The sequence below is a fragment of the Rhodococcus sp. NPDC056743 genome (assembly GCF_042790355.1).
GTDB lineage: Bacteria > Actinomycetota > Actinomycetes > Mycobacteriales > Mycobacteriaceae > Rhodococcus_F.
Window position 1 is genome coordinate 170,811 of sequence record NZ_JBHTZI010000004.1, and the last position, 56,763, is coordinate 227,573.

The following is a 56,763-nucleotide window of genomic DNA, read 5'->3' on the forward strand; positions in this document are numbered from 1 at the left end:
GACGACCATGGGGTAGCAGGTTGCCTTTGCAACTCCCAGGTGCCGCGCAATGTCGGCAAGGCTGCGCCCCGTTTCGGGGTCGGATGCCAATAGTTCGGCGAGCATGACAATGCGATCGGTCTGCGGTGAGTTTCGTGCCATGTGTTTGCATAATGCCACTCTGGCGTCGCATTGTGACCCACGCTACTCTGAAATCACTTAGCGATCGTTAATCAAGCATCGTGAGTTCTGGAAGGACAACACATGACTGTCAATGGTGGCGAACTGCTGGCAAGAGCCCTCGCCGAAGCCGGTACGACCGAGGTATTCACCCTGCATGGAGGGCATCTGGATGCATTCCTCGTTGCCTGTCGACGAAACGGAATTCGGCTTACCGACACCCGTCACGAAGCCACTGCCGGACATGCCGCCGACGCTTATGCGCGGGTGACCGGGACGTACGGCGTGTGCGTCGTTACGTCCGGTCCGGGTTTCACCAATGTCTACACCGCGCTGACAAATGCGCTCCTCGATCGCACCCCCACCATCTTTGTCGTCGGGGCTCCGCCGATGCGCGAGACCGAGACGAATCCACTGCAGGGTGGGTTCGATCAGATAGCCGCAGCCACGCCGGTGACCAAGTGGGCCTACCGCATAACCGACCCGGCACGCGTGCCGGAAATCGTTGCTCTGGCTATTCGTAAGGCTACGACGGGAATTCCGGGTCCGGTGCTGCTCGAAGTGCCGATCGACGTGATGTTCGGAGAAGCGGACGAAGACGCTGTGAGATTTCCGGTGAACTACACCGTGGACACGCGGCCAGGTCCTACTGCCTCGGCCGTGGAAGCCGCACTCGATCTGCTCGGCGCCGCGAACAATCCTGTGATTGTGATCGGCGGTGGTGTCACGTTCTCTCGCGCGAGTGAAGCCTTGGTGGCGTTCGCGGAGACAGTGGATGTGCCCGTGTTTTACCCCGGGAAGTCCGATGGAGCGATGCCGGCAAGTCATCGTCTCGCCGGCGGTGGATTGTTGGCGATCGGGTCGTTGCCCGCGATCGGACAACCGACCCCCGACGTGGTGCTCGTAGTCGGGGCTCGCGCCGGAATGTTCACCGGTGGGCGCACAAGCTTGTACCCCGGCGCGCGGTTGATACAGATCGACGTCGACGCGTCCGAAATCGGACGTATGCAGGATGTGGACGTTCCGATACTCGCAGACTGTAGAGAAGCGCTCATTGCTTTGAAAACTGCTGCTGATCAACGTCAATGGCCAGACTGGAGTACCTGGGTCGAGGCAGCGACCAGCGCGAAGCACGCGCACCGTCATGGATTTACGGACGAGGAGACGCGGACCGGAAAGGCGCATCCGTACTTCGCGGCGCGCGCGATCGTCGAAGCGTGCCCTCCTGACACGACGTTTGTCATGGACGGTGCCGAGGCGCCGTCGTGGGGTGAGTTCTTCACGACAACGGACCAGGTTGGTGGTGTCTTGCGGCTCGGGTATCTCGGATGCCTGGGTGTCGGGCCGGGTTTCGCGATCGGTGCACATCGTGCACGGCCGGAATCACCGGTCGTGCTCATCACCGGCGACGGTGCCGCTGGATTCCACATCCAGGAATTCGACACGATGGCCCGTCACGGAATCCCGGTTGTGACAGTGGTATTCAACAATGCGGTGTGGGGGATGTCGATCCACGGCCAGGAAGCGGTGTACGGGGACGAAGGAATTGTCGTCTCGGAGCTCGCGGACAGCGCATACGAGAAGGTTGCCGAGGCCTTCGGTGGATACGGCGAGCGAGTGAAGGACCTTGCATCCATCGGCGATGCGATGAAGCGTGCGTTCGCTGCCGGGGTCCCCGCCTGTATCAACGTCGAGGTGGACCCACACGTCGTTCACCCCATTACGACGATGATGCTCGGCGACGTCACGAGCACGGACGAAATCGTGGTCCCTTACTACGAGAACATTCCTCGCTGATGTCGACACGTGTTGCGGGAAAAGTGGCCGTCGTTATCGGCGGAGCATCCGGTATCGGTTGGGCAACAGCGCAATTGCTGACAGCTGAAGGTGCAACCGTCGTGATCGGCGACATCGACGTCGACAGCGGACGGTCTCGGGCCGCGGAACTCGGCGGGGGAGCCGAAGCGGTCCGGGTCGACGTCGTCGACGAGGAATCGGTTCGCGCGATGTTCGAGGAGACTCGGGCGCGATGGGGCCGGGTAGATATCGCAGTGAACTGTGCCGGTGTCAATCTGCCTGGATTCATTACCGAATTGGACGCCGAGACGTGGAGGCGCACAGTGGATATCTGTCTGACCGGTGCGTTCTTCGTGATCAAGCACGCCGCCCGTGTCATGGACGCCGGCGCCGCGATCGTCTCGATCACGTCGCTGAACGCCCGCCAGGCCGCTGCGGGATTTGCGGGATACTGCTCCGCGAAGGCAGGTCTCGCCATGCTCACCGAAGTCGCTGCGCTCGAACTCGGTGAGCGCGGGATCAGGGTAAATGCGGTCTCTCCCGGGCTCGTGGAGACTCCGCTGGTGGAAGGTCTGACCAGTGTTCCGGCCATCGCGGCGGACTTCACGGAAAACACCCCGCTGCGGCGTAACGGACTACCACGCGATATTGCAGAAGCTGTGCTTTACCTTGGCTCCGACGCGTCGTCGTGGACAACGGGGGAGGTTCTCGACGTCAATGGAGGCGCGCACCTGCGCCGGTATCCCGATGTCATGAGACATATCGGGGCCCTGCCGTAGCAGGCGTCTGAAGAACCTGGTTCGGGTCGCCCTAGACAAGGTAGTTATCGTTCGTTAAGTTGGTGGCGTCAGTCACAGTGGATTGCCGAGTGTGGAGCACGGAGAAGCCAATGAAGCGGTTCGATCTGAGAGATCGCACGGACGGTCTGGATCCCGAATCTCAGTACGAGGAAATCTATCGGGTACTCGCGACCCAGGAGTTTCCGTGGGATATCAATCAGGCGTTGAGCTTTGCGTTGTTTCGCACCTACGCGGTGCCCACAATCGGTCGATTGCTCTACGACACCGGTGAATTCACTGAACGGGTGCAGAAGCGTTACGACGACACCGGGCTCATTCTGGACGCGGTGCTGGAGCATGGAATGTCCAGTCAGGCAGGCCGGGACGGCATCCGCCGTATGAATCAGATGCACGGCTCGTACACAATCTCCAACGCGGACATGCTGTACGTGCTTGCGACGTTTGTCGTTACTCCGGTTCGATGGATCGACAGTTACGGCTGGCGGAAGCTCACGCGCAACGAAATATCAGGCGCTACCAACTATTACCGACATATGGGAAAGCTCATGGGGATCAAAGGTATCCCCGAGGCGTACGAGAGCTTTGCCGAGTTGATGGACGACTACGAGCGTGAGCAGTTCGCGTTCGACGACGGTGGACGGGCAGTTGCGGACTCCACGCTGGCGCTACTGTGCACGTTCCCGCCGAACAACCTTGCCCCTGCTGTGGTTGTTCGGCGTTTCTCCTGGGGGTTGATGGATGCCCCGCTACTCGCGGCGTTCGGCTACCCGCAGCCGTCCCGGATCGAGCGCGCACTGTCGCAGACTGCACTTGTGCTGCGTGGCAAGTTCGTTCGATTCCTGCCCCCTCGTGCTGTGCCGAAATTTGCGCGCGATCTGCCGAATATTCGCAGTTACCCCAACGGATATCGGGTTGATGCTCTGGGAACTTTTCCCAGAGGTTGCCCGGTTGCGCATCAGCCTGCGGTACCCGACGTTGCTCCCTCGAATTGAGAAAGAACATCACGACACGATGAGTACAAATTACCGACTCGCCGACGAGAGTCGTCGTCACGCTGTTGCTCGGCCCGACGCACTTGCGCTGACCGGTCGAGACGGGTCGATGACATTTGCCGAATTGGACCGCCGGACCAACCGACTCGCGAATGTTCTCCTCGACCTCGGTTGCGTAGCCGGCACCAGGGTGGCAGTGGTGGACAGAAGCTCAACACAGGTAATAGAGATAGTGCTGGCAGCGGCGAAGATCGGGGCAGTGGCCATCCCGCTCAATTGGCGCTTGTCCGGTGTCGAGATTGCCGGGGTGCTCTCCGATGCGGAAGCCCGGGTGTTGTTCCTTCACAGTGAATTCGACGGTGTGTTGTCGGCGGTGCAAGCATCCGGTGTGTCGGCTCTACGCGTCGTGCGGATCGACGGTTCCAGGGAGACGGATTACGAAGCTCGATTGGCCGGCGCACGTTCGGTTGATCCCGGGTGGCGCGGAGGCCTGGATGACGTTGTTCTGCAACTTTATACATCCGGCACCACGGCGAAACCCAAAGGCGTTCTGACGTCCAACAGGAATCTCGGCGGGTGTACGCAAACGGGCGGGCCTTGGGGGTTCGACGAATCCTCGGTCAGTTTGTGCGCGATGCCGTTGTTCCATATCGGTGGATTGGGCTGGGTCCTCGTCGGTCTCGCAAACGGTGCGCACAATGTGATTCTGGCGGAATTCACCCCTTCCGGTTTGCTGGATGTATTGGAAAGAATGAGCATCACGAATATATTTCTGGTGCCCTCTGTCATCGGGGTGATGATCGAAGTTCCGGGTGCACAAGATCGAGATTTTGCAGCGCTGCGCTCCATTGCGTACGGCTCCTCGCCGATAACACCGGCGGTACTGAAGAGAGCTCTCGACACGTTCGACACCCCGCTCTTCCAGGTGTACGGACTGACCGAAACACATGGAGCTGTAACACAACTCGATGCAAACGATCATTCGGTTGACGGAGAGAAAGTCTCGCTGTTGCGATCGGTCGGCAAGCCTTACCCCTGGGTGGAGTTGAAGGTTGTGGGCCCGGGCGCATCCGAATCGGCACCGGGAGAGCCCGGCGAGATCTGCGTCAGGTCCGATCAGGTCACGCAGGGCTACTACAAACAGCCGACGGAAACGGCGGCCGCGATCGACGCGGACGGTTGGTTCCACACCGGAGATGTCGGACGGATCGACGACGAGGGCTACGTCTACATCACCGATCGGATCAAGGACATGATCATCACCGGTGGTGAGAACGTGTACCCCGTCGAGGTCGAATCGGTGATTGCCGAATACCCGGGCGTTTCACAGGTTGCTGTTGTCGGAGTAGAGGATCCGGTCTGGGGTGAGGCAGTCAAAGCAGTTGTAGTCGCCGCTGCGGATCATGAACTCGATGCCACCTCGATCCTCGCATTCGCGCGTGTGCGTCTCGCCGGATACAAGTGCCCGAAATCGATCGACGTCGTTGCGGAACTTCCACTCGGCGCAACCGGGAAAATACTCAAGCGCGAGCTTCGAGCCCAGTATGCCGGGCAGTGATCCAGTATGCCGAGCGGTGAGAACTAGCGAGTTCGTTTGCGGGGAGGCTTGTATCCCACTGTATTCAGGGCAATCTCTGCATATTTCCCGGCGACTTCCTCCGGGCTGAGTTTACCTTCCGCGTGGTACCACCGCGGAATGGACTGACACATCGCGAGTAGTGCGCGGGTGGTCTCGGCTGTGTCGGCGACCGAGAACAATCCTCGTTCGACGCCCTCTGTGACGATGCCGAGGGCGAGTTCCTCGATGCCCTTGCGGACAACGCGGTATCGCTGGCGGTTCTCGGGGCTGAGGTACCGCACCTCACCTTCGAGGGCTGCCAGGCGGGATCGGGTTGTCATGCGCAACACGATCGCTTCGACGACGTTCGTGAGCTGTTTGCATGGGTCGTCACCGCCGTCGGCGGATGCGGTGTGTGCACGGGCGAGTACGTCGCTGGTCGAGATCTCCAGGAGCGCAAGGAGAATCCCTTCCTTGCTCTGATGGTGGTAGTACAGCGCAGGGATCGTGACCCCAACACGACGCGCGATGTCTCGCACCGAGGTGCCGTGGAAGCCGTTGTCGTAGAATCCCTCGAGTGCAGCTTGGAGGATGGGACTCAGTTCGAGTGGTTCGATCCGTCGCCAACTGGCCTCGGTGGTGGCGGTTTTCGCCGAATTCTTCGTGACCATGACTACTCCATTAGCTATCGTTCGATAAGGCCTGGGAAGATCCTACGCTGCAGCAGGCCGTCACAGCTTCACGCTTGTGCCTCAGGTGGAACTTCGGACAAGGCGGTCGGTTTCCGTGACGTGCCCCTTCCCGATGTGTCGAAGAATCGGGACGGGTGCACAATATTGACATGCCGAATTCGAATCCGATATCCGCTTGGAAGGCCCTTCGCGAAGGCAATGAGCGATTTGTGGGCGGCGCGTCCATCCACCCCAGCCAGGGAATCGCGGATCGCGCGAAACTGGTCGACGCACAGCACCCCACCGCCGTGCTGTTCGGTTGTGGTGATTCACGCGTTGCTGCCGAGATCATCTTCGATCAGGGGCTGGGTGACATGTTCGTCGTTCGCACGGCAGGTCACGTGCTCGACGATTCCGTTCTCGGTTCCATCGAGTACGCGGTGCATGTTCTCAACGTCCCGCTCATCGTTGTGCTCGGGCACGACGGGTGTGGCGCGGTCAAGGCCACGCTCGACGCTCTCGACAAGGGCGCAGTGCCGGACGGCTTCATTCGCAGTGTGATCGAGCGTGTTGCGCCGTCCATTCTCATGGGACGCAACGAAGGTCTGACGACCGTCGACGAACTCGAGGGGCGCCACGTTGTCGAGACGGGCTCGCTCATCATGCAGCGGTCCCGAATTATTGCCGACAAGGTGGGCAAGGGTGAGTGCGCGATTGCAGGTGTCACCTACACGTTGTCTGACGGACACATGCGCCTGCAGGGCGTAGTAGGCGAAATCGGCGAGTAGGCCGGGATAATCCCTTCAGTCCTTCGTCACACGGTGCCGACACGCCGTCTCAGCTGACCGTTTGTGAGCCTTTCGCCAACTACCGTTGAGACCGTGTTGGAACCGAATGGACCACTGCCCCCTCAGATCTACTGGCGTCGCCGGGCTCTGGCCATCGGTGCTGCCGTTATCGCCCTGGTGTTGCTGATCTGGGCGATTTCCGCGCTGGTCGGCGGAGGAGACGATCCGGCCGAAGCGGACGCCGCGGCCGCCACGTCCTCGCTCACCTCGGAGGTGTCGTTCACACCGAACCCGTCAGGAAGCAACAACTCCGACGGCAACGGTGGTGGCGGTAGTGGCGATTCCGGTTCGAATGGTTCTGCTTCGAACGGTTCTGCGACGTCCGCCGCAGCGAGTTCGACAACGTCGGCAACCAGCGCTGCTCCGGTACCGGCAGGGCAGTGCGCCGATTCGTCCCTCGCAGTCAAGGCGACCGCAGACAAGCCCACGTTTGCCGGTGGCGAGGAACCGACCTTCACAATTGTCATCACGAACATCGGTTCCGCCGCGTGTGATCGCGACCTGGCTGGTGGACTTCAGCAGGTGCTCGTCTACAGCATCGACGGCAAGAACCGGTTGTGGTCCAACGTGGACTGCTACCCGCAGCCGGCCCCGGATGTGCGCAACCTCGAACCCGGTGAGCAGGCTGCCTTCAAGGTGGCCTGGTCCGCTACGACCTCGACTCCGGACTGCGCCACCTCGCAGAACCCGCAGCGCAATCCCGTTGGCCCCGGCGCGTACACCGTCGTCGGTCAGCTCGGTGCCCTGCGTAGCGGCGCGGAGCCGTTCAATATCGCGTAACCGAATATCGCGTAACCGCCGAGCTCAGTTGTATGAACCGGTGATCGATGACTCTGCCAGCCGGGACAAACCTTCCCGGATGTGACGAGCCCACAGTCCACCGATACCTTCGACGGACTGAAGGTCGGCTGCCGTTGCCGCGAGCAGAGCTTGCAAGGTGCCGAATGATCCGACCAGTCGGTGGATCTGATGGAACTGAAGCCGTGGTACTCGCATGAGCACCCGGTATCCGCGGGGAGTCATCGGGGTGTCGAGAGCCTCGATTGTGCCCGGGTATCCGAGGACTCGAGCGAGGGTCGTCAGGTCGAGAAGATCGGCATCGGTGACACGGTCCAAGGCAGCGAGCACATTGTCCATCGCGGCGGTTCCGACCGGCTCGGGTCCGGCCAGGTAGTCGCGGACGATGAGCTGACGCGCAATGTCGTTGTCGCCGACCAGCTCTTCGAGCTGAAGTGCGAGTTGTCGACCGTCTGTGCCGAGCTCCAGGACGTCCTGTTCGATCTCGAGCGATACGCGTCTAACCATCTCGAGTCGCTGCACCACCGTCAAAGCGTCGCGCAGAGTCACGAAGTCCTCGATCTCGACGACGGACAGTGACCTGGTGACCTCGTCGAGACGTGCCTTGTATCGCTCGAGTGTCGCAACGGCCTGATTTGCTCGGGACAGGATCGTGGCGGAACCTTCGATGACATGTCTGATGCCGCCGACGTAGACGCTGACGATCGACATCGACTGACTTACCGACACCACCGGGTATCCGGTCTGGATTGCCGTGCGTTCCGCTGCGCGGTGCCGAGTGCCGGATTCGACGGTCGGGATCTTGTGGTCCGGAACGAGTTGAACGTTTGCGCGGACGATGTGCGAGCCATCGGTGGACAGCACCACGGCACCGTCCATTTTCGAAAGTTCCCGAAGGCGCGTGGGCGCGAACGCCACGTCGAGGTTGAAACCACCGTCGCACAGCGCCTCGATCTCGTCGTCGTAACCGAGGACGATCAGGGCGCCGGTGCGACCTCGAAGAATGCGTTCGAGGCCGTCGCGCAGCGCGGTTCCGGGGGCCAATCTGGCGATGGTTTCTCTCAACGCCGGCGACGACTGGGGATCCGCCATCGCACTGATCATTGAGAAACTCCCTGCTGAGGTCGATGTCACTAAGTCCGGGTCCGATAGCTGGTACTGGCAGATCCTTCGATTAGATTACCTATCCGTGAGTAGTACCTGGACTTTGCCTGACGACCTGACCGTGCCCACGCCCGTTGAATTCTTCCCGGCGGCAGGTGAGACGTTGCCTCAGCACTGGTCGAAGTGCTTCGGGTGTGGCGACGATCAGCCGGCCGGGATGGCGATGAGTTTCAAGGCCGGTGAGGGCCTCGAGGTGACCGGACGACTCGAAGTCGCAAAGAAGTACCAGGGTGGACCCGGGGTCATTCACGGCGGAATTCTTTCCACTGCTTTCGACGAGGTGCAGGGCGTGGCATGCATGGTCCTCGGCACTCCGGTGGTGACCGGTCACCTCGAGATCGACTTTGCGCGTCCGATCCCGCTCGGCTCGGTTCTCGAGTTTCGGGCTCGCGTCGAGGGAACTGTCCGGCGCAAGGTCTACACCAGCGCCGAAGCTGTCATCGTCGAAGGTCCGGCCGCTGATCCGGACGTCATTGTCGGAACGTCGCGAGGACTGTTCCTGACCATCACGGCCGAGCATTTTGCACAGACCCAGCAATTTGTGGACGGCGTTCCGACCTCGCCGTTCGGAACCTCGTCTGTCTGATTGCCCAGCCCGGATCACCTCCGTCATTTGACGGGGGTGAGCTTGGGGCGCGGCGCGCCCTGCTTGCCGCCGAGCAAGCCGGCGTAGGTCAAGGCCTCGGCTATGGTCGTCACTTCGTTGACTCGCATGCCGGGAATGTTCGGCCCGGAGTCGACCGGCACTATCGCGCTCGTGAATCCCAACCTTGCAGCTTCGATCAGACGTCGGTTGACGCCGGCAACTCGGCGAACCTCTCCGGCGAGTCCGACCTCGCCGAGGATCACCATTCCCTTGGGGACCGGCTTTCCCTTCACCGCGGAGGTGACCGCAATGGCGAGGGCCAAATCGGCACCTGGTTCCGTCATGCGCATGCCGCCCACGGTCGCCGCGTAAACGTCGGCTTTGGCGATCGACACTCCGGCCCGTCGCTCGAGTACCGCCAGAACCATGGCGACACGCGCAGTGTCCAGGCCGCTCACAGCTCGACGGGGAGTGGGGAGTGGCGTAGGGGCAACCAATGCCTGTACTTCGCCGAGCAGAGGGCGTTTGCCGTCCATCATCACGGTGACAGCAGTGCCCTCCACCATCTCTTCCCGATGGTGGAGGAACAATCCGGACGGATCGCTGATCTCGTTGATGCCTTGTTCGGTGAGTTCGAAACAACCCACCTCGTCGGCTGCTCCGAATCGGTTCTTCACTCCGCGGACCATGCGAAGCGTGGAGTGTTTGTCTCCCTCGAAGTGCAGGACCACGTCGACGAGATGCTCGAGCGACCGTGGGCCGGCTACGGCTCCGTCCTTGGTGACGTGACCGATCAGGAGTACCGGAATTCCGCTGGACTTCGCCAACGACGTGAGCGCGCTGGTGACTGCTTTGACCTGTGTGACACCACCGACAACGCCGTCGACGTCGGCCGCGAGCATGGTTTGCACCGAGTCGACGATCACCAGGGTGGGTTTGACCTGCTCGACGTGGCCGAGGATGGTCGCGAGATCGTTTTCCGCAGCCAGATACATCCGTTCGTGGACGGAATTGGTGCGATCGGCCCGGAGCCTGACCTGGCCGGCCGACTCCTCGCCGGTGACGTAGAGCGCACGATCCTCCGGGCTTCGCATCGCCCATCGGTAGACGACCTCGAGTAGCAGCGTGGATTTGCCGACGCCAGGTTCTCCGGCGAGGAGGACGACCGAACCGGGAACGACCCCTCCGCCGAGAACGCGGTCGAGTTCACCGATCCCGGTGGGCTTGGCCTTGGTGCTCTGGCTGTCGATCTGGGTGAGCGGGGTGGCGGGTGTGGTGGGCAGGACAGCGGCCGAACCGGCCTTCGCGAGCGATGCTCCCGCGCGACTGGCGACCGGAGCGACGACGGACACTTCGGACATGGAGCCCCACGTGTCGCACTCGGGGCAGCGGCCGACCCATTTGGGCACGACGGATTTGCATTCGGAGCACCGATAGTTCGATTTCGCTTTGGCCACCGGAACAGACTAGAGGCGGGGTCCGACATGGACCCCGCCTCTAGTGTGGCAATTCGTGACCTGGGCGAAAAGTAGTGTCCGCCTTGGGTTTACAAGCTCAGTGTCCTGAACCCTCGACCGGCGACTTCTCGGACACGTCACGTTCGAGTTGCGGGCCCGCATCGACGGGAACCTGAACCGTGACCGGGCCGGCCTTCTCGAAGGTGAAGGTCATCGGGATGGTCAGGCCCGGGCGAACGCCGGCCTTGATGTCTTGGAGGACAACGAGCATGAGCGCTGCGGGAGCGTCAGTGTTCTGGTCCTTGTTCTCGATCTGCTTTTCGGCTTCGGCCTCAGCGGACTCGCCCGCGGGAAGCTCTCCGGCCTGCAGGGATGTCTGCGGCTTGATTACCAGTCCGGCAACCTCTTCACCAGCGACAACGCTTGCAGCGTAGTCGGTGGTGATGCTGACCAGCTTGTCGGTGGTCTCCGCGCTTTCGTTCACGATCGTGAAGGCGAGCACGGCATTTCCGCCGGGTTCGATGCTGTACTCCTCGGACGAGGGGTACATGATGTGCACGTTGCGTAGGGCGATGTCACCAACGCTGGCGCTGTTGCCGTTCACGGCGGCCTGCTGGACGGCAGTCTGGCTCACCTGTCCCGAGCCACATGCGGACAGCGCGATGGCTGCGCCTGCAGCCAGTGCAATGGCGGTAGCGACTCGGCGAGTCGGCTTGCGGATAGCAGTCACGGTTTGTCCTCCAGGGCGTCAGGTTCGCACTCCACTAGGCAGAGTAGTAGTCAGCTCTCGCGGGCCGGTCGCTGGGTCGCCACAACGGTTGTCCGCGTGGGCTTTCGTGCTGCCGTGAACAGGCCGTCGACGCTGGCTGAATGCACGTCCAACAGGCACTGTCAACCCCTACGCTCGAGCAAGGATGCCCCTGACCTGCGCCGTTGATGCATGGCTGGTTCTTCGACGTGTTAAACTAGTGGAATCGAAAGGGGCACGGGACACATGATTTTCAAGGTCGGAGACACCGTCGTATACCCCCATCACGGTGCGGCGCTGATCGAAGCTATCGAAACCCGCACCATCAAGGGTGAGCAGAGGGAATATCTCGTTCTGAAGGTTGCTCAAGGCGATCTGACAGTGCGAGTACCCGCAGACAACGCAGAATACGTCGGAGTTCGCGACGTCGTCGGCCAGGAAGGCCTCGACAAGGTTTTCCAGGTTCTGCGTGCACCGCACACCGAAGAGCCCACCAACTGGTCTCGTCGATACAAGGCAAATCTCGAGAAGCTGGCTTCAGGTGACGTGAACAAGGTCGCCGAGGTTGTTCGTGACTTGTGGCGTCGTGAGCAGGATCGTGGACTTTCTGCTGGTGAGAAGCGCATGCTTGCCAAGGCTCGTCAGATTCTCGTCGGAGAGCTCGCGCTCGCCGAGGGCACTGACAACGAAAAGGCTGAGATCATTCTCGACGAGGTCCTCGCGACCGCGTCCTGAATCAACACCACAACAAAGCTGACAGTGTCGGTAGTAGCACTGGTTCCTGCCGCAGGTCGGGGAGTGCGCTTGGGTGAGCAGATACCCAAGGCATTCGTCGAACTCGGTGGGCGCACCATGCTTGCACGCGCGGTTGACGGGCTCCGGAAATCCGGAGCGGTCGACCGCGTTGTTGTGATTGTGCCGCCTGAACTCGTTGCATCGGTCTTGGCTGATCTGGGGCGTAGCGATGACATCGATGTCGTTGCAGGCGGAGCGGAGCGCACAGACTCCGTGCGAGCCGGACTCGAGGCTGCCGGAGACGCGGAGTTCGTGCTTGTGCACGATGCTGCGCGGGCTTTGACGCCACCGGCGATGATTGCGCGGGTGGTGGCTGAACTGAAGGCGGGTAGCGCTGCGGTCATTCCCGTGCTGCCGGTCACGGACACCATCAAGTCCGTCGATGTTCTCGGTATGGTCACCGGTACTCCGCTGCGCAGCGAACTTCGTGCGGTGCAGACTCCGCAAGGCTTTTCCGCGCAGGTTTTGCGTGACGCCCATGACGCGGGCGATCTTGCGGCTACGGACGACGCGTCGTTGGTCGAGCGACTCGGTGTTTCCGTACAGACAATCGCCGGTGAAGTTCGTGCCTTCAAGATCACGACACCACTCGACCTGGTACTTGCCCGAGCACTTCTGGATGCGGATTCGTAAGGACGGAAACTGGATGCGAGTCGGGTTGGGGACGGATGTTCATCCCATCGAGGTAGGCCGCCCGTGTTGGATGGCCGGTTTGTTGTTCGAGGAAGCCGATGGTTGCTCCGGGCATTCCGACGGCGATGTTGCCGTTCATGCGTTGTGTGACGCTCTTCTCTCCGCAGCGGGATTGGGCGACCTCGGCTCCGTCTTCGGTACCGGTAGGCCGGAATGGGACGGAGTCAGTGGTGTCCGGATGCTCGCCGAGGTTCGGCGGTTGCTCGAGGAAAACCAGTTCACGGTGGGTAATGCCGCAGTCCAGGTCATCGGGAATCGCCCCAAGATCGGCCCGCGTCGCGATGAGGCGCAACGCGTCCTCTCCGATGTTCTGGGTGCCCCGGTTTCGGTCTCCGCCACCACCACCGACGGACTCGGTTTGACCGGGCGAGGCGAGGGGATCGCCGCTATGGCCACCGCGTTGGTCATAGCAACCGGCAACGACAGGTAAGATCGCTGGTCGTGACCCTGCGCCTATACGACACCGGTACGCGGGCCCTGCGGGATTTTGTTCCGTTGGTCCCCGGACATGCATCGGTGTACCTGTGTGGGGCGACAGTCCAGGGCGATCCCCACATCGGCCACGTGCGGAGCGGCGTCGCTTTCGACGTGCTGCGCCGCTGGTTGCTGGCGCACGACAACGACGTTGCATTCGTGCGCAACGTGACGGATATCGACGACAAGATCTTGAACAAGGCCGCCGACGCCGGCCGTCCGTGGTGGGAGTGGGCCACGACGTTCGAGCGTTCCTTCACGTGGGCGTACGACCAGTTGGGTGTATTGCCGCCGTCGATCGAACCGCGGGCCACCGGTCACGTCACGCAGATGGTTACGATGATGGAACGTCTCATCTCGAACGGTCATGCGTACGCCGCAGGCGGTGACGTCTACTTCGACGTACAGAGCTACCCCGAATACGGCGCACTCTCCGGACACAAGCTCGACGACGTCCATCAGGGTGAGAGTGCGGCCGAGGGCAAGCGTGACCCGCGTGACTTCACGCTGTGGAAGAGGGCCAAGCCCGGCGAGCCTTCGTGGCCGACCCCGTGGGGGCCCGGCCGCCCCGGTTGGCATCTCGAGTGCTCGGCCATGGCGGAGTTCTATCTCGGTGCTGCCTTCGATATTCATTGCGGTGGAAGGGATTTGGTCTTTCCGCATCACGAGAACGAGATTGCTCAGGCAAAGTGCGTCGGAGACGATTTTGCTCAGTACTGGTTGCACAACGGCTGGGTCACGATGAGTGGCGAGAAAATGTCCAAGTCGCTCGGCAATGTGCTGTCGGTGCCGAATGTGTTGAAAAAGGTTCGCCCGCAAGAACTTAGGTACTACCTCGGTAGTGCTCACTACCGTTCCAATCTCGAGTACTCGGACGAAGCCCTCGAAGAGAGTGCCAAGTCGTATCAAGGGCTCGAGACGTTTGTCCTGCGCACGCACAAACGCGCAGGAGGCGTCGAACTCGGGACGTGGACAGAGGGTTTCGCGGAAGCGCTCGACAACGACTTGTCGGTCCCGATCGCGTTGGCCGAGATTCACGGCAAGGCAAGTGCGGGCAATACCGCGCTCGCAGCGGGAGACCTGAGCGCGGCGCGCGTGGCGGCAGGTCAGGTGCGGGCGATGCTCGCCATTCTGGGCGTCGACCCCCTCGACGCGCATTGGTCGCAGTCCGGTGGCGACACCGAGGCGGCAATGGAAGCTTTGGACGTGTTGGTGCGCGCCGATCTCGATCGGCGGCAGCAGGCACGGACGGAAAAGAACTGGGCGGTGGCGGACGAAGTCCGTGATCGCCTCATCAAGGCGGGTATCGAAGTAACCGATACTCCCGACGGACCCGAATGGTCCCTGAAGGCAGGGCAGTAACAATGGCTGGAAACTCGAGCAGGCGCGGCGCAGTCCGTAAGGGCGGCACCAAGAAGGGCCAGGTTGCCGGTTCCGGTGGCCAGCACAAGCGTGGTCTCGCCGGCCGCGGTGCTACGCCTCCCGCCGAGGCACGTACCAAGCATCCCGCGGCGAAGCGTGCAGCGCGCGCAGCCCGGGCGGACGAGAAGCAGAACCAGGGCCGCGGTGGCCGTCCGGGTCCCGGCCGCAAGGTTCTCGACGGTCCCGAGACCGTGCTCGGTCGCAACCCGGTTGTGGAGTGCCTGCGCGCGGGTGTTCCGGCGACGGCGCTGTGGGTGGCTGTCGGTACCGAGAGCGACGACCGGTTGAAGGAATCCGTTCAGCGGGCTGCCGACGCCGGTATCTCCATCCTCGAGGTACCGCGCTCGGATCTGGATCGACTCAGCGCCAACGGTCTTCACCAGGGCATCGCTCTGCAGGTTCCGCCGTACCGTTACGCGCACCCGGACGATCTCCTGTCCGAGGCACGTAAGCACGCAGAGCCGCCGCTGCTCGTCGCGCTGGACAACATCACCGACCCGCGCAACCTCGGCGCCGTCGTGCGTTCGGTCGCGGCTTTCGGTGGCCACGGCGTCGTGATTCCGGAGCGTCGTAGTGCCAGTGTCAGTGCCGTCGCTTGGCGTACCAGCGCCGGTGCTGCTGCTCGTCTGCCGATTGCTCGCGCCACCAACCTCACTCGCACGCTCAAGGACTGGGCGTCCAAGGGTGTTCAGGTTGTGGGCCTCGACGCCGGCGGCGACACCACGCTCGACGATTTCGACGGCAGTGGTCCCGTGGTGATCGTTGTCGGTTCCGAGGGCAAGGGACTCTCACGTCTCGTCCGCGAGAACTGCGACGCGATTCTGTCCATCCCCATGGCTGGACCGGTCGAGTCGCTCAACGCTTCGGTTGCTGCCGGAGTTGTGTTGGCCGACATCGCTCGTCGTCGCCGGAACAGCTAGAGCATTCAGCCCGGTGCGCGTTTTCCGGCAGTGGTAACAACCGGAAAACGCGCACGGGGTCTTTAGCCGAATTCGATCGAGGTGTTGATTTCCTCGACCTGGTCGGAGAGCGCCATGTCTTCGGTGTCGGTGAACTGATTCGCGAAGCTCACGAGGTACACAGGGGATGATTCGTCAGCCTGATAGGCGATGACGGTCATGACCGCATACAGGGGAGCGCCCACGTTCGGCGGCGTCCATGTTCCGGCGATTCGAATGGCCTTCTGCCCGTCGATGTCGAGGTCGACCTTGTTCGCCTCGGTCCATCCGGCGAGCATGCCGAGCGAGGTCTGAGCGCCGGCAAGAACCGCATCGGGGCTTACAGTTCCCTGACTTTCCACGGTCAACGTCGTGTTCGGCATGAACCTGTTGGTATCGGTCTGGTTGCTCCACAGGATGTCCGTGACGCTTCCGGTCGTGCCTTCCTGGGTCTGCGACCATCCGTCCGGCAGGCTGACGCTGATGACCGGTGCGTCGGCGTCGGTGCCGGAGTTGAGGGTGACGCGCTCGCCGCTGAAGCTGATGCTCTCATCCGACGTTGTTGCCGCAGCGGCCGAACTGGTTACTGAGCTTGTTACTGAGCTTGTTTCTGAGCTTGTTTCAGAGGTCGCCGCGCCGTCGTCGGAGCTGCTGCATCCCGAAAGAACAAGTGCTGCGGTGATCATACTGACTGCGCCCAGAGCGATTGTGCTGCTCTTCATACTCATAGTTGTCAGTTCCTTCGGCTTCTTCACGACGGCCGTGCGCCGACGCCAGCAGTGGCTGAGACTATCAGCGTCGACTACGCCACCCGGAAGGTAACCGAACTTCCCGGTCTCATTTGCGCCGACGTGGCAATTCCCGGATCGGTGACAACAGCGATCACCGGATACCCGCCGGTTACAGGATGATCCGCCAGGAATATCACGGGATGACCACTCGGGGGCACTTGAATCGAACCGGCGACGACGCCTTCGCTGGGCAATTCACATGTTCGTGAGCGATGCAGCGGTCCGGGGCCGTGTAATCGAACGCCGACACGATCGGTGTCTTCGGTGACGGTCCAGGCGTGGCGCTGCAATGCGCGTACGGAGGCCGGTGTGAACCAGTCGTCGCGCGGTCCGAGCGTGATGCCGAGTGGAACCGGGCATGGGGTGGGTACTGGCGGCGGGATGAAGTCCTCGATCGGCCACCCGGCTTCCTCAACTCCGACGAGCAGGTAATCGCCCGCACGCAAGGGTGCTGGGCCGAGTTCGGAGAGTGTGTCGGTGGAGCGACTGCCGAGAGTTTCCGGGACGTCGATGCCGCCGCGGACGGCGAGATAGGTCCGCAGTCCGGTTGTGCTGTAGCCGATTTCGAGAAAGTCTCCGCTGTCGAGTTGGAGAGTGGAGTAGTCGGCAACCGGATGGGCATTGACGGTCACCGGTGCCCTCGCTCCGGTGACCGCGACGGTCAAGGGCCCCGCAGTCCGTACCGCGAATCCACCCGTCGTGATTTCGAGCGTGGCGGCGTGAAGTGTATTTCCCACCAGCCGGTTTGCAGCGTCGTGGGAGATCAGATCAGCGGCGCCCGAGCGGCCGACGCCGATGGCCGCACAACCTACCCGTCCGTGGTCCTGGACGGTGGTCAACGGGCCGGGGCGAACGACATCGAGCCATGCCATGAAGCCATTGTCCCGCAGTGAGGATTCTGGCGCAGGACTCAGGTGAAGGCTGTGATCGCCACGTCGGACGCGGTGAGCAGTCTCCGGATTTCGGTGGCCATGTCGACGGCGGTCGGGGTATCGCCGTGTACGCACACCGAGTCGGCGCGCACCATCACGCGGCTTCCGTCAACGGCGTCGACGACGCCCTCGAGTACTATCCTGCGCACCCGTTCGGCGATGGCAACCGGGTCGTGAAGCACTGCGCCTGGCTGGTTTCTAGGCACCAACGTCCCCTCCGGGGTGTACGCGCGGTCGGCGAAGGCTTCGGTCACGACTGCCAGGCCAGCCGCTTCCGCCTCGGCCAGGAACACCGAATTCGGCAGACCGAGAACGGGGAGGGACGCGTCGTAGCTGCGAACGGCGTCGACCACGGCCCGCGCTTGTTCGCGGTGGTGCACTATCGCGTTGTAGAGCGCTCCGTGAGGTTTGACGTACGTGACGCGGGAGCCGGCGACACGGGCCAGTCCGTCGAGCGCCCCTAGTTGATAAATGACGTCGGCCGCGAGATCAGCGGGGGAGACGTCGATGAAGCGTCGGCCGAACCCCGAAAGATCGTTGTATCCGACCTGCGCGCCGATCCGCACGTTCTGTGCAACGGCGGAGCGGCAGGTCGCCAGCAGTGTGGTCGGGTCACCCGCGTGAAAACCACACGCGATGTTGGCGCTGGTGACCACGGCCAGCATGGCATTGTCGTCACCGAGCGTCCACGCGCCGTAGCCCTCGCCGAGATCGCTGTTCAGGTCGACGCGGATCGTCATGCGTGCGCCGGAATCCGTCCGGCATTCTTGCGTCGCGCAGAACCGGTGAGGCGGCACACCAGGTAGATGACAAACGACACCGTGGTGACGAAGCTGGACACGGGAACGCCGGGTGCGAGGGAGAGCAGGATGCCGCCGACAGCGGCGAGTTCTGCGAAGACCACAGACAAGATGGTCGCCTTGAGCGGGCTCGCGGTGACGTAGGCGGCCGCCGCAGCCGGAGTGATGAGCAACGACATAACCAGCAGTGCGCCCACGATCTGAACGCCGAGGGCCGCAGTGATGCCGACCAGAACTGCAAAGACTATCGACAGTGCACGTACCGGAACACCGCGTGCCGCAGCCACTTCAGGATCGGTACTCGCGAACAGCAAAGGGCGGTAGATGAATCCGAGTGTGCCGATCACGATGACGGCGCACAGAAGGAGCAGTTCGAGTCCGCTGTTGCCGGGTGCGACGATCTGACCGACCAACAGTGAAAAGCTGGTCCCCGTGCGGCCGTCGTACGCCCACAGGAACAGCACCGACAGTCCGAGCCCGAAGGCCATGATGACGCCGATTACCGAGTCACGGTCTCGTGCTTTGGCTCCCAGGAGTCCGAAGAGAACTGCCGCGACTACCGAACCGACAATTGCTCCGGCGCCGACACTGACTCCGACAAGCAACGCAGCCGAAGCGCCGGTCAGCGACAGTTCACTGGTTCCGTGGACGGAGAACGACATTTGCCGGCTCACGATGAGCGGGCCGATGATGCCGGCCAACAAGCCGAGGATCGCGCCGGCGATCAATGCTTGTTGGACGAAGTCGTACTGCAGAAGGTCGACGGTGGCGGACACGTCGAACATCCGCGACATCGCGTCGGTGAATTTGTTGCTCACGCGTGATCCTCATCGCTGTGGTGGACGCCTTCGCCCGGACGCAGGCCGCCCGCGCTGCCGAGAGCGTCGATGGCGTCGCCGGTGCCGACAACAACCAGGCGGCCGCGAACCTTCAGTACTTCGACGTCGGTGTTGTACAGATCCGAGAGAACGTCAGATGTCATCACCTCGGCCGGCGTTCCGATGCGGAACTTGCCGTCGACCAGATACAGCACCCGATCGACGAGCGGAAGGATCGGATTGATCTCGTGGGTCACGAACAGCACGGCCGTGTTGTGGGTGCGTCGACGCTTGTCGATCAACGTCGAGACCAAATGTTGGTTGGCGAGGTCGAGGCTGAGCAGCGGTTCGTCGCACAGCAGGATCTTCGGATCGCCGACCAACGCCTGCGCAATACGCAATCTCTGTTGCTCACCGCCGGACATGGAACCGATAGGGGCGTCCGCGAAGGCTTCGGCGCTGACCTGTGCGATGGCGTTGTCGACGATCGCGCGTCGACGCCCACGACGCAGCAGGCCCGTTCCCCACTGATGTCCGTCGACACCGAGGCCGACAAGGTCACGCCCGCGCAGCGGAAGTCCGTCGTCGATGGATTTCTGCTGCGGGATGTAACCGACGTGCGAGTTTCCGGCGCGGGCCGGGGTTCCGGCGATTTCCGCGCTGCCGCCGCTGAGTTGTAGCTGCCCCAGCAGGATTTTCAGGAGTGAGGTCTTGCCGGAGCCGTTCGGGCCGAGCACGGCGATGAACTCACCGGGCTGGACCTCGAGGTCGAGGCCGTCCCAGAGGGTGCGGGCGCCGAAGGACAATCGGGCGTCCTTCAGGGCGACTGCGGGCACGGCATTTGTTGCCGACGCCGTGGTATTCGCGGAGGTTTCTGTCACAAGCCGATCGGTTCTTCTCGGAATTTATGTGGGCAAGATAATTACTGGGCAGAGAGGGCGTTGGCGAGCGACTCCGCGGTCTGCGTCTGCCACTGAATGTAGTCCAGGCCTTCGGGGAGAGTTTCCGTAACCTCGACGACGGGTACGCCGGCTTTTTCGGCGGTGGAGCGCATGTCCTGCGTCACTTTGTCCTGCGTCTGAGTGTTGTAGACGAGCGCTCGGGCCGCTTTGTCCGACAGCAGCTGACGGGTTGCGGCGATCGCGGCCGGTGACGGATCGTTGCCGTCTTCGATTGCGCTGGTGAATTCCTCGGGGGTTGCGTCCTTCAGTTCGGCGGCAACCAGCAGGTAGTGCGCGATGGGTTCGGTCTGCGCGACCGACTCGCCGCCGTGAGCAGCGGCGATGGAATCGGTGACGGCGGTGATGCCGGCCAGCTTCTGGCTGTATGCCTGCGCGTTTGCCTCGTACGTCGACGCGTTGTCCGGGTCCAGTGCGCCGAGTTGTTCGGCGACTGAGTGGGCTACTGCGTCGACGGTGGGGATGTCGAACCAGACGTGCTCGTTGACGGCGCCGTGCGTGTGGCCGTCGTGCGACTCTCCGGCGGTCTCACCGGCGTGGATACCACCGTCGAGCAGATCGTAGGCGTTGACGGTTTTCTGGTCGCCCTTGCCGGCGTCGAGGATGTCGGTGACAAATTGGTCGTAGCCACCGCCGTTGTAGACGACAAGGGAGGCGTCGGTGATCTTGGCAGCCTGAGCCGGAGTGGCTTCGAAGGAATGCGGATCTGCGGACGGCTCGTCGATGATGGAGGTGACGGTGAGAGCGTCGCCCGCCACGGCTTGCGCGACGTTGCCCCACACGTTTGTCGAGGCGACGACGGAGATGCCCTCGTCCCCGGTTTTTTCGGAGCCGCAGGCCGTCAGTGCCATGGCCGCTGCGACCGAGATGGTGGCTAGGGCGGCTATGCGAATTTTGGACGACGAGCGCACGAATTTTCTCCTGTACGAAGTGTGAGCTAAATGCTATTGGAAACCGTTACCGTTACACATTAGCTCATAATCGCTGGTAGGTCATGTTCGGTTCAGCCCCGTCGTGCCGACTTTGACGGGTACCGATAACGTCCGTCTATGCCCCGGTCCCGTCAGCCACGCCGTCAAGCCACTTTGGCGTCGCTCGCCGCCGAGCTCAATGTGTCGAGAACAACAGTCTCGAACGCGTACAACCGGCCCGATCAGCTCTCTGTCGAGCTCCGGGATCGGGTGCTCCAAGCGGCTAAGCGACGCGGATATCCCGGACCTGATCCGGTCGCCCGTTCCCTACGTACCCGCAAAGCCGGTGCCGTGGGACTTCTGCTCACCGAAGCGCTCAGTTACAGCTTCCGTGACCCGGCCGCCATGAGCTTCCTGGCGGGCCTGTCGGAATCCTGTGAGGAAGCCGGCCAGGGTTTGCTCCTGATTCCCGCCGGACCAGGGCGAGACGACGTGGATGCCGCCGCGGTAGTGCAGCAGGCCGGCGTCGACGGTTTTGTCGTCTACTCGGTTGCCGACGACGACCCGTATCTTGCCGCTGTGCTCGAACGCCACATCCCTATCGTCGTGTGCGACCAGCCGCGCGAGATCCCCGGTGCGTCTCTCGTGGGCATCGACGACCGCGCTGCCATGCGCAAGGTCGCCGATTACCTCATCGGACTGGGCCATACCGAGATCGGCGTGCTGTGCATGCGGCTGGGGCGCGACAGGATGGACGGTGTTGTCAGCCAGGAACGGCTGAAGTCGCCGCACTTCCACGTTCAGCGTGAGCGGATCGAAGGAGTGCGCGACGCGATGTCGGCGGCGGATCTGGATCCACTTTCCCTGACGGTGATCGAGCGCTACGTCCACACCACGCAGTCCGGACACTCGGCGGCGGCGGAGGCGCTTGCAACCAAACCGAAGATCACGGCACTGATCTGCACCACCGACGTACTTGCCTTGGGCGCTCTGGACTGGGCGCGATGGCAGGGCATCGACGTGCCGGGACAGTTGTCGATCACCGGGTTCGACGGTGTCAGCGAGGCTCTTCGCGAATCGCTGACCACCGTGCGCCAGCCGCAGGAGGAGAAGGGCAGGCGCGCCGGCGCACTTCTGATGTCACCATCCGGCTCCGGTGTGCCGATCATCGAGATGCTCGAGACCGAACTGCTGGTCGGCCGTACGTCTGGTCAGGCCAAGAGCTGAGCGGGCAAGTCCAAGAGCTGAGCGCAGCGGAGTAGGCCGAGATGGCTGTAGGCCTGGGGGTGGTTGCCGAGTGACCGTTCGGCGACCGGGTCGTACTCTTCGGCGAGTAGACCGGTAGGACCTGCTGCGGCAACCAGTTGGTCGAACAGCGCCTCTGCTTGCAGGCGTTGTCCGATCAGTAGGTACGCCTCGACCAGCCATGCTGCGCAGAGGTGGAATCCACCCTCGATTCCGGGTAGGCCGTCGTCGTGGTGGTATCGATACACCGTTGAACCGCTACGCAATTCGGCTTCGGTAGCGACTACGGTCGCGGCGAATCGAGGATCCTCCGGATCGATCAGCCCGGACAGTCCGATGTGGAGGGTGGCGGCGTCGAGATCTACACCGTCATATGCGGCGGTGTACGACTGGACGTCGTCCTTCCATCCCTTGTGGCGCACCTCGTCGGCGATCTCGTCGCGCAATTCGGCCCACTCCGGCAACGCCGTTCGACCGAAGCGGTCAGCCAGCTTCACGGCGCGGTCGACGGTCACCCATCCCATCACCTTGGAGTAGACGTGATGGCGAGGGTTGTCGCGGATCTCCCAGATGCCGTGATCAGGTTCGAACCACCGTCGTTGAACGGCTTCGACCATGGCGCCCACCAGTTCCCAGTCGCGGTCGCTCAAAGGCTCGGCAGCCCCGGCCTTTTCGCGGGCGTCGGCCAGGTGGACGATCAGTTCGACGATGGGGCCGAAGACGTCGAGTTGGACTTGCTGATTGGCAGCGTTGCCAACCCGAACCGGGCGGGATCCGGCGTACCCGGGCAGGGAGTCGATGACTGCCTCAGGTGGCAGTGACGTGCCGTTCAACGTGTACAGCGGGTGTAGGCGCTCGGGGCCCGGCAGTGTTTCGAGGACGCGGTGGACCCAGTCGAGGTATTCCTCGGCTTCATGGGTGGACCCGACGCTCACGAGAGCTGTTGCGGTGAGCGCAGCGTCGCGCAACCAGCAGTAGCGATAATCCCAGTTCCGGACCCCTCCGATCTCTTCGGGCAGTGACGTGGTTGCCGCGGCCATGATGGAGCCGGAGTCCGCGTGGACGAGCCCGCGCAGTGTGAGGGCGGAGCGTTTCATCAAGTCCGGCTTGAGTTTCGGAAGATCGAGGGTCTTGGCCCAATCGGACCAGTAGCTCTCCGACCGAGCGCGACGGTCCGCTTCTGGCGCTGGAGATGGATCCATATCTGTTGTGCCGCAACGCAATTCGAGAATCACGTCACCTTTGGATGGTTCGACGATGGCATGGGCGGTCTGCTGGTTGCCATCGGTGGCGATATTCCACTGCACGCCGGGGGAGCGCAGTACGTATGGCTCGTTCGTGCCCAGGACGCGGATGCCGTCGTCGACGACCTCTAGGGTGACTTGAGCCTGGCCGAACTCCGGGCGAGGTGCAAACGACACCACCGCATCGGCTCGGCCGGAGATGATGCGGGTGAAGTCGGTTCGGCCCTGTTGCACGTCGTGGGGAAGGTAGTCGGTGACGGACAGGCTGGCCCACCGCGTTTGAACGGTCATGGTGCCGTCGAGATACTTCTGGCTCAGTGGCAGAGCGGTCCGCCGTGGTCCGACGCTGAAATGTCCGGCAGCGGTTCCGCCGAGCAGATGGGCGAATACCGCCGCGGAGTCGGGCTCGGGGTGGCACAGCCACGTCAGGGTGGCGTCGGGCGTCACGAGGGCAACCGTGCGGGGGCTGGCAAGCATGGACAGGCGCTCGATGGGCGGCGCGTCGGCACCCGAGAGCCACGTACGACGTTCGTCGAGCAGGAAGGCCAGTGCGGCCGCTACGTCTTCGGTGCTGTCGACGCGGTAGGTGGCCAGGGTGTCGCCCGGACCGACCTTGACTCCGATGTCGGGGCCGGACAGCCGGGCGAAAGCTTTTTCGTCGGTGACGTCGTCGCCGATGAACACTGCGGCGGTGGCGCCGTCCTGGTGCCGGATGAGATCAAGCGCCTGGCCCTTGTCCGTGGCGATGACAGCCAGCTCTACGACGAACTTTCCCTCGGTGACCTGCACTCCCGGCCAAAGTGCGGATTCCGTTCGCACCGCGATCAAGGCCTTCTCGGCGTCGTCTTCGGGGGAGTTACGAACGTGCAGCGCGATGCTGGCAGGCTTCTTCTCGACCGTCGCGCCGGCGGTGCGGGACGCGATCCGAGTCAGTTCGGTGTTGATCTCGCCCAGCAATTTCTTGGCGTCGGCGTCGATGGCGTGAACAAATCCGATGTCGAATTCGGAGCCGTGACTTCCGACCAGCTGCACTTCGGCTGGAAGTCGGGAGAGTGCGGCGAGGTCTTTGAGAGCGCGCCCGGAGATAACTGCGGCGGTGGTTGAAGCCAGGCTGGCGAGCGAGCGAAGGGCGCGGACCGACTCTGCGCGTGGATACGCCTTCTCCGGATCCGCGACGATGGGCGCCATGGTCCCGTCGTAATCAGAAGCAACCAGCAACCGGGGAGTCTGGGCCACGGCTGAGAGGGCTCGACGGAGTTCGATGGGGAGATCCTGTGCGCTCACCTCTTCAAATCTAGGTGATTACGAGCGTCCTGGCTCGGTACGTCGGCTCAACGGGTGAACAGAACCAATTGTCGATCCGAATTATCCCTATGCGGGTCTGCGGGATCCGTCGCCGAGCAACAGCTCAACGGTCAATTCCAGACGATTGGCGACGTCGGTGGCCGATGATCGTCGTGTGAGCCAAGCCACGAGATTGGACAGCCACACATCGGAAATGACGCGAGCGATAGCCAACTGCTCGTCGTTCGGTTCCTCTTCGGTCATCGCACGCGCGAACAATCGGTCCATCAGTTGACCCACCTGATCGACCTCGGCGGCAGCGGACGCGTCGGCGAACATGAACGCGCGTGTCATGGCTTCGGTGAGCAGTGGATCGCGTTGCATTGCACGAGTGATCAAACTCAGGATCAGCTGCATGCGCTCGAGCGGGCTGGTGCCGGGTGGAATCTTGCCTCGGGAGTCGATCTTCTCGAACTCGCGCGCTAGAGCGGAAACCAGAAGGTGCACCTTCGACGGAAAATATCGGTAGAGCGTTCCGACGGCAACATCCGCACGTTCGGCCACTGCACGCATCTGGACGGCTTCGTATCCGCCCTTGGACGCCAGTGTCAGTGTGGCATCGAGAATCCGCTTGCGACGTTCGCGTTGCGCGTTGGAGCTGAGATCGTCGTCTCCGAGCGTCGCGGATGCAACGGCAGTGGAGCGGGATCGGGATGTTGCGGTCATCGACAAATTCCTTCGCGCCTTGACTCATGGCCAGGTGTCATATTAGAACACGTTCTAAACAATTGTGTCACTAATGGAGAGGTGGGAACCAGTTGTGACTATCGCCACGACCGATGAACAGCGGGCAGTCCAGGAGTCGATCGAGGCATGGGCGCGATCGGCAGCGCCGATAGACATGGTACGCCGTGGACCAGCGAATTCGTGGCGCCAGGGTTGGTCGGATTTTGCATCTTTGGGGATCTTTTCCGTCGCCGTGCCCGAGTCGGTGGGCGGCTCCGGAGCTGAGATCGTAGATCTCGCTGCAATGCTCGAGCAGGCTGCAATTGAACTTGTGCCGGGTCCCGTTCTCACTACGGCGTTGGCCGCGTTGGTGGTAGGTCGCAGTGCAACTCCCGCGGCAAAGCGCTGGTCCGAGGCGCTTGCAGACGGTGAGATTCCCTGTGCTGTCGTACTGGACGAAAGACCAGTTGCCGCAACGGCTACCGAATCCGGAGGGCTCGAACTTCACGGTGACGGTGGTTTCGCCTGGGGCGCGGATTCTGGCGTGTCGGTACTGGTTTCCGCCGATAGTGGCAATGGCGCCGTCTGGGTGCTCGTCGACGGCGAAACGAATGGCGTCACGTATGACGCGCTCGACACGATTGACAAGTCCCGTCCGTTGGCAAAAGTCTCCTTCGATCGTGTGGTCGTGGACGCAGATCGGATCATCGGCGACGCGGCGACCGGATCTGTGGCTGATCTTGCTGCAACACTCGCGTCGGCCGAGGCAGCCGGAATTGCCGCGTGGAGCCTGCGGACTGCCGTGGAATACGCGAAGATTCGTGAGCAGTTCGGCAAACCGATCGGTTCCTTTCAGGCGATCAAACATCTGTGCGCCGAGATGTTGTGCCGGGTTGAAAATATCGGCGCAGTTGCCTGGGATGCCGCCGTCGCGGCGGAGTCGGGCGACGAACTTCCGATCGCCGCAGCAGTAGCCGCTGCGGTTTCCCTGGATGCGGCCGTCGACATGGCCAAGGACTGCATCCAGGTGCTCGGCGGAATCGGCTTCACCTGGGAGCATGAGGCGCATTTCTACCTTCGTCGCGCCGTGTCGCTGCGTCAGATGATGGGTGGCTCGTCTCGTTGGCGCGCCAGGGTGGCGGAGTTGACGCTCGCCGGATCGCGTCGTCACCTGCAGATCGATCTCAGTGCGTTGGAGTCCGATCGCGCCGAAATTCGCAGCGAAGTAGCGCAACTCGTGGCTCTTCCGGAATCGGAGCAGCGCACCGCGCTCGCCGAGTCGGGTTACCTTGCACCACATTGGCCGGCGCCGTACGGCAAAGGGGCCAAGGCGGCTCAGCAGATTTTGATCGAGGAAGAGTTGGCCGCGGCCGGTGTCGGCCGCCCCGATCTGGTGATCGGATGGTGGGCCGTGCCAACCATTCTCGAACACGGCAGTGTCGAACAGATCGAGCGTTTTGCCGTCCCCACTTTGAAAGGGGACATCACGTGGTGTCAGTTGTTCAGCGAGCCCGGAGCTGGATCCGACCTCGCGTCGTTGCGCACCACCGCCGAGAAGGTCGACGGCGGGTGGAAGCTCAACGGGCAGAAGGTCTGGACTTCGCTTGCGCGTGAGGCTGATTGGGCGATCTGTTTGGCGCGTACCGATCGCAGTGTGCCGAAGCACAAGGGCATTACGTACTTCCTGCTCGACATGAGGACGCCGGGAATCAGGATTTCGCCGCTGCGGGAGATCACGGGCGATTCATTGTTCAACGAGGTGTTCCTCGACGACGTGTTCGTGCCAGACGACTGTGTCGTCGGGGAGCTCGGCGGTGGCTGGAAGCTGGCCCGAACGACACTCGCAAATGAGCGGGTCGCCATGAGCGGCGGCTCGTCGCTCGGTGGTGCGATGGAGGAATTGCTTGCGTTGGCAAGCGATCCGGATCCTGTGGTCACAGACAAGTTGGGCGGTTTGATCGGCACGGCAATGGTGGGATCGCTCTTGGAATTGCGAACCACATTGCGGCAGTTGGACGGGCAGGATCCCGGACCGGCATCGAGCGTTCGCAAACTGGTCGGTGTTCGGCAGCGCCAGGCCGTCGCCGAGTTCGCGATGGAGCTGGGTGGTCCGGCCGGGTGGGTCGAGGGCCCGCTTTCGCGAGAGTTCCTCAACACCCGTTGTCTGTCCATCGCCGGTGGTACGACGCAGATTCTGTTGACCGTCGCGGCAGAGCGAATTCTGGGACTGCCGCGCGAGTGAGGGGTCTACAAATTTGCCACCATTGGTGGTACAACTAGAACACGTTCTATATTGACGATGGGAATTTGCCAGCGTGGACTTCACCAGAGATGAAACCCAGGATGCGGTGGCCGAGGTGGCTACCGCACTCCTGGCCCGCGAACTTCAGCCGGATGCCCTGTGGGCGGCCTTCGCCGAGGCGGATCTGCTCACGTTGGCGCTTCCGGAGCGACTTGGCGGGGAGGGTCTGTCGGTCGCCGACGTGGGCGCCTTGCTCGCCGAAGTCGGCCGGTCGGCGGCGCCGATACCGGCGCTTGCCACTCTCGGCTTCGGGGTGCTCCCCATCGTCGCTCTCGGCAGCGACGCCCAGCAGGATGAACTTCTCGCCGGTGTCGCCGCGGGGCGGGTATTCACGGCTGCCTTGGCTGAGCCTGGTCGTCAGTTTCCGGTCCAGCCAACCGTTGTCGCGCAGAAGGCCGGTGATCGGTACCGCGTGAGTGGGACTGTGCTGGCAGCCCCGTTCGCTGCGAGTGCACACCGAGTGCTGGTGCCGACAGACGCCGGAGTTGTGTTGATCGACCCGAACTCGGCCGGTGTGACACTCACGCCTACCCCGAGTTCATCCGGCAGTCCCGAGTTCGCGATAGTTCTCGACGATGCCATGGGCGAGATGCTCGGGGCAGGTGCGGAGGCAGTGCACGCGCTGTATCGCATAGCGCTGGCGAGCATCGGCGCTGTGGTCGACGGGTTGCTCTCCGGAGCGGTGGATCTCACCGCTGCCCATGTCGGATCCCGCGAGCAATTCGGTAAGCCGCTCGCAACCTTCCAGGCGGTTGCGCAACAGATTGCCGACGCCTATGTCACGTCCCGGACACTGCATGTTGTGTCACTCTCGGCATCGTGGCGTGTGTCGGAAGGCCTTGATGCGCAGTCTGATCTGGATGTGATGGCTTACTGGATAGCTCAGGAAATTCCGGCGACCATGCAGGTTCTCCATCACCTGCACGGCGGTTTGGGGGTGGATGTCACCTATCCGCTTCACCGCTATTACGGGGCAGCAAAAGACCTGGCGCGCCTGCTCGGTGGCGCTTCACATCGACTCGACCTCGTGGGGGCCCGGTGTTCATCGATCTGACCGACAGTCAGCGCGCGTTGCAGGCTGAACTTCGTCGCTACTTCTCGACCCTGATCTCGCCCGACGAGGCCAAGATCATGCGTACCGAACGCCACGGGCCGACTTACCGTGACGTGATCCGCCGAATGGGCAAGGACGGGTGGCTCGGTGTCGGCTGGCCGGTCGAATACGGCGGACGAGGCTTCGGTGAGGTGGAGCAGCAGATCTTTGTCAACGAGGCTGTGCGAGGGGATGTTCCGCTGCCATCGGTCACACTGCAAACGGTTGGCCCCACGCTGCAGAAGTACGGTAGCGAGGAGCAGAAGCAGAAGTTCCTTCCCGCTATCCTGGCCGGTGAAGTGCATTTTGCCATCGGCTACACCGAACCTGAGGCCGGTACCGATCTCGCGGCTTTGCGTACCGGTGCCGTCCGTGTGGGCGACGAGTACGTAGTCAACGGCCAGAAAATCTTCACCACCGGTGGACATGATGCGGACTACGTGTGGCTGGCTGTGCGAACTGGAGCAGCAGATTCGCGTCACCGGGGTATCTCGATCCTGATCATGGACACGAAGGATCCGGGGTACACCTGGACACCCATCATCACCTGCGACGGTGCCCATCACGTCAACGCCACCTACTACGAAGACGTCCGCGTTCCGGTGAACATGCTTGTGGGTGAGGAGAATCAGGGCTGGCGTCTCATTACCACTCAGCTCAATCACGAGCGAGTCATGCTCGGACCAGCAGGTCGCGTCGGTGGCATTTACGATCATGTCTTCGACTGGGCTCGCCGGGAGGGTCTCCTTGATCACGCCGACGTGCGACGCACGTTGGGGGAGATTCACGCAACCTACCGACTGAACGAACTCCTCAATTGGCAGGTAGCGTCGAGTGATTCGGAGTCGGTTGACGTTGCCGATGCTTCGGCAACCAAAGTTTTTGCCACCGAGCGTATTCAGCGAGTCGGCCGACTGGCCGAGGAAATCGTCGGTCGATACGGCAACCCTCTCGATCCGAAGACCGCTGATCTCATGGAGTGGTTGGACATGCAGGTCAAGCGCAATCTGGTGATTACCTTCGGTGGCGGGGTCAACGAGGTGATGCGCGAATTGATCGCGACTTCCGGCCTGAAGCTGCCAAGAGTTCCGAGATAGGAATTGACTGTGCCAGATTCCATTCTTACTGCCGCAGAGCAGGTTCGTGCGGATGGTCCGAGCGCACCTCGGGCCGGGCGAGATCCGGTGAACGTGCCGATGATCCGCAACTGGGTCGAGGCGATCGGTGACAAGAACCCGATTTACATCGACGAATCCGCCGCGCTCGCGGCCGGGCATGACGGTCTGGTCGCTCCGCCGGCCATGGCGCAGGTATGGACGATGCGCGGACTCGGTGCCGTACGCGAATCCGATGATCCACTAGGCCGTATGACGGACATCCTCGACGAGGCCGGATACACCTCCGTTGTCGCAACCAACTGCGATCAGACCTACCACCGCTACTTGCGGCCGGGCGAGGAAGTGACGATCACGTCTGTCTTGGAAGACGTTGTAGGGCCGAAGAAGACGGGCCTCGGTGAGGGCTGGTTCTTCACAACCCGAAGCTTGTGGCATGTCGGTGACGAAGTGGTATCCGAGATGATGTTCCGGATCCTGAAGTTTGCTCCGCCGGTCAGTGCGACGGTTCCATCGGATGTGCCAGACGATCTGGATTCTTCTCGAATGCTACGTCCCACGCCGTCGCTGGACACACAGTTCTTTTGGGATGGTGTTGCTGCGCACGAACTTCGGATTCAACTACGACTCGATGGCAGCGTGCAGCATCCACCGGTGCCCGCCATCTGGAAGGACAAGTCGGCCCAGACCGACTACCTCGTGGCTTCCGGTTTGGGAACCGTATTCAGCTTTGTTGTCCACCATGCGCCCGCAGTGCCCGGTCGCTCCCTTCCCTTTGTGGTTGCACTCGTCGAACTACCGGAAGGTGTGCGCATGCTCGGCGAACTTCGCGATGTCGCACCAGCCGATGTCTCGATCGGAATGGCCGTCGAAGCAACGTATCTCGATTTTCCGGGTGATGAAGAGACAGGCGGAACGCCGTGGACCCTGTATGCGTGGGTACCGGTTTCGCAGCAGGAGGAAACTTGATGACCGCGGTTTCAGAAATCTCTGTGGGAGAGCAGCTTCCGATACTCTCGATCTACGGAGACCCGACATTTGTCGTGTCCACGGCGTTGGCAACGCGCGACTTCCAAGACGTGCATCACGATCGTGACCTTGCGCAGCAGCGCGGCTCGAAAGACATCTTTGTCAATATCCTCACCGACACCGGGTTGGTGCAGCGATTTGTCACCGATTGGGCGGGCCCGAGAGCGGTCATCACCTCGATCAAGCTCCGGCTCGGGGTGCCCTGGTACGCGTACGACACTCTGACGCTCAGCGGAACCGTCAGCAGCTTCGACGAGGCACTGGTTACGGTTGCCGTGGTGGGCAAGAACAGTCTGGGTGATCACATCACCGCCGAGGTCGCGCTCACATTCACCACGCTGACTTCCACGACGGCGGGAGATATCGAATGAGCACATTGTCGGGGAAAGCAGCAATCGTCGGTATCGGCGCGACGGACTTCTCGAAGGAGTCGGGGCGCAGTGAACTGCGACTGGCTGCGGAGGCCGTCCAAGCAGCACTCGATGACGCGGGCCTGACACCCGCCGACGTCGACGGGCTCACCTCGTTCACGATGGATACCAATACCGAAGTAGCAGTGGCACGTTCGGTGGGAATTCCGAACCTGAAGTTCTTCAGCCGCATCCATTACGGCGGCGGTGCTGCTGCGGCCACCATCCAGCAGGCAGCTATGGCTGTGGCGACAGGAGTAGCGGACGTCGTTGTTGCCTATCGCGCGTTCAACGAACGCTCCGGTGCGCGGTTCGGTCAGGTGAACTCCGGTCTTGTGGCACAGGTCAATTCATCGGGGACCGACAATGCCTTCTCGTACCCGCACGGATTGGGAACTCCCGCGTCGTTTGTCGCAATGGTGGCGCAACGGTACATGCACGTGTACGGCGCTTCCAGTGAGGACTTCGGCCGCGTCGCCGTTGCCGACCGCAGGCACGCTGCCACAAACCCCAAGGCCTTCTTCTACGGAAAGCCGATCACTTTCGAGGATCACCAGAATTCTCGGTTCATCGCCGAACCACTGCATCTACTCGATTGCTGTCAAGAATCCGACGGCGGTGTTGCCATCGTGGTTACGTCGGCCGAGCGGGCCAAGGATCTGAAGAACACCCCTGCCGTCATTGCCGCCGCAGCTCAAGGCAGCGGGGCCGATCAGTACATCATGACCAGCTATTACCGTGACGGTCTGACCGGACTTCCGGAAATGGGGATGGTCGGAGATCAACTCTGGTCACAGAGCGGTTTGCGGCCGGCGGATATGCAGACTGCGATTCTCTACGACCACTTCACGCCCTATGTGCTGATGCAACTCGAAGAGCTTGGCTTCTGCCGCAGGGGGGAGGCCAAGGATTTCATTGCCGGTGGCGCAATCGAACTCGGCGGCAAACTCCCGATCAACACTCACGGCGGTCAACTGGGGGAGGCATACATTCACGGGATGAACGGCATAGCCGAAGGTGTCCGTCAGATCCGCGGGACTTCCGTGAACCAGGTCGACGCTGTCACGAACGTATTGGTTACTGCCGGTACCGGAGTGCCGACATCTGGGCTGGTATTGACCCGCTGAACTGATGTTTTGCTGAAATGCCTGCTCTTGCCACGGCCTGTGGGCTCCGTGTCGGATGGTGGTGTCCGGTGCGGAGCCTTGGCTGTGTTCTGTTGTGGCGCTGGGGTGTTGTGTCAGGTTGTGAAGGTGGTGTTCGCGGGTTGCGGGTGTTGGTGTGGGTCGATCGCCGGGGGTGGGATGAACCAGGGTTTGTTGTCGGCGCCGATTCGGATTTCCCATTTGCCGACAAATCCGGTTTTGCGGTGCATGAGTCGGTGGTGTGAACGGCACAGCAGGACAAGGTTGTTCATTATTGTGGGGCCGCCGTTTGCCCAGTGTCGAATGTGGTGTGCGTCGGTCCAGGCTGGTACGCAATCGCAGCCCGGGAAGGCGCAGCCTTTGTCGCGGGCGATCAGGGCGATGCGTTGTTCGGCTGTGACCAGTCGTTTTCCGGGTCTCGCATCAAGCGGTGCGCCGTGGTCGTCGAGCAGGATTGTCGAGAGGAAGCAGTCGCAGCCGAGCAGTCTGGTCTGCGAGAGGGATAGTGGTCCCATCCACGGCATGTGCCCGACGTCGAGGTCGGCAAGATCGAGATCGAGTGTGCCGTCGTCATCGCCGTCCTCATTGGGAGTAGAGGGTGCGGCGGCGCAGTCGCGGTGTTCGGCGAGGTCGCGGGCGTTGATGTGTACGTTCAGGTGTGGGCGTTGGCCGCCGTCGATACCGGTTTTTGCGTTGTCGAGGTAGCGGCGGATCAGTTCGGTGAATCCGTCGGCGGTTCGTTTGGCTGCGGATCGGGCATCGGGTGTTCCGTCGGGTGCCGGGGTGGGCATGGTCAGGTTCGAGAGGGCGGAGAGAAGCATTTCGCCGGTGACGGCGTCGAAATCGCCTCGGACGACAACCCGCCCGTTCAACGTTGTTGCGATGCGTAGTTCGTTGCGGTCGATGTCTTCGGCGGGTGGAATATTGTCGGATTCGAAGAGTCGTTCCAGTGTTGCGATCACGTAGCGGATTTTGGTGGTGGTGGCTTCGATTCCGGAGGCGGCGGCCAGTAGGAGGTCGATGCACTGGGGTAGTGCTTCTTCGGGCATTGCTTTGGGTGGTGATTCGCAGAACGACATGATCAGTGCGGCGTGGTCGAAGGAGCAGTCTCCGGCGTCGAATCGTGCCGCTACCGTGGGGAATGTCCGTAGTGCGGTGCCGAGGGCGGCGATCTTGTTTCCGGCCGGGATCTGCAGCATCGTGTGTGCCGCCAACCAGCGGCCGGTACTGCGGTAACAGAGCACCTGGTCGTCGGGGCGTAGGGAGAGTTCGTCGACGACGGCGACGCGGATCGCTTCGAGTCGCAGGATTTCGGCGCTCGCCTCGATTGCGGCGGCCCGTAGCTCGGCTGCCGGCGCTTGCCAGAGCGTGGCTCGTAGTCCCGCGGCGGGACCGGAAACCACAGTTGATGTGTCGATGTTCATTGATGCCCCCCGAATGTGGATCCCCCGATCCGCATCACTTCAGTGTAGTCGAATGCCTGTTCGAGTCAAGGGTATTGATGCGATGAACTTTCGAATTGGCTACGGAATGCTTGATAGGCTTGCGTGACCTTCGCCGATCCTGATGCGATACTCGGACCATGTTCGAGAATGCCTTGCTGATTGACGCGGCGGGTCGTCCGACCCAACGGCACGACCAGGCCTTTTCTCGGGACTGGGACCGCATCAAGGAGTGGTCCGACAATGTCTACATGCCATATACGGTCACGCCGATCGGTAGTCGATTGCGCCCGGCATCCGAGATGTATACGGCTTCCGTCGGTCGGATCGACATCACCCGGTTCTGCTACGGCATCCCGGTCACTGTGGGTGAGTGTTCGCCCGAAGCGGGAAACATTCTTGTTCTGACGACGATTCGCGGGAACGGGCGGCATGCCCTTGGTGGTGGTTCGTCCGTGAATACCGCTGTCGGAGAAACGTTTGTGGCGGACTGCAGTCGGACCGACTATTTCGTGGAGTTCGACGAGAATCATCTGCAGCTGAATTTGACTGTGCCGCACCAACTTGTCGCCGATCATGCCCAGCAGTGGTATGGGCGCGTTCCGGATGATCGTCTGTGGCAACACAAATGCTCGATCGGTGGGCGCGGATCAAGTTGGTTGGCGCTGATGGATTACGTGGTGCGGGCGGTCGCAGAGTCACCAGAAGCCCTGTCTCGTGAACGGTTGGGCGCGCGGGTGCAGGAGTTGGTTACCGCGCAACTGCTCGAGGAGTGGGCGGCACAGGCCGGTATTGCACTCGGCGCCGGTATCGATTCTGCGGAGCCCGCGTATGTACGAGCGGCCGAGGAATATATCGACACCTTCGCTCGATCGGTTCCGACTGCTTCGGAGATCGCGGCAGCGGTCGGAGTAAGCGTTCGGGCGCTCGCCGCAGGCTTTCGCCGGTACCGTGACACGACTCCAGGGCAGTTGTTGCGAGAGCGTCGGCTTACCGGAGTACGAAGTGAACTCCTGCTTTCGGACGGAAGAACAATCTCCGATATCGCCAACGCCTGGGGATTTGTCAACCTCGGCATTTTTGCTGCCGGATACCGGAAACGGTTTGGGGAATTGCCGTCGCAGACCAGGTCACGAGTCTGAGTGTGTGGTCTTGGGAAAGTCGTGACACCCCGTTTGCCTCTTCGAGGGTCTGGGTTGATCCGTTGTTTCTTGTCGGAGCCTTCTGCAAGGATTGACCGTGAGAGTGACAGTAATGCCCGGAATACCAAACAGACCTCGCATTAGGAGCTCAGTCATGGCATCTCGACTCAATCCGTACATCAGTTTCAACGGCGACGCCCGTGAAGCGATGGAGTTCTACAAGAGCGTTTTCGGTGGCACGCTCGCGCTGAATACCTTTGGCGAATTTGGCCAGGAGGGCGCCGGCTCAGACAAGATCATGCACGCAATGCTCGAAACCGACGAGGGGTACACCGTGATGGGCTCGGATACTCCTCCCGGTATGCCGTACAACCCGGGTGACAACATCACCGTCAGCCTCAGCGGCGACAACGGTGATGTACTGCGTGGCTACTGGGAGAAGCTTTCTTCCAGCGGAAACGTGTCGATGCCGCTCGAAAAGCAGATGTGGGGCGACGAGTTCGGAGCCTGCGTCGACAAGTTCGGAATTAACTGGGTCGTAAATATCAGCACTCAGCAGAGCTGAGCGATCCGGTCCGGTTCTGCCGAAACCAGACGGAACTTCTGCCGTTTGGAGGCAGAGCCGGGCATGTGATCGTCGTTACATTCTCTCTGACAAAAGAGTTTCAGTCGGACGGAGAAGTGTAATGACGATCGAAGATGTTGCAGGAAAGGCTTTTTCGAAAGAGCGTTTCGACGGTCTGTTGGCGGATGCCGTGCGCGGACCTGATGGTGTCCCCGGCGTGGTTGCCATGATCACCGATCGTGACGGCAACGTCTACGAGGGTTCGGCAGGCGAGCGTGCCGCAGGCTTCGGAGACCCGATGTCCACGGATTCGGTCTTCGCGCTCTTCTCGACAACGAAGGCGATTACCGGAACTGCCGTACTGCAGTGCGTCGAGGAAGGTTTGCTCGATCTCGACGCGCCGGCGGCCAAGTACGTTCCGGAGATCGGTGAGTTGAAGGTTCTCGACGGGTTCGGTGATCAGGGCGAGCCGATTTTGCGGGAACCGAAGCGGGAGATCACTACTCGCATGCTGATGCTCCACACGGCCGGATTCGGCTACGACTTCTTCAACGAGTCGTACAACCGCCTGTCGCAGGATCATGGTCAGCCCAGCGTGATCACGTGTACCAAAGCTGCGCTCACCACTCCGCTGCTTTTTGATCCCGGCGAGAAGTGGGAGTACGGAACCAATATGGACTGGGCCGGTCAGGTAGTGGAATCCATTCGTGGACAACGGCTCGGCGACGTGATGCGAGAGCGCATCTTCGAACCGTTGGAGATGACGGACACTGCATTTTCGATGACTCCGTCGATGAAAGACCGACTTGCCACCATTCATCAGCGCGAAGACGACGGAACGCTCACTCCGCTCGTGGGATTCGAGCTCCCTGCCGAGCCTGAAGTACACATGGGTGGACACGGGTTGCACGGATCGGTCGGTGACTACATGAAGTTCATCCGGATGTGGTTGAACGACGGTGCCGGCAGCCAGGGGCGAGTGTTGTCGCAGGAAACGGTGGCGGCAGCAACCAAGAACGGACTCGAAGGCCAACATGTCGGCCTTCTGCCTGGCGTCATCCCGACGTTGTCCAACGACGCCGAGTTCTTCCCCGGGGTTCCCAAGGGCTGGGCATACTCGTTCATGACGAATGAGGAAGTGGCTCCCACCGGACGGCCCGCGGGTTCACTTGCCTGGGCTGGACTGGCCAATCTCTACTACTGGATCGATCGCCGAAGCGGGGTAGGTGGATTCTGGGCCACGCAGATCCTGCCGTTTGCAGACGCAGGGCCTGTTGGCGGGTACTTGGATTTCGAGTCGGCTGTGTACCGCTGATTCCCGCTGTCCGGGATCGCAAGTCTCTCAGGGTGGGAGTTCGGAGTACTCATGCAGTAAGCGAATGTGTACAACGAACTAGGAGATGGCATGAACAGCCTCGAGGGCAGTTTCGAAGGCAAGGTTGCACTGATCACCGGTGCCGCTCGAGGTCAGGGACGTGCGCACGCTGTCGCGTTTGCCGAGCGTGGCGCAGACATCGTGATCTGTGATCGCTGTGAGAACAGCGACGCCGTCGCCTACCCTCTTGCTACCGAAGAGGATCTTGCCGAAACCGTCCGCCTGGTCGAGGCCACGGGGCGTCGTTGCATCGCAGTCAAGGCAGATACCGCCGACCGCGAAGCAATGGACGCCCTGGTGGCCCGCGCGGAAGCAGAGTTCGGCAAGGTCGACATCGCCGTCGCGAACGCTGGTGTGTCGGTTCCCGCCCCGATTTCCTCGATGACGTCGGCCCAGTGGAACGAAGTCATTTCGTCGAACCTCACGGGTGTTTTCAACACGGTCGCTGCGGTGTCCGGCGGAATGGCGAAGCGTGGTTACGGCCGAATCATCACCATCTCCTCGATGATGGGCCGATCCGGCGGCACGCAAATGGCTGCGTACGGCGCCTCCAAGTGGGGTGTCATCGGACTGACCAAGAGTGTCTCCCTCGAACTCGCCAATTCCGGTGTCACGGTCAATGCGATTGCGCCGGGCAATATTTCGACGCCGATGATCCACAACGACATGATGTACCACATGATGCGCCCGGATCTCGAAGAACCGACGATGGCCGACGTCGAACCGGTGTACGCAACACTGCACGCACAGCCCGTCGGGTGGCTCGATCCGTTCGAGATCACTCGCGTCGTCCTGTTCCTCTCAGCTGATGCCAGCGCACACATGAGCGGCATCGTTGTCCCTGTCGACGCCGGAGTCGCTGCTCGTTCGAACGCTTGACCGCAGAGTCGTCCCGCGTTCAGGTGCGGGCAGCGTGGGTTGTCGGAGTTTTGAGTCTGAGCGGTGTGGTGGTCGCACTGCAGCAGACTCTGGTCGTTCCGCTTCTCCCTGAGTTTGCGACGGCATTGGGAGTCTCCAACTCGACTGCGTCGTGGTTGGTGACATCAACATTGTTGACTGGTGCTGTCGCAACTCCGCTCATCGGCCGGCTAGCTGATATGTACGGCAAGCGGGCCATGATGCTGTTGTGTCTCGGTGTCATGATCGTGGGTTGCTTGATTGCCGCGACCAGTCAGAGTTTCCTCGTTCTTGTACTCGGTCGATCGATGCAAGGATTTGCCTCCGCGTTGTTGCCCGTCGGGATCAGCATTATGCGCGACGCCCTCCCTCCCGAAAAGCTCAGTGGTGCAGTAGCTCTCATGAGCGCGACCGTGGGCATCGGGGGAATGGTAGGGATGCCGATGGCGGGGGTGCTGTCAGAACAATGGGGTCTGTCCTCGCTCTTCTGGGTGACCGGTGCGGTCGGTATTGCCGTCGCAGTTGTACTGCCTTTTGTCGTACCGGAATCTGCCGTGAAAAGCCGCGGGCGCTTCGATTTCCTCGGCGCACTAGTCTTCACGGCGGCCATGACCAGCTTGCTTCTCGCCATCTCCAAGGGCACGGAATGGGGTTGGGCAAGTCCGGTCGTTCTGGTCCTCATCGTTGCAGGCATTGTGCTGCTGGGTTCGTGGGTTCCGTGGGAACTCCGCACGTCGGCGCCGCTCGTGGATTTACGAACATCGGTTCGCGCCCCGATCCTGGTATCGAATATCTGCGCACTACTGCTCGGCTTTGCCATGTTCATCAGTTCGCTGGCTGCCACGCAGGAGCTGCAGCTTCCCGCGGAATCCGGGTTCGGACTCGGACTGTCCGCGTCTGCAGCGGGGCTGGCAATGTCGCCGGGTGGACTCTTGATGGTCCTCCTCGCGACTGTTTCACCTAAGGTCACTCGTCGCTGGGGAGCCAAGACGACACTGGCGACTGGTGCCATCGTCATTGCTCTCGGTTATGTCCTGCGTGTATTCCTCACTCCCACGTTGTTCACCATCATTCTCGGCACGGCGATTGTGTCTGCCGGTGTTGCATTTGCCTTGGCCGCGATGCCGACCTTGATCACCGAGTCGGCTCCACTCGACCAGACTGCCTCCGCAAACAGCGTCAACAGTCTGCTCCGATCCGTGGGTACTTCGACCGGAAGTGCCGTCGCCGCTGCGGTATTGGCCAGTTCGACCGTCTTGATCGGCGTCGCGGTCGTTCCGACCCTGCATTCCTTCGAGGTTCTCTACTCGATCGGTGCGGGAGCTGCGTTCCTAGCCGCGATAGTGACAGTGGTGGTCCGCGTCGAACGAAAAGACGCTGTTCAGTGGGATCGCTCGGGAGCAAAGGTCCAGTCCGGAAAGGCCGTCCGCGACTAATTCCGTAGCAATCTGTCGGTGCCTTGGGTCACACTGAGGGTCGAACAACCGATACGGGAGGACGCATGACCGGAGCGATTGTGGCCGAGGGACTGGTCAAGAAGTACGGCGAACTGACGGCGTTGGGCGGCGTAGATCTGGAAGTGCGCGAGGGCTCGGTGATGGCACTTCTCGGTCCCAACGGCGCGGGAAAGACCACAGCGGTTCGCATATTCACCACGCTGCTCACTCCTGACTCCGGGCGCGCCGAAGTCGCAGGCCTGGACGTCGTCAAGGATGCACGGGCTCTGCGATCCAAGATCGGGGCATCCGGTCAGTACGCTGCAGTCGACGAGTACCTCACTGGGTACGAAAACCTCGAGATGGTCGGACGTCTGTATCACCTCGGAGCAAAGAAAAGTAAGGCGAGAGCGCGCGAGCTACTTGACCAGTTCGACCTGGTCGAAGCCGGGGATCGGCCGGTCAAGGGCTATTCCGGCGGCATGCGTCGACGCCTCGACCTCGCTGGTGCATTGGTGGCCCGGCCGCAGGTTCTGTTTCTCGACGAACCGACAACGGGACTCGATCCGCGAGCGAGACTCGGACTCTGGGATGTCATCGAAGGGTTGGTGGCACAGGGCACGACCCTACTGCTCACGACGCAGTACATGGAGGAAGCAGAAAGGTTGGCCGATCAGATCGCGGTCATCGACCGCGGTTCTGTGATCGCACGTGGAACGTCGGACCAACTCAAGGCGCGGGTTGGCGGCGAACGTATCGAACTGAGCGTGCATGAGAGCGAACACCTCGACGTCGTCCGGGAGGAATTGAGGTCACTCGCTGTTGGGGAGATACAAATCCAGGAGAACGTCCGGCGTGTCACCGTGCCCGTCGACGACGGCACCGACGCCTTGGTCGCAGCCCTCAATCTTCTCTCTGCCCGCGGGGTCAAGGTATTCGACGTCGGGTTGCGTCGACCAACTCTCGACGACGTATTCCTCACATTGACCGGGCACCAGGCTGAATTGGAGGACCAGAAATGACCGTGCAGATGGCGATCGAAGACGGCCTGACCATTGCCAAGCGAAATCTCATCAAGATCAAGCGTGTTCCCGATCTCCTTGTGTTCACGACGCTCTCGCCGATCATGTTCGTGTTGTTGTTCGCGTATGTTTTCGGTAGCGCGATTTCCGTTCCGGGCACGTCGTATCGCGAGTTTCTGATTGCCGGAATCTTCACGCAGACAGTGATATTCGGAGCCACCTGGACGGGTCTGGGTATGGTTGAGGATCTGCAGAAGGGGATCATCGACCGGTTTCGTTCCCTGCCGATGGCGCCGTCGGCGGTCCTGATAGGCCGCACGTCCAGTGACGTTCTCATCAACGTGATCAGCTTGGTGGTCATGTCGATCACCGGCCTGCTGGTGGGGTGGCGCATTCACTCCAGTTTCTTCGAGGCGCTGGCCGGATACCTACTTCTGCTGCTGTTCGCCTACGCGTTGTCCTGGGTCATGGCAGTGGTCGGTCTCTGGATCAGGACGCCGGAAGTGTTCAACAACGCGAGCTTCATCGTCATATTCCCGCTCTCGTTCATCGCCAATACGTTTGTCGAAACCACCAACCTGCCAGGGCCTTTGAAGGTGATCGCGGAGTGGAATCCGGTGTCAGCCGTGACTCAGGCAGTGCGTGAACTTTTTGGCAACACCAATCCTGCCATGACGGTTCCCGACGCGTGGCCGCTGCAGAATCCGGTTATCGCTTCACTGTTGTGGACGGGTGGATTGCTGATCGTCTTCGTGCCGTTTGCTATCCGTCGATATCAGAAAGCTGTCAGCAGGTGACGCGACTACGATTTGGTACCGATCACCACGGTTGATGATGTTGCGTCGTGTACCGATATCGTCACGAGAAGTCCTCCGTGAGTGAATGATTCCACCGTGCGGTCCACTTGTTCGTTGCTGGTTTCGACTAGCAGGTGTCCGCCGGATTTGAGCCACGTTGCTGCCTCGTCGGCGATCCTTCGTTGGATGTCGAGTCCGTCGATGCCGCCGTCGAGAGAGACTCGGGGTTCGTGGAGTCGCGCTTCGGGTGGCAGGAGACGGATCGAATCAGTGGGGACATACGGTGCGTTGGCCGCTATGACGTCGATGCGGCCCCGGAGTCGGGAGGGCAGCGGATCGTAGAGATCGCCGTTGAGGACGTGGCCAGGCGGGATGATGTTGCGCCGCGCGCAATGAACCGCAGCGGGTTCGATGTCGGTGGCGTACAACTCGATCGCCGGGACGTTCGCCTGGAGTGCCGCGCCGACGGCGCCCGAGCCGCAACAGAGATCGACAGCCACACCTCCGGGGGCGGTCAACGAACACGCCTGTCTGGCCAAGAACTCGGTGCGCCGACGTGGCACGAATACCCCGGGTTCCAGCAGTATGCGCAAGCCGCAGAATCCTGCCCAGCCGACAATGATCTCGAGTGGTTCGCCGGCTACCCGCCGAGCGATCATGACGTCGAGTTCGGTGGGGGATTGTGCGGCATTCAGTAGAACGCGCGCTTCATCCTCGGCAAAGACGCATCCTGCGCGGCGAAGGACGTCGGTGGTGGATTTTTGCCGAGAACGGGAGGGTATCGGTGCAGCCATGAGAGTGCCTTTCGGGAATTACCGTATGGGCGCTCTCGATCGCTACCGGGAAACGAACGGCGGAGGCGGCGCCCCTACTGACCACGCGGTAATGGGACTCACCTCCTCGCATCTGTATATCGACCTGCAGGTATTGGACGTCGATACTCTATCGAAGCATCACCGTCTTCGCTTGTCATCTGGAGTCTTCGCTGCGATCTCCGAACCACCGCTCCAGGGAGCCACTCAACTCCGACTGTGCGTCACCGATCCAGGCAATGTGGCCGTCGGGACGAAGCAGCACGGCGGGTGAATCGAATTCGGCGCTCGTGTCGACGATGTGGTCAACACGATCGCTCCATCCGTCCACCGACAGTTGGCCGCCCTGGTCGAGCAGCAGTCCGCGTCCGGAGTGCATCAAGTCGTAGAGGTTTCCGCTGTTCAAAGCGATGTTTCGTAGACGCCGGCCCAGCAGGTCATGGTCGCCGCCGAAGTCGTAGCGAACCGAGATCGCGGTGATTTTCTCGGTCAGGTAGCGGTTGACGTCGTCGAAATTCATCAGCTCGGAGATCAAGCGCCGCACCGCCTGTGGCCCCGCTTCGGTGGAGATCAACTCCGCCTGCGCACGCGTGTTGTCCAGAACGTCGGCGGCCACCGGGCGGCGTTCGGATTCGTAAGTGTCGAGCAGGCCCTCCGGTGCCCAGCCCTGGATCTCCGCGGCGAGCTTCCAGCCGAGGTTGAAGGCGTCCTGGACGCCGAGGTTCAGGCCCTGACCACCCATCGGCGGGTGAATGTGCGCGGCGTCGCCGGCGAGGAACACCCGGCCACGACGGTAATGATCGGCCAATCGTGTGGCGTCACCGAAGCGTGAGAGCCACCGCGGGGAGTGCACGCCGAAGTCCGTGCCGGCAATGACTCGTAGTTGTTGTTTGATGTCGTCGAGCGTGGTCGGGACTGCGCGATCGTCGGCAACATCAGCTGCCGGAACCACGACGCGAAAGGTGCCATTTCCGGCCGGACCGATGCCGAATCGCTTGTGCGTTTCGCGGATTACGGTGACGACTGCGGTCAGTTCGTCCACCGGCATGGTCACGTCCATTTCACCGATCAACGTGTCGGCGCTCGACGGCTGGCCTGGGAACCCGACATCGATCAGCTTCCGCACCGTGCTGCGCCCGCCGTCGCACCCGATCAGGTAGCGCGCGTGAAGTGTTGTACCGTCGGATAATTCGGCGGTGACGCCGTCGTCGTCCTGACGGACCGCGGTGACGCCCTTGCCGCGCCGAATGTCCGCGCCGACCTCGGTGGCATGTTCGGCAAGGATTCTGTCGATTTCCGGCTGGGGTATGCCCAGTACGTAACCGTGCTCGGTATCCAAGTAGGAAGGTGCGGGTTTCGAGATTCCCGCGAAGAATCCACCGAGCGGATACTTTCGGCCGTGCGCGAGGAATCTGTCCAGTAGGCCGCGCTGGTCCATGATCTCGATCGTGCGTACGTGGATGCCGAGGGCACGGACAAACGGTGCCGGCTCCTCGTCCTTGTCCAGAACCACGACGTCGACCCCCTGTAGACGGAGCTCACCGGCCAGCATCAATCCAGTTGGTCCGGCACCCACCACGATGACGTCACTCATGCAATCCCCTCCTCCGGGCAAGGCGTGCGCTTGCTCGCAGCAGCCGAGTCTGCACCATCACCCGGGGCTTGCCGCAAGCCCCGGGGCACGCGATACGGTGAAAGTGGCGGGAAGCGATTGTTGCGCCCGGCCGATTGAAAGGCCTCGACTACCTGATACTGCGCAGGTACGCGTCAATCGGAATCCTCAATTGAAGAATGGATTCTGCCGGTTCGACGTGATGGGTCGGTGTTGATCTCGATCCGATGCATCGATCGAATAGCAAGCCCTCCAGCAAGCTGACAAGATCGGATGCAGCACTTTCCGGATTCTTCACGCGATGACCTGCGAAGATCTCTTGCGCTCTGGCTGTGGAGAACAGGCTTTGCGCCAAGGCATCGTGCAGTTCACGATTGCTACGGATCTCCAGTAGGAGAGCGTACCGGGCGATCAACTCGTCTCGTCGCCGAGTCAGGAGATCGCCAAGGTATCGGGCGATCACCGTTGCCGGATCGGATTTGTCGTCCAGAAATTCCGCGAATGTCGATTGCGACTGCTCCACGATGTGTTGGACCGCCGCTGCAAGAAGGGACTCTCGGGTTCGAAAGTAGTAGGAGGTTGAACCCTGCGGGATCCCCATGGCGGCATCAACGGCGCGATGAGTCAATGCCCGCGGGCCGTGTTCAGCGATGATCGTGACAGCGCACGCTCCCATGAGGGGTCTGCGATCTGCGTTCATGCCCATCCCATTCATGCCCATCCCGTTCTGCGTAGTGCGGATCACGTTGACTCGAGTTCGAGTCGCTCTCTAGCCTCGACTCTACAGATGTAGAGGAGAATCATGCGACTGGACGAAGAGCAGTTGTCGGCACGTGCATCACTCGACGCATTACGGGAGCGGATTTCGATCGGCGGCGGTGGGGGTGGGATCTACCTCTGGGGTGGCGTCGGACGTGGAAAGACCATGCTCATGGACGCGTTCTACAACAGTGTTTCAGTAAGCAAGCGGCGCATCCACTTTCATCAATTCTTTGCGGATCTGCACACTCGCGCCCATAGTCTCGGGTCGATGGGCGAAGCGCTGAACCAGGTGGTCGACGGGATTCGGCTCCTGTGCTTCGACGAGTTCCACATCGACGACGTCGCCGACGCACTGTTCATGACGCGAGTTCTCGAGACGATCGTTGCGCAACATGTGACTGTTGTTGTCACGTCCAATGTCCCGCCGAACGAACTCCTTCCGAATCCACTTTTTCACGAGCAGTTCGTACCCTCGATCGAGTTGATCGAGAAGGCGTGGAATGTGATCGAGTTGAGTGGAGCGGTCGACTACCGAACGCTGCGGGAACCGCGTGAGCGGGATCGAAGGTTTGCGTCGGGTGCATTTCACTCTGGTTCGGAAACACATGACGGCCGCGGTGAACCGGTCGAATTGACAGTGGGGTCGCGCACAGTGATGTGCTCTGCGATTCGCGACGGAGCCGTGTGGTTCGATTTCGATGTGCTGTGCGGTGGTTCGACGTCGGCGGCGGACTACCTCGATCTTGTTACCCGGTTCGATGAATGGGTGATCCACCGTGTGCCGATTCTCTGCACTGCAACGGAATTCGCAGTGCGGCGTTTCGGGAACGTCGTCGATGTTCTGTATGACGCCGACGTGCGATTGACGCTGTTCGCCGATGGAGACCTCGAGGACGTCGCGGGCAGTCTTCGTGAGGTTCCTGGACTTGCCCGGCTTTTCAGTAGGCTGTCGATGCTTCAGCCGATAGGCGTCAAGGTGCGGTCAGAACAGTAGTCAGCGCGCCCGACAGTGCTGCTTTGACGTAGGGCGTGAGGTTCTCGACGAGCCGTGTGGCGATTGCGGTGGCGACCTCCGCGGGCTGTAGGGGAACGGTTGGTGATTCTGGAAGCGAAGGCTGCGGCGGCGGAGTGCTGTCCGTCATCATCGGTTGATACGTACCGTGTTTCGTGAAGTAGCCGAAAACAGAGTCGACAAATTGTTCCGGCGCATCGCGTGGTTTGGGCATGTTGCAGATGCCGTCGCCCTCGATGCATACCTCCTGGACCGGAATGTCGCCGAAGCCCGCGCGGGTACCGGACATCGTTGCACCCGGAACAACGTTCGGGATCACGGTTTCGATGCCGCCGCGGGAGTTCCGAGGGTCTGAATACAGGACGCCTGTCACCTGAGATTGGGGAACGGACCCGTCGCGAGCGATGTCGCCGAGAACGTCGCCCGCAATCCGTGCACCTTGGGAGTATCCGGTAATGACGACTTCGCTTCCCGGACACTGGTTGTGAAAGGTATCAACTTCGGTATGAAGTGCCTGGACGCCGACAGCCACACTGGCGTCGTACGTCTGGTCGCCGAGAGGCCAGAAGCTAGCTGGGTAGCTCACGGGTTTTGCGACATATCCTTGGGCGGCGTAGCGATCCGTGACAGGTTGCGTGGTGTTGCCGGTCGGATCCCATGTTCCACCAACTGCGAATACCGCGCCGGCCGGGCATGAGTTCGGCGATGCCGTCGCAGCATTGGCGGACAGCAGTGCCGTCCCCAAGGCGAGCGTGCACACCACTGACAGCGAGTATTTCCTCATCGGGCCGTCCCAATCTATCTTTTGCTCTCGTAGCTTCACGGGGAAGCTCGCGGTCCGACGCGGGTTGTTCGGTACTGAGCGCAATGGTGACGGTGTGATGAGTCCTGGAGGTATTCCTCAGGTAAATACGACGTTGCCAGTCACAAGAAAGGCAGTGACAACAAAGCAGTCACAAGAAACCTCGGTCACGTGCCGGGCACGTGCGGCGGGTTGTCCGGAACCATGAGCGCGCCGATTGCGTTGCTGATGGGGACAGCATTGTTGCCGTTGACGTTGGATGTCGGTCCGAGAGTTGCGTAGATGACAATGGTGGTCTCAGACTGCGGTTCGTAGAGGGCAACACCGTTGTATCCGCCGTACGCCGGGTTCATGACGAGCCAACCGTCGAGGTGGGCCGTTCCGAAGGTGAAGAACTTGTCGGCGGTCAGAGGGCCGAGGCCCGCGGTTGTCGGGGCCATCTGTTCGGCGAAGACTGTGTCGGAGAGCAGTTCACCCGTTCCGAGGGCGCGAACCCATTTTCCGATGTCGGTGACCGTCGAGTTCATGTTGCCGCTGTGTAGGAAGGCCGTGGGATTCCAGAACGTCGAATCCTCGAAGACGCCGCGTTCAGTGGTGTAACCGTGCAGGACGGGGTCGGGGATCTGTGGGTTCAGCGCAACCCGACTGTCAGTCATTCCGAGCGGATCGAAAATGCGCTGCTGCAGTAGGTCACTCAAAGATTGCCCGGCCGCCTTCTGGACAACTTCACCGAGCAGAGTCAGGTCGCTGTGCGAGTAGCCGAAACTGGTGCCGGGTGCAAACAACGGTGGACGGGTGTTGGCGAGATCGAGGATTTCCTGCGCGGTCCAGCCCCGGATCGGGTTGGCGTAGAAGCGCTTGTCGAATTCGGGATTGGTTACGTAGTCGGAGATTCCGGTGGTGCTGTTGGCGAGCATTCGTGGGGTGATCTGATCGGAGCGTGGAAAGCTCGGCTCCCACTTGGCAATCGGTTCGTCGAGCGGGAGAGTGCCGGACTCGTCGAGTTGGAGAAGGACAGTCGAGAGCATCGGTTCCATGGGCTGTCCGACGCGTACTTGCATATCGGTTGTTGCGGGAACACCGAGCGGGGATTCGCCGACAGCGCCGGTGGCCACGACGGCGTCACCTCGCCACACGCCGTACACCGCGCCGCTGAGACCGAGCTCGGTGACCTGGGCCTGGACAATGTCGGTGATCTTCTGTGATTCGGGAGTGACGGTGCTTGCAGCGGGACTGCTCGTGCCTGCGCTGGTGTCTTCGTTGGATCCGCAGGAAACAAGTGCCGCCGCGGCTAAGGCAATCACGGCGAATCGAGTTCGTCGCTGTCGCGAAGTGGACCTCATAGGGGGCGATCCCTTCGTGTCTTCAGCCGAAAAGGAATGTCGCAGTTGCCTGAATCTACCGTGATCGGCGCACATCCGTTGATGAAATGAAACGACTGGAGCCGACAGAAAAGCCCGGCACTTTCGTAGGTGAAGGTGCCGGGCAGTACTGGTCGAGAATTACGGAAGTAGCTGTTCGAGGAAGGTATTGCTGAAGACCTTGTGCGGATCGAGTGCATTGAAGGCGGCATTCGCGGTATCCCAGTTGTCGCTGGTGGGGACGCCGTCGCGGTAGGTCTGGGGGAGGTCGTTGTCGATGATCTGTGCGTCGGTGTACGGCTTGTCGGGGCCGAATGCCCAACCTTTGGACCACTCGGGGCGGAAGGTGGCGTCGTTGTTGTTGTAGTGGCCGCGCATCCATTGCTCCATTTCCCGGTAGAACGCGAACATGCCGGGTGTTCCGGGGACTCCGAGGACGTTGAGCCAGATGGCGGTGTCCCATTCGGGGTGGTCGGGGCGTGGGCGCATGGCGGAGATGGTGGGGGCGCCGGCGGACGTGACTTCGACGTCAGATGGTTCGTCGAGGCCGCAGCAGCGGATTTCGACGGGTCCGTTGAGAGGGAACTGCCCGATGGACCGGTAGTACTCCATCCGGCCGTTGAACCAATGGGTGAAGTCGTGGATGACCTGGCCGATGTTGGCGCGGGACGTGATGACAGCGCCTCCACCTTCGGTGAGGCGCAGCGTGGTTGCCCGGATGTAGAACTGAACGTCCTTGGACCAGCCCCACAAGTCGTTGGCGAAGGTCGCGGCGAGACCGGCGACGGTGGTGGCGTACATAATCTGCCCGAATGCGGGTGCGATGCCGGGGTTTCCGGAGTTCATCTGTCCGATCATGTCGGTGATCGGTTCGGGGAGGTTGTCGGAGAATATGTAGTTGTACGGTCCCGTGACTTCGCGGGAGAAGCGAGGCTTTTCGGGGGAGAGGGACCACACCTTCATCCAGGGACGTTCGGTGAAGGGGTACCAAATCGCCTCTGCGCGGCCATTTTCGCGGACGAACTTCTCGAAGGTGCGTCCGGAGGCGCCGCGAGGGCCGAAGAGTTCCTGCCAACCGATGTCCGTGTAGCTGACGCAGCGCATGCGGTAGTTGGGTGCTGCCTGCAGTGTGACGGAGGTGAGGAAGGTGCGGCCCAAGTGGGTCAGGAGTGGCTTGATGGCAGCGTCGGCCCGCGAGTACGTCTTGAGCGCGTATTCACTGCCGTTCCAGACCACTGCGGTCAAAGAGGTGACGAGGTTGGAGAGGGAGCCGAAAGTCTGTCCGGGAACATGGGCTTCGCCTTCCGCAGGCAGGGCCGCGCCGTGGGCGTCGACCGCAAGGCAGCCTGCGATGGACAGGACGCCGGGGGCGGGGAGATTGGCGAAGCCGAGGCCCTGGGCCTGAAGTGCGGTGGTGATGGCGTCGAGGGTGGCACCGGGTCCCGCGGTGACCGTCGCCGGTGATCCACCGGCATCGACGTTTACCCAGTTCAGATGGACCATGGTGTCGGCGAGGATGACTTTGTCGATGGAAGCGCCGTTCACCACAGTCAGGGGTGTCCAGCCGTGCATGGCTCCGCGGGGGCGGATGGTGTAACCGTTGGCATGTCCCCAGTTGGCCAGGCGTACTACGTCTTCGGGTGTTTTGGGAGCGCAGGTCCAGATGGTGTCGAGCATGATCTCTTTGGACCAGTTCTGGTACGCCTGCTGGTAGAGCGCGATGCCTTCGGGGAAGGCGGGCGGCGGTGTGAGGGTCGGTACCGGGCCACCCACGGAGCCGGAAGAGCCGGCGGGGACGGCGTAGGCCGGTGTCCAACCGGCGAATGCGGTCGCGGCTACGGCTCCGGCTCCGGCGGCCATGAAACCTCGTCGGGACAGTCGGAACTTTTCGTCTTGTGCCGTCATCTTCGAGCTACTCCATCGGGTTCGAGAACTACGGTGAGTTCAAAAGGTGGATCTCAGGCAAGAGTGAGAACTACGTCAGCTAGTGCGGGGGCGTCGCGTTCCGCGACAAATGCGGAGATCAAGAGTTGCCCTTCGCCTTTCCAGATTCGGACGCTCAGGTTCTCACCCGGGAAAACCACCCCGGCAAAACGTGCACGGAACCCGGCCACCTGCGTGCTGTCGCCGTCGAGCATCGCGTCTACTGCGGCCTTGCAGACCAATCCGTAAGTACACAGTCCATGCAGGATAGGCGCTGGAAAGCCTGCAGCGGAGGCGAATTGCGGATCTGAGTGCAATGGGTTGCGATCACCGCACATCCGATAGAGCAATGCTTGCTGTGGAAGTACCGGTACCACGATCTCCGAGTCGGGCTCGCGATCAGGTAGCGAAACCGATTCCGCCGGACCACGTTCACCCCCGAAACCACCTCTCCGCGGGCGAAAATCGACGAGCGGGCAGTCCAGAGCGGGTTGCCGTCGGTGTCGACCGTGACCGATTCCTGCACGATGACTGCAGCTTTGCCCTTGTCCCAAATTTCGGCGATCCGAGTTGTGGTTCGGCCACTGCCACTGGCGGGAATCGGCTGATGAACAGTAACTTCCTGGCTGCCGTGGACCACTTTCGCGAGATCGATCTCGATGCCGGGGAACGAGACCTTCGGCGCTTCGGTGGCGTGGAAGTTTGCCGCGACGGTGGCGAAGGTGGGCAGTACCTGTGGCTTCTCGTCGTCGAGGTATCGCAATTCGTTCGGATCCAGCGGACGGGCCCCGGCACCGAGCGCCAGGTGGTAGTGCTGCACGTCCGACGGCGTCCACGAGAACTCCTGTGGTGCAAGCTCTGCGCCGAGTGCTACGGAAAGATCAATTGGCATGATCGACCGCCGTATTCGCAGCTTCGGTGGTAGTAGCGGTCTCAGCGTTCTTCGCGCGCTCCGCGATGTCCAGCACTGCCAGGTAACCGAAAGTCATTGCAGGGCCGATGGTCGCGCCTGGTCCGGCGTACGTGTGGCCCATGACCGGTGCGCTCGCGTTGCCCGCGGCGTAGAGACCTTCGATGACGCTTCCGTCTTCGCGTAGTGCTCGGCCGTTGACATCGGTGCAGATGCCGCCCTTGGTGCCGAGGTCACCCGGAACCATTTTGATGGCGTAGAACGGAGCCTTGCTGATTTCGGCAAGGCTGGGGTTCTTCAGGCGGGGATCACCGTAGTACGCGTCGTAGCCACTGTCGCCGCGGCCGAAGTCCTCGTCCTTGCCGTTGCGCGCGAAGCCGTTGAATCGCTCGACGGTTTCGGTCAGTGATGCGACGGGAAGTCCTGTCTTCTCGGCCAATTCGGCGATCGTCCCGGCCTTGACCACGATGCCGGCCTTGAGCCAGCGACCCGGGAAGGGGGAGCGGGGAGTGATACCGGCAAACGTGTAGCGGTTGCGATAGCGCTGATCGAGGATCATCCACGTCGGGATGTTCTCGCCGGGGCCTTCGCCGTGGCCGTACTCGCCGCCGTACATCGCATGGGTTGCCTCGACGTACGGAGCCGCCTCGTTGCCGAAGCGCTTGCCGGACATGTTGACCATCATGCAGCCGGGAAGGGTCCGCTCGGAGAGAGCGAACCACGGTCCACCGGTCAGTGGTATGGACGGACCCCACCAGGCGTCGTCCATGAAATCGACTGCAGCGCCGATCTCTTGGCCCGCGCGGATGCCGTCGCCGGTGTTCGCCTTGGCGCCGACGGTCCAGTCCGTGCCGATGGGCCCGCGCTGGTACTTCTCGCGCATTTCCTTGTTGTGCTCGAATCCGCCGGATCCCAACACAACTCCGTGGCGAGCACGGATGACCTGCTCCTCGCCGTCGATGAGGACGTTGACACCGCGAACCGCGCCGGCTTCGGTGTACAGGGAGGTCAGCGGGGTGTTCAGCAGGATGGGCACTCCGGCGGACTGAAGACCGAGTCGAATGCCGGCTACCAGTGCCTGTCCTCGAACCAGCAGATCCTTCTTGGTGGCCTTGGCAGCGAGGAATCGCATGCCGACCTTCATGGCGCGCAGCGGTCCGCGCGGATTGCGCATCAGCAGGTTGAGCCACTTGTAGTCGGCCTGGGTGATGACAAAGTTCTTGGGGGCCTTGACGTAGTCGGGTTCGAGATTCTTGCGATCGGCGCCCAACTTGTTGCCGTCGAACGGGGTGGGCTCGACACTGCGGCCACCAAGGCGTCCGCCGGGAGCCTCCGGGTAGTAGTCGGAGTAGCCGGGAACCCACTGCAGTTCGAGCGGGCTGTTCTTCAGCACGAACGAGAGCATCTCGGGACCGCGCTCGAGGTAGGCGTCGATGCGTTCGGGAGCGACGACGTCGCCGATGATGCTGTGCAGGTAGGAACGGGCGGCCTCTGGCGTGTCGGTGACACCGTCTGCCTGCAGTGCCTCGTTGTTGGGGATCCAGACTCCACCGCCGGATCGGGCGGTCGATCCGCCGTAGTGGGCAGCCTTCTCCACGATGACCACGCTCAGACCTTGATGGGCTGCGGTCAAGGCTGCTGTCATACCTGCGGCACCACTGCCGACGACGACGATGTCGTATTCCTGCTTGCTCATGTAGAACACGTTATAGAATGATGGGGGTGTCAGTCCATGCTTTCTGCCAGTAAGTATTTACAAACGTTGCCTTCGATAACGAAACGCGTTGCAGTAAAATTGAGGATGGTGCAGTGTGACCTGGGATACTTCGGTTGATGTCCTCGTCGTCGGATTCGGTGTTGCCGGGGCAAGCGCAGCACTCGAAGCAGTGGCGGCCGGTTCGACGGTGATGGCGATCGATCGGGCATCGGGAGGTGGCGCCAGCACCATTTCCGGAGGAATCTTCTACGCCGGTGGCGGCACCGCGATTCAGAGAGAAGCCGGTGTCGAGGACAGCCCGGAGGCCATGCTTGCGTACCTGACCCGCGAGGTCGGTGATGCGGTGACGCCCGAGACCTTGCGCCGGTTCGTCGAGGAGAGTCCGGCGACAATCGAGTGGCTGCGCGGTCATGGCGTGCCTTTCGAGGCTTCGTTGTGTCCCTACAAGACGTCGTTCCCGAGCAACAAGCACTACCTGTACTTCTCGGGCAGCGAATCGGCCGGTGGATTCCGAGACACCGCCAAACCCGCTCCGCGTGGGCACCGAGCCAAAGGTCGCGGCACGTCAGGCAAGATGCTGTACGGCCCGCTCGCGAAGTCTGCGGAGGCAAAGGGTGTGCGGCTACTCGGCCAGACACGAGCGGACCGGTTGATCATCGAGGACGGCCGGGTGATCGGCGTCGAGGCTCTGACGCTTCGGGATGCACCCGCCGGGGTTCGGCTGCGTCACGCAGCGCTCGGCTCGATCTCTGCCAAACCGGGTGTTTATGCTCCCCAACTTCGTTCGATTATCGACGCTCGCATCAGCAAGATCGAGAAGAAGTACGCCAAGAAGATCCGCATCCAGGCGCGTGGTGGCGTGATCCTCAGTGCCGGAGGATTTGTCTCCAACCGCGAGATGATGCGCACTCACGCACCGGCTTACAAGGGTGGGATCCCGCTCGGAACGTCGGGTGACGACGGCAAGGGAATCAACCTCGGAATCGAGGCAGGCGGCGCCACCGACAAACTCGGCAACGTCTCCGCGTGGCGGTTCATCGTACCGCCCAGCGCTCTTCTCGGTTCGATACTGGTGGGCGCATCCGGAGCGCGAATCGTGGACGAATCACGTTACGGTGCGGCGCTGGGGCAGGCAATGGTCGAAAAGAGTGGCGGAATCGGTTGGCTGCTGGCCGATTCCGATCTTGTCCGTGACGCGAAGGCGCAAATACCCGATCAGTCCATGTGGTTTCAGCGGGTGCAGACTACCGGAATGATGCGTACTGCGGTGCACGGCAACACGATTTCCGAAGTCGCGCGCAAGGCGGGAATCGATGCTGCCGGCCTGCATGAAACGGTCGATGCGCACAATACCGCTTCTGCAAGCGGTCAATCAGATCCGATGGGGAAGCCGTCCGACTTCGTCAGGCGGATACTGACGGCGCCGTTCACGATGTACGACGTCTCGATCAAGCCGAACATGATGAATCCCTGCCCCATGCTCACGCTCGGTGGATTGGTGGTCGACGAATCCACCGGAGCAGTGAAAAACGAAGCTGGGCAGTCGATCCTGGGACTCTATGCTGCCGGCCGGACAGCCGTCGGTATTTGTTCCAACTCCTACGTGAGCGGCTTGTCGCTCGCTGACTGCGTGTTTTCCGGCCGCCGCGCCGGACTTCATGCTGCATCGAACACAGCGGTACTTGGCTTCAGCCCACCCCCCAGCTTCAGCTCACCGAGGGAGTAATCATGACCAAGGCAAGTGTGGCGATTGTCGGATCGGGAAATATCAGCACCGATCTGCTGTACAAACTGCAGCGTTCGGAGTGGCTCGAGCCTCGGTGGATGATCGGAATCGACCCGGAGAGCGAAGGATTGGCACGCGCCCGCACTATGGGGCTCGAGACATCCGCCGAAGGAGTCGATTGGCTGTTGAATCAGGCGGAAAAACCGGACCTGGTGTTCGAAGCGACCTCGGCCTATGTGCACCGCGATGCAGCACCACGCTACGAGGCCGCAGGAATTCGCGCCGTCGACCTCACACCGGCTGCCGTCGGTCCGGCCGTGGTTCCGCCCGCCAACCTGCGCGAGCACCTCGACGCCCCCAACGTCAACATGATTACCTGCGGCGGACAGGCAACAATCCCGATCGTGTACGCGGTATCTCGTGTGGTGGAAGTGGCCTACGCTGAAATCGTCGCCTCCGTTGCATCGCTGTCTGCCGGACCGGGAACCCGCGCGAACATCGACGAGTTCACCAAGACCACCAGTCGCGGTATCGAGACGATAGGCGGCGCCCAGCGCGGCAAGGCGATCATCATCCTCAATCCTGCCGATCCGCCGATGATCATGCGAGACACCATCTTCTGCGCGATCCCCGAAGATGCAGATCATGCGGCGGTCACCGACTCCATTCACCGCGTCGTCAAGGATATCCAGCAGTACGTGCCTGGCTACCGCTTGCTCAACGAACCGCAGTTCGACGATCCGAGCGTCGTGTCCGGCGGATATGCCACGGTTACAACGTTTGTCGAGGTCGAAGGTGCAGGCGACTTCCTGCCGCCCTACGCCGGAAACCTCGACATCATGACGGCGGCAGCCACCAAGGTGGGCGAGGAGATCGCCCGGGAGCTTCTGAGCGTGAAGGCATGAGCGACATGATTCATTTCGATTCGAGCTGGGACATCCGCGTCACCGACACCTCGCTGCGTGACGGTTCCCATCACAAACGTCATCAGTTCACTCTCGAGGAAGTCCGAGCGATCGTCGGTGCCCTCGACGGAGCCGGTGTGCCCGTCATCGAGGTTACCCACGGTGACGGCCTCGGCGGGTCCTCCTTCAACTACGGCTTCTCGAAAACGCCGGAGCAGGAACTCATCAAAGCCGCGGTGGAGACGGCACAGAACGCGAAGATTGCCTTCCTGATGCTGCCGGGGCTGGGCATCAAGGATGACATCGTCATCGCTCAGGACAACGGCGCATCCATCTGCCGTATCGCCACTCACTGCACCGAAGCCGACGTCTCCATTCAGCATTTCGGCTTGGCGCGTGAGCGCGGACTCGAGACCGTCGGGTTCCTCATGATGGCACATTCGATTCCGCCGGAGTCGCTGGCGAAGCAGGCGCGCATCATGGCCGACGCCGGCTGCCAGTGCGTGTACGTCGTCGACTCTGCCGGTGCCCTTGTTCTCGAGCAGGTGTCCGAACGGGTCGAGGCTCTGGTCCAGGAACTTGGCAGCGACGCCCAGGTCGGCTTTCACGGACATGAGAACCTTGGACTCGGTGTCGCGAATTCGGTTGCCGCCGTTCGGGCCGGGGCTAAGCAGATCGACGGCAGCACCCGCCGTTTCGGTGCCGGGGCGGGTAACGCGCCGGTCGAGGCATTTGTGGGAGTCTGCGACAAGATCGGCGTCAAGACGGGTATCGACTTCTTTGCGATAGCCGACGCTGCCGAAGATGTTGTGCGACCGGCTATGCCGCAGGAATGTCTACTCGATCGTCAGGCGCTGATGATGGGTTACGCCGGGGTGTACTCGAGCTTTCTCAAGCATGCTGAACGTCAAGCGGAGCGGTACGGTGTGTCCTCTGCCGAGCTACTGGTCCGCGCAGGGAAGCGCAAGTTGGTTGGCGGACAGGAAGATCAGTTGATAGATATCGCGTTGGAGCTTCAGCGGGAGGCTGCCGCGTCGTAGACTCGGTAAGTGGCTGACGCACTGGACGGAAAAATTGCAATGGTGACCGGCGCTTCCTCGGGGTTGGGGCGCGCCGTTGCCGAGATCCTCACCAGAAGGGGAGCCAAGGTTTTCGGGGTTGCCCGGGGCAAGGACAAGTTGCATCAAGCGATGACCGAGCTGGCAGGAAATGACGGCGAGGGCCACTACTCGGCTTCCGACGTCTCCGATTCCGCTCAGTGCGACGCCGCAGTGCAGGCGTGCGTCGACGCTTTCGGAGGGATCGACATCCTCGTCAATGTGGCGGGTTCACACACCATCCGCCATACCGCCGACATCGTCGATGACGACTGGGCTCATGACCTTGCGGTCAACCTGAACGGGCCGTTCTTCCTGTCACGAGCAGCGCTGCCTCATCTTCTCGCGCGTGGCGGCAACATCGTCAACGTATCCTCGATCGCAGGATTGGAAGGCCAAGCGTACTCGGCTGGTTACTGCGCGGCCAAGCATGGATTGATCGGACTCACCAGAGCGATGGCAATGGAATTCACCGGAAAATCGCTGCGCGTCAACGCAATCTGCCCCGGCGGCATGATCACTCCCCAGGTCACGGGTTTCACCTTCCCGGACGGTGTCGATTTCGATCTGATCATGAAGGTCGCATCACCGCGTGGACTCATGGAGCCGGAGGATGTGGCAAAGATGGTGGCATTTCTTGCTTCGGATGATGCCGCCGCGATCCACGGCGCGGTGTATTCGGTGGACAACGGAAAAATGGCATGATCCCGCTGGTGTCGGGACCGATCTTTCAGATCTGTTGGG

At 61.7% G+C, this 56,763-nt stretch carries 53 protein-coding genes and 1 pseudogene (2 of these 54 running past the window's edge); 32 read left to right on the top strand and 22 right to left on the bottom strand.

Annotated features, from left to right (window positions below; genetic code table 11):
* Positions 1-141: the start of an IclR family transcriptional regulator gene (locus ACFRFQ_RS10820; protein WP_378656708.1), read on the bottom strand. Its footprint begins 795 nt before the window's first position; only the first 141 of its 936 coding nucleotides appear in the window; the start codon lies at positions 139-141; its stop codon lies beyond the left edge, outside the window.
* Between the two features lie 102 nt (positions 142-243).
* Here ACFRFQ_RS10820 and ACFRFQ_RS10825 point away from each other — a divergent pair, with 102 nt between their 5' ends.
* The 4 genes from ACFRFQ_RS10825 to ACFRFQ_RS10840 all read left to right on the top strand — a co-directional run bounded on the left by ACFRFQ_RS10825 (position 244) and on the right by ACFRFQ_RS10840 (position 5,306).
* Positions 244-1,956 (top strand): thiamine pyrophosphate-binding protein, encoded by a 1,713-nt coding sequence (locus ACFRFQ_RS10825; RefSeq protein ID WP_378656711.1) that lies wholly within the window; start codon positions 244-246, stop codon positions 1,954-1,956.
* Positions 1,956-2,735, top strand: a complete 780-nt coding sequence (locus tag ACFRFQ_RS10830; protein ID WP_378656714.1) for an SDR family NAD(P)-dependent oxidoreductase — start codon at positions 1,956-1,958, stop codon at positions 2,733-2,735. The genes ACFRFQ_RS10825 and ACFRFQ_RS10830 overlap by 1 nt, the downstream gene beginning before the upstream one ends.
* Before the next feature lie 110 nt (positions 2,736-2,845).
* Complete coding sequence (locus ACFRFQ_RS10835; RefSeq protein ID WP_378656716.1) at positions 2,846-3,748, top strand: oxygenase MpaB family protein; 903 nt, start codon at positions 2,846-2,848, stop codon at positions 3,746-3,748.
* A gap of 19 nt (positions 3,749-3,767) precedes the next feature.
* A complete protein-coding gene (locus tag ACFRFQ_RS10840; protein ID WP_378656719.1) occupies positions 3,768-5,306 on the top strand; it encodes a long-chain-fatty-acid--CoA ligase in 1,539 nt (512 codons plus the stop codon).
* 23 nt (positions 5,307-5,329) lie between these two features.
* Here the strand turns inward: ACFRFQ_RS10840 and ACFRFQ_RS10845 are convergent, their stop codons facing one another.
* Positions 5,330-5,977, bottom strand: a complete 648-nt coding sequence (locus ACFRFQ_RS10845) for a TetR/AcrR family transcriptional regulator (RefSeq protein ID WP_378656722.1) — start codon at positions 5,975-5,977, stop codon at positions 5,330-5,332.
* Between the two features lie 170 nt (positions 5,978-6,147).
* On the opposite strand from ACFRFQ_RS10845, the gene ACFRFQ_RS10850 reads away from it, so the two are divergent.
* The gene (locus ACFRFQ_RS10850) at positions 6,148-6,765 is read left to right on the top strand and encodes a carbonic anhydrase (protein WP_138871738.1); all 618 of its coding nucleotides are present in this window, start codon (positions 6,148-6,150) and stop codon (positions 6,763-6,765) included.
* 93 nt (positions 6,766-6,858) lie between these two features.
* Complete coding sequence (locus ACFRFQ_RS10855; protein WP_378656725.1) at positions 6,859-7,605, top strand: DUF4232 domain-containing protein; 747 nt, start codon at positions 6,859-6,861, stop codon at positions 7,603-7,605.
* A 24-nt stretch (positions 7,606-7,629) separates the two neighbouring features.
* Here the strand turns inward: ACFRFQ_RS10855 and disA are convergent, their stop codons facing one another.
* Positions 7,630-8,715: a DNA integrity scanning diadenylate cyclase DisA gene (gene disA / locus ACFRFQ_RS10860; protein ID WP_138873580.1), complete on the bottom strand. Its 1,086-nt coding sequence runs from the start codon at positions 8,713-8,715 to the stop codon at positions 7,630-7,632.
* A 97-nt stretch (positions 8,716-8,812) separates the two neighbouring features.
* On the opposite strand from disA, the gene ACFRFQ_RS10865 reads away from it, so the two are divergent.
* Entirely contained in the window at positions 8,813-9,373 is a 561-nt protein-coding gene (locus tag ACFRFQ_RS10865) for a PaaI family thioesterase (RefSeq protein WP_378656728.1), read from the top strand.
* A gap of 23 nt (positions 9,374-9,396) precedes the next feature.
* Here the strand turns inward: ACFRFQ_RS10865 and radA are convergent, their stop codons facing one another.
* Together radA and ACFRFQ_RS10875 are read right to left on the bottom strand one after the other, a co-directional pair.
* A complete protein-coding gene (radA, locus tag ACFRFQ_RS10870) occupies positions 9,397-10,830 on the bottom strand; it encodes a DNA repair protein RadA (protein WP_378656731.1) in 1,434 nt (477 codons plus the stop codon).
* A 97-nt stretch (positions 10,831-10,927) separates the two neighbouring features.
* Positions 10,928-11,560, bottom strand: a complete 633-nt coding sequence (locus tag ACFRFQ_RS10875) for a hypothetical protein (protein ID WP_378656733.1) — start codon at positions 11,558-11,560, stop codon at positions 10,928-10,930.
* A gap of 264 nt (positions 11,561-11,824) precedes the next feature.
* Between ACFRFQ_RS10875 and ACFRFQ_RS10880 the strand changes: the two genes are divergently transcribed.
* The 5 genes from ACFRFQ_RS10880 to rlmB are packed head-to-tail and all read left to right on the top strand — an operon-like array spanning position 11,825 to position 15,882.
* Positions 11,825-12,313, top strand: a complete 489-nt coding sequence (locus tag ACFRFQ_RS10880) for a CarD family transcriptional regulator (RefSeq protein WP_033232561.1) — start codon at positions 11,825-11,827, stop codon at positions 12,311-12,313.
* A 24-nt stretch (positions 12,314-12,337) separates the two neighbouring features.
* Positions 12,338-13,006, top strand: a complete 669-nt coding sequence (gene ispD / locus ACFRFQ_RS10885; protein WP_378656735.1) for a 2-C-methyl-D-erythritol 4-phosphate cytidylyltransferase — start codon at positions 12,338-12,340, stop codon at positions 13,004-13,006.
* Between the two features lie 13 nt (positions 13,007-13,019).
* Positions 13,020-13,496, top strand: a complete 477-nt coding sequence (gene ispF / locus ACFRFQ_RS10890) for a 2-C-methyl-D-erythritol 2,4-cyclodiphosphate synthase (RefSeq protein ID WP_378657413.1) — start codon at positions 13,020-13,022, stop codon at positions 13,494-13,496.
* A gap of 11 nt (positions 13,497-13,507) precedes the next feature.
* On the top strand, positions 13,508-14,902 hold the full coding sequence (gene cysS / locus ACFRFQ_RS10895) for a cysteine--tRNA ligase (RefSeq protein WP_378656736.1): 1,395 nt from the start codon (positions 13,508-13,510) through the stop codon (positions 14,900-14,902).
* Between the two features lie 2 nt (positions 14,903-14,904).
* Entirely contained in the window at positions 14,905-15,882 is a 978-nt protein-coding gene (gene rlmB / locus ACFRFQ_RS10900) for a 23S rRNA (guanosine(2251)-2'-O)-methyltransferase RlmB (protein WP_138871745.1), read from the top strand.
* A 62-nt stretch (positions 15,883-15,944) separates the two neighbouring features.
* On the opposite strand, the gene ACFRFQ_RS10905 is transcribed toward rlmB, so the two are convergent.
* The 6 genes from ACFRFQ_RS10905 to ACFRFQ_RS10930 form a co-directional block, all read right to left on the bottom strand.
* Entirely contained in the window at positions 15,945-16,628 is a 684-nt protein-coding gene (locus ACFRFQ_RS10905; protein WP_378656739.1) for an LpqN/LpqT family lipoprotein, read from the bottom strand.
* Positions 16,629-16,702: 74 nt separating this feature from the next.
* Entirely contained in the window at positions 16,703-17,563 is an 861-nt protein-coding gene (locus ACFRFQ_RS10910) for a biotin-dependent carboxyltransferase family protein (protein WP_378656742.1), read from the bottom strand.
* 38 nt (positions 17,564-17,601) lie between these two features.
* A complete protein-coding gene (locus ACFRFQ_RS10915) occupies positions 17,602-18,363 on the bottom strand; it encodes a LamB/YcsF family protein (RefSeq protein ID WP_378656744.1) in 762 nt (253 codons plus the stop codon).
* Positions 18,360-19,241 (bottom strand): metal ABC transporter permease, encoded by an 882-nt coding sequence (locus ACFRFQ_RS10920; protein WP_033232545.1) that lies wholly within the window; start codon positions 19,239-19,241, stop codon positions 18,360-18,362. The genes ACFRFQ_RS10915 and ACFRFQ_RS10920 overlap by 4 nt, the downstream gene beginning before the upstream one ends.
* Positions 19,238-20,122: a metal ABC transporter ATP-binding protein gene (locus ACFRFQ_RS10925; protein WP_378656747.1), complete on the bottom strand. Its 885-nt coding sequence runs from the start codon at positions 20,120-20,122 to the stop codon at positions 19,238-19,240. The genes ACFRFQ_RS10920 and ACFRFQ_RS10925 overlap by 4 nt, the downstream gene beginning before the upstream one ends.
* A 41-nt stretch (positions 20,123-20,163) precedes the next feature.
* A complete protein-coding gene (locus ACFRFQ_RS10930) occupies positions 20,164-21,111 on the bottom strand; it encodes a metal ABC transporter solute-binding protein, Zn/Mn family (protein ID WP_378656749.1) in 948 nt (315 codons plus the stop codon).
* 138 nt (positions 21,112-21,249) lie between these two features.
* On the opposite strand from ACFRFQ_RS10930, the gene ACFRFQ_RS10935 reads away from it, so the two are divergent.
* Positions 21,250-22,338 (top strand): LacI family DNA-binding transcriptional regulator, encoded by a 1,089-nt coding sequence (locus tag ACFRFQ_RS10935; protein ID WP_378656752.1) that lies wholly within the window; start codon positions 21,250-21,252, stop codon positions 22,336-22,338.
* Here ACFRFQ_RS10935 and otsB read toward each other — a convergent pair.
* The gene (gene otsB / locus ACFRFQ_RS10940; protein ID WP_378656755.1) at positions 22,323-24,884 is read right to left on the bottom strand and encodes a trehalose-phosphatase; all 2,562 of its coding nucleotides are present in this window, start codon (positions 24,882-24,884) and stop codon (positions 22,323-22,325) included. The two genes, ACFRFQ_RS10935 and otsB, sit on opposite strands and share 16 nt — an antisense overlap.
* A gap of 87 nt (positions 24,885-24,971) precedes the next feature.
* Positions 24,972-25,610: a cholesterol catabolism transcriptional regulator KstR gene (kstR, locus tag ACFRFQ_RS10945; RefSeq protein WP_138871752.1), complete on the bottom strand. Its 639-nt coding sequence runs from the start codon at positions 25,608-25,610 to the stop codon at positions 24,972-24,974.
* Between the two features lie 94 nt (positions 25,611-25,704).
* On the opposite strand from kstR, the gene ACFRFQ_RS10950 reads away from it, so the two are divergent.
* The 6 genes from ACFRFQ_RS10950 to ACFRFQ_RS10975 all read left to right on the top strand — a co-directional run bounded on the left by ACFRFQ_RS10950 (position 25,705) and on the right by ACFRFQ_RS10975 (position 32,686).
* Complete coding sequence (locus ACFRFQ_RS10950) at positions 25,705-27,852, top strand: acyl-CoA dehydrogenase (protein ID WP_378656759.1); 2,148 nt, start codon at positions 25,705-25,707, stop codon at positions 27,850-27,852.
* A gap of 73 nt (positions 27,853-27,925) precedes the next feature.
* Positions 27,926-28,966, top strand: coding sequence for an acyl-CoA dehydrogenase family protein (locus tag ACFRFQ_RS10955; RefSeq protein WP_378656762.1), 1,041 nt, complete (start codon positions 27,926-27,928; stop codon positions 28,964-28,966).
* Positions 28,951-30,102, top strand: a complete 1,152-nt coding sequence (locus ACFRFQ_RS10960) for an acyl-CoA dehydrogenase family protein (protein ID WP_378656764.1) — start codon at positions 28,951-28,953, stop codon at positions 30,100-30,102. Before ACFRFQ_RS10955 ends, ACFRFQ_RS10960 begins: the two co-directional genes overlap by 16 nt.
* Before the next feature lie 9 nt (positions 30,103-30,111).
* Positions 30,112-31,089, top strand: a complete 978-nt coding sequence (locus ACFRFQ_RS10965) for a bifunctional MaoC family dehydratase N-terminal/OB-fold nucleic acid binding domain-containing protein (RefSeq protein ID WP_378656767.1) — start codon at positions 30,112-30,114, stop codon at positions 31,087-31,089.
* A complete protein-coding gene (locus ACFRFQ_RS10970) occupies positions 31,089-31,520 on the top strand; it encodes a MaoC family dehydratase (protein WP_378656769.1) in 432 nt (143 codons plus the stop codon). Before ACFRFQ_RS10965 ends, ACFRFQ_RS10970 begins: the two co-directional genes overlap by 1 nt.
* Entirely contained in the window at positions 31,517-32,686 is a 1,170-nt protein-coding gene (locus ACFRFQ_RS10975) for a lipid-transfer protein (RefSeq protein ID WP_378656771.1), read from the top strand. Before ACFRFQ_RS10970 ends, ACFRFQ_RS10975 begins: the two co-directional genes overlap by 4 nt.
* Positions 32,687-32,799: 113 nt before the next feature.
* Here ACFRFQ_RS10975 and ACFRFQ_RS10980 read toward each other — a convergent pair whose 3' ends face one another.
* Positions 32,800-34,128: a DUF222 domain-containing protein gene (locus tag ACFRFQ_RS10980; protein ID WP_378656777.1), complete on the bottom strand. Its 1,329-nt coding sequence runs from the start codon at positions 34,126-34,128 to the stop codon at positions 32,800-32,802.
* 158 nt (positions 34,129-34,286) lie between these two features.
* Here ACFRFQ_RS10980 and ACFRFQ_RS10985 point away from each other — a divergent pair, with 158 nt between their 5' ends.
* From ACFRFQ_RS10985 to ACFRFQ_RS11015, 7 genes are all read left to right on the top strand, one after another.
* Positions 34,287-35,288 carry an AraC family transcriptional regulator gene (locus ACFRFQ_RS10985; RefSeq protein ID WP_378656779.1) on the top strand — a complete coding sequence of 334 codons (1,002 nt, stop codon included), beginning with the start codon at positions 34,287-34,289 and terminating at the stop codon, positions 35,286-35,288.
* 154 nt (positions 35,289-35,442) lie between these two features.
* Positions 35,443-35,853, top strand: coding sequence for a VOC family protein (locus tag ACFRFQ_RS10990; protein ID WP_378656781.1), 411 nt, complete (start codon positions 35,443-35,445; stop codon positions 35,851-35,853).
* Positions 35,854-35,974: 121 nt separating this feature from the next.
* On the top strand, positions 35,975-37,168 hold the full coding sequence (locus ACFRFQ_RS10995) for a serine hydrolase domain-containing protein (protein ID WP_378656784.1): 1,194 nt from the start codon (positions 35,975-35,977) through the stop codon (positions 37,166-37,168).
* 90 nt (positions 37,169-37,258) lie between these two features.
* Complete coding sequence (locus tag ACFRFQ_RS11000; RefSeq protein ID WP_378656787.1) at positions 37,259-38,107, top strand: mycofactocin-coupled SDR family oxidoreductase; 849 nt, start codon at positions 37,259-37,261, stop codon at positions 38,105-38,107.
* Positions 38,104-39,561: an MFS transporter gene (locus ACFRFQ_RS11005; RefSeq protein ID WP_378656790.1), complete on the top strand. Its 1,458-nt coding sequence runs from the start codon at positions 38,104-38,106 to the stop codon at positions 39,559-39,561. Before ACFRFQ_RS11000 ends, ACFRFQ_RS11005 begins: the two co-directional genes overlap by 4 nt.
* Before the next feature lie 65 nt (positions 39,562-39,626).
* Complete coding sequence (locus tag ACFRFQ_RS11010; RefSeq protein ID WP_378656793.1) at positions 39,627-40,583, top strand: ATP-binding cassette domain-containing protein; 957 nt, start codon at positions 39,627-39,629, stop codon at positions 40,581-40,583.
* On the top strand, positions 40,580-41,380 hold the full coding sequence (locus ACFRFQ_RS11015) for an ABC transporter permease (protein WP_138871765.1): 801 nt from the start codon (positions 40,580-40,582) through the stop codon (positions 41,378-41,380). Before ACFRFQ_RS11010 ends, ACFRFQ_RS11015 begins: the two co-directional genes overlap by 4 nt.
* A gap of 5 nt (positions 41,381-41,385) precedes the next feature.
* On the opposite strand, the gene ACFRFQ_RS11020 is transcribed toward ACFRFQ_RS11015, so the two are convergent.
* From ACFRFQ_RS11020 to ACFRFQ_RS11030, 3 genes are all read right to left on the bottom strand, one after another.
* Positions 41,386-42,174, bottom strand: a complete 789-nt coding sequence (locus ACFRFQ_RS11020; protein ID WP_378656797.1) for a putative protein N(5)-glutamine methyltransferase — start codon at positions 42,172-42,174, stop codon at positions 41,386-41,388.
* A 175-nt stretch (positions 42,175-42,349) separates the two neighbouring features.
* The gene (gene iri, locus ACFRFQ_RS11025) at positions 42,350-43,786 is read right to left on the bottom strand and encodes a rifampin monooxygenase Iri (RefSeq protein WP_378656800.1); all 1,437 of its coding nucleotides are present in this window, start codon (positions 43,784-43,786) and stop codon (positions 42,350-42,352) included.
* A gap of 148 nt (positions 43,787-43,934) precedes the next feature.
* Positions 43,935-44,525: a TetR/AcrR family transcriptional regulator gene (locus ACFRFQ_RS11030; RefSeq protein ID WP_378656803.1), complete on the bottom strand. Its 591-nt coding sequence runs from the start codon at positions 44,523-44,525 to the stop codon at positions 43,935-43,937.
* Positions 44,526-44,606: 81 nt separating this feature from the next.
* Here ACFRFQ_RS11030 and zapE point away from each other — a divergent pair, with 81 nt between their 5' ends.
* Positions 44,607-45,560, top strand: coding sequence for a cell division protein ZapE (gene zapE / locus ACFRFQ_RS11035; RefSeq protein WP_378656806.1), 954 nt, complete (start codon positions 44,607-44,609; stop codon positions 45,558-45,560).
* Here the strand turns inward: zapE and ACFRFQ_RS11040 are convergent.
* From ACFRFQ_RS11040 to kstD, 5 genes and pseudogenes are all read right to left on the bottom strand, one after another.
* Positions 45,538-46,362, bottom strand: coding sequence for a PE-PPE domain-containing protein (locus ACFRFQ_RS11040; protein WP_378656809.1), 825 nt, complete (start codon positions 46,360-46,362; stop codon positions 45,538-45,540). The two genes, zapE and ACFRFQ_RS11040, sit on opposite strands and share 23 nt — an antisense overlap.
* Positions 46,363-46,547: 185 nt before the next feature.
* Positions 46,548-47,723 carry a serine hydrolase domain-containing protein gene (locus ACFRFQ_RS11045; RefSeq protein ID WP_378656812.1) on the bottom strand — a complete coding sequence of 392 codons (1,176 nt, stop codon included), beginning with the start codon at positions 47,721-47,723 and terminating at the stop codon, positions 46,548-46,550.
* Between the two features lie 159 nt (positions 47,724-47,882).
* Entirely contained in the window at positions 47,883-49,646 is a 1,764-nt protein-coding gene (locus tag ACFRFQ_RS11050) for a cholesterol oxidase substrate-binding domain-containing protein (RefSeq protein WP_378656816.1), read from the bottom strand.
* 53 nt (positions 49,647-49,699) lie between these two features.
* Positions 49,700-50,556, bottom strand: a pseudogene (locus tag ACFRFQ_RS11055) (MaoC/PaaZ C-terminal domain-containing protein).
* Positions 50,546-52,270 (bottom strand): 3-oxosteroid 1-dehydrogenase, encoded by a 1,725-nt coding sequence (gene kstD, locus ACFRFQ_RS11060; protein WP_378656819.1) that lies wholly within the window; start codon positions 52,268-52,270, stop codon positions 50,546-50,548. Before kstD ends, ACFRFQ_RS11055 begins: the two are co-directional and overlap by 11 nt.
* A gap of 115 nt (positions 52,271-52,385) precedes the next feature.
* Here kstD and ACFRFQ_RS11065 point away from each other — a divergent pair, with 115 nt between their 5' ends.
* The 5 genes in view from ACFRFQ_RS11065 to ACFRFQ_RS11085 are tightly spaced (at most 39 nt apart) and all read left to right on the top strand, a layout consistent with a single transcriptional unit that may run on beyond the window.
* On the top strand, positions 52,386-54,017 hold the full coding sequence (locus tag ACFRFQ_RS11065) for an FAD-binding protein (RefSeq protein WP_378656821.1): 1,632 nt from the start codon (positions 52,386-52,388) through the stop codon (positions 54,015-54,017).
* Positions 54,017-54,922: an acetaldehyde dehydrogenase (acetylating) gene (locus ACFRFQ_RS11070; RefSeq protein WP_378657416.1), complete on the top strand. Its 906-nt coding sequence runs from the start codon at positions 54,017-54,019 to the stop codon at positions 54,920-54,922. Before ACFRFQ_RS11065 ends, ACFRFQ_RS11070 begins: the two co-directional genes overlap by 1 nt.
* Complete coding sequence (gene dmpG, locus ACFRFQ_RS11075) at positions 54,919-55,962, top strand: 4-hydroxy-2-oxovalerate aldolase (protein WP_378656823.1); 1,044 nt, start codon at positions 54,919-54,921, stop codon at positions 55,960-55,962. The genes ACFRFQ_RS11070 and dmpG overlap by 4 nt, the downstream gene beginning before the upstream one ends.
* Positions 55,963-56,001: 39 nt before the next feature.
* Positions 56,002-56,724, top strand: coding sequence for an SDR family NAD(P)-dependent oxidoreductase (locus ACFRFQ_RS11080; protein WP_378657419.1), 723 nt, complete (start codon positions 56,002-56,004; stop codon positions 56,722-56,724).
* Positions 56,721-56,763: the start of a VOC family protein gene (locus tag ACFRFQ_RS11085; RefSeq protein ID WP_378656826.1), read on the top strand. 446 nt of this gene lie beyond the right edge of the window; the window shows 43 of its 489 coding nt (coding positions 1-43); it begins with the start codon at positions 56,721-56,723; the stop codon falls past the right edge of the window. The genes ACFRFQ_RS11080 and ACFRFQ_RS11085 overlap by 4 nt, the downstream gene beginning before the upstream one ends.

Coding starts and splice junctions, on each gene's coding strand:
- disA (WP_138873580.1), bottom strand. CDS start 8,715: ATGGCGGATCCCCAGTCGTCGCCGGCGTTGAGAGAAACCATCGCCAGA.
- ACFRFQ_RS10905 (WP_378656739.1), bottom strand. CDS start 16,628: ATGAGTATGAAGAGCAGCACAATCGCTCTGGGCGCAGTCAGTATGATC.
- ACFRFQ_RS10980 (WP_378656777.1), bottom strand. CDS start 34,128: ATGAACATCGACACATCAACTGTGGTTTCCGGTCCCGCCGCGGGACTA.
- ACFRFQ_RS10830 (WP_378656714.1), top strand. CDS start 1,956: ATGTCGACACGTGTTGCGGGAAAAGTGGCCGTCGTTATCGGCGGAGCA.
- ACFRFQ_RS10935 (WP_378656752.1), top strand. CDS start 21,250: ATGCCCCGGTCCCGTCAGCCACGCCGTCAAGCCACTTTGGCGTCGCTC.
- ACFRFQ_RS11020 (WP_378656797.1), bottom strand. CDS start 42,174: ATGGCTGCACCGATACCCTCCCGTTCTCGGCAAAAATCCACCACCGAC.
- kstD (WP_378656819.1), bottom strand. CDS start 52,270: ATGAGCAAGCAGGAATACGACATCGTCGTCGTCGGCAGTGGTGCCGCA.
- ACFRFQ_RS10915 (WP_378656744.1), bottom strand. CDS start 18,363: ATGACGATCCGCGTCGACCTGAACAGCGATCTCGGCGAGGGCTACGGC.
- ACFRFQ_RS11045 (WP_378656812.1), bottom strand. CDS start 47,723: ATGAGGTCCACTTCGCGACAGCGACGAACTCGATTCGCCGTGATTGCC.
- ACFRFQ_RS10825 (WP_378656711.1), top strand. CDS start 244: ATGACTGTCAATGGTGGCGAACTGCTGGCAAGAGCCCTCGCCGAAGCC.
- ACFRFQ_RS10990 (WP_378656781.1), top strand. CDS start 35,443: ATGGCATCTCGACTCAATCCGTACATCAGTTTCAACGGCGACGCCCGT.
- ispF (WP_378657413.1), top strand. CDS start 13,020: ATGCGAGTCGGGTTGGGGACGGATGTTCATCCCATCGAGGTAGGCCGC.
- ACFRFQ_RS10910 (WP_378656742.1), bottom strand. CDS start 17,563: ATGGCATGGCTCGATGTCGTTCGCCCCGGCCCGTTGACCACCGTCCAG.
- ACFRFQ_RS10880 (WP_033232561.1), top strand. CDS start 11,825: ATGATTTTCAAGGTCGGAGACACCGTCGTATACCCCCATCACGGTGCG.
- ACFRFQ_RS11050 (WP_378656816.1), bottom strand. CDS start 49,646: ATGACGGCACAAGACGAAAAGTTCCGACTGTCCCGACGAGGTTTCATG.
- ACFRFQ_RS10835 (WP_378656716.1), top strand. CDS start 2,846: ATGAAGCGGTTCGATCTGAGAGATCGCACGGACGGTCTGGATCCCGAA.
- ACFRFQ_RS10840 (WP_378656719.1), top strand. CDS start 3,768: ATGAGTACAAATTACCGACTCGCCGACGAGAGTCGTCGTCACGCTGTT.
- rlmB (WP_138871745.1), top strand. CDS start 14,905: ATGGCTGGAAACTCGAGCAGGCGCGGCGCAGTCCGTAAGGGCGGCACC.
- ACFRFQ_RS10975 (WP_378656771.1), top strand. CDS start 31,517: ATGAGCACATTGTCGGGGAAAGCAGCAATCGTCGGTATCGGCGCGACG.
- ACFRFQ_RS10850 (WP_138871738.1), top strand. CDS start 6,148: ATGCCGAATTCGAATCCGATATCCGCTTGGAAGGCCCTTCGCGAAGGC.
- ACFRFQ_RS10985 (WP_378656779.1), top strand. CDS start 34,287: ATGTTCGAGAATGCCTTGCTGATTGACGCGGCGGGTCGTCCGACCCAA.
- ACFRFQ_RS11080 (WP_378657419.1), top strand. CDS start 56,002: ATGGTGACCGGCGCTTCCTCGGGGTTGGGGCGCGCCGTTGCCGAGATC.
- ACFRFQ_RS10845 (WP_378656722.1), bottom strand. CDS start 5,977: ATGGTCACGAAGAATTCGGCGAAAACCGCCACCACCGAGGCCAGTTGG.
- ACFRFQ_RS11010 (WP_378656793.1), top strand. CDS start 39,627: ATGACCGGAGCGATTGTGGCCGAGGGACTGGTCAAGAAGTACGGCGAA.
- kstR (WP_138871752.1), bottom strand. CDS start 25,610: ATGACCGCAACATCCCGATCCCGCTCCACTGCCGTTGCATCCGCGACG.
- ACFRFQ_RS11000 (WP_378656787.1), top strand. CDS start 37,259: ATGAACAGCCTCGAGGGCAGTTTCGAAGGCAAGGTTGCACTGATCACC.
- iri (WP_378656800.1), bottom strand. CDS start 43,786: ATGAGTGACGTCATCGTGGTGGGTGCCGGACCAACTGGATTGATGCTG.
- ACFRFQ_RS10970 (WP_378656769.1), top strand. CDS start 31,089: ATGACCGCGGTTTCAGAAATCTCTGTGGGAGAGCAGCTTCCGATACTC.
- dmpG (WP_378656823.1), top strand. CDS start 54,919: ATGAGCGACATGATTCATTTCGATTCGAGCTGGGACATCCGCGTCACC.
- ACFRFQ_RS10995 (WP_378656784.1), top strand. CDS start 35,975: ATGACGATCGAAGATGTTGCAGGAAAGGCTTTTTCGAAAGAGCGTTTC.
- ACFRFQ_RS11015 (WP_138871765.1), top strand. CDS start 40,580: ATGACCGTGCAGATGGCGATCGAAGACGGCCTGACCATTGCCAAGCGA.
- ACFRFQ_RS11040 (WP_378656809.1), bottom strand. CDS start 46,362: ATGAGGAAATACTCGCTGTCAGTGGTGTGCACGCTCGCCTTGGGGACG.
- ACFRFQ_RS11030 (WP_378656803.1), bottom strand. CDS start 44,525: ATGGGCATGAATGGGATGGGCATGAACGCAGATCGCAGACCCCTCATG.
- zapE (WP_378656806.1), top strand. CDS start 44,607: ATGCGACTGGACGAAGAGCAGTTGTCGGCACGTGCATCACTCGACGCA.